This window comes from Ruminococcus sp. AF20-12LB (assembly GCF_003478985.1).
Classification (GTDB): Bacteria; Bacillota; Clostridia; order Lachnospirales; family Lachnospiraceae; genus Blautia_A.
The window spans coordinates 1-57671 of the sequence record NZ_QUGH01000002.1 but is presented as its reverse complement, the minus strand read 5'-3'; the positions used below and the strand labels follow the sequence as shown (position 1 = coordinate 57671).

At 41.7% G+C, this 57671-nt stretch carries 59 protein-coding genes (1 of these 59 running past the window's edge); 13 read left to right on the top strand and 46 right to left on the bottom strand.

Features of this window, described 5'->3' with window-relative positions:
• The 3 genes in view from DWX61_RS02960 to DWX61_RS02950 are tightly spaced (at most 4 nt apart) and all read right to left on the bottom strand, a layout consistent with a single transcriptional unit that may run on beyond the window.
• Positions 1-1961, bottom strand: partial view of a hypothetical protein gene (locus DWX61_RS02960; RefSeq protein WP_118623703.1) — the 5' portion only. 121 nt of this gene lie to the left of the window's left edge; only the first 1961 of its 2082 coding nucleotides appear in the window; its start codon is at positions 1959-1961; its stop codon lies beyond the left edge, outside the window.
• A 4-nt stretch (positions 1962-1965) separates the two neighbouring features.
• Complete coding sequence (locus DWX61_RS02955) at positions 1966-2634, bottom strand: ABC transporter ATP-binding protein (RefSeq protein ID WP_502685118.1); 669 nt, start codon at positions 2632-2634, stop codon at positions 1966-1968.
• The gene (locus DWX61_RS02950) at positions 2634-4076 is read right to left on the bottom strand and encodes an efflux RND transporter periplasmic adaptor subunit (RefSeq protein WP_118623701.1); all 1443 of its coding nucleotides are present in this window, start codon (positions 4074-4076) and stop codon (positions 2634-2636) included. Before DWX61_RS02950 ends, DWX61_RS02955 begins: the two co-directional genes overlap by 1 nt.
• A 431-nt stretch (positions 4077-4507) precedes the next feature.
• Here DWX61_RS02950 and DWX61_RS02945 point away from each other — a divergent pair, with 431 nt between their 5' ends.
• Complete coding sequence (locus DWX61_RS02945) at positions 4508-5641, top strand: hypothetical protein (RefSeq protein WP_118515633.1); 1134 nt, start codon at positions 4508-4510, stop codon at positions 5639-5641.
• Positions 5642-5725: 84 nt separating this feature from the next.
• Here the strand turns inward: DWX61_RS02945 and DWX61_RS02940 are convergent, their stop codons facing one another.
• The 16 genes from DWX61_RS02940 to DWX61_RS02865 form a co-directional block, all read right to left on the bottom strand.
• Positions 5726-6481, bottom strand: coding sequence for a sulfite exporter TauE/SafE family protein (locus DWX61_RS02940; protein WP_173753132.1), 756 nt, complete (start codon positions 6479-6481; stop codon positions 5726-5728).
• Positions 6482-6487: 6 nt separating this feature from the next.
• Positions 6488-8287 (bottom strand): aspartate--tRNA ligase, encoded by a 1800-nt coding sequence (gene aspS, locus DWX61_RS02935; protein WP_015524642.1) that lies wholly within the window; start codon positions 8285-8287, stop codon positions 6488-6490.
• A 77-nt stretch (positions 8288-8364) separates the two neighbouring features.
• Positions 8365-9618, bottom strand: coding sequence for a histidine--tRNA ligase (gene hisS, locus DWX61_RS02930; protein ID WP_118608503.1), 1254 nt, complete (start codon positions 9616-9618; stop codon positions 8365-8367).
• The gene (locus DWX61_RS02925) at positions 9551-10186 is read right to left on the bottom strand and encodes an HD-GYP domain-containing protein (protein ID WP_306466225.1); all 636 of its coding nucleotides are present in this window, start codon (positions 10184-10186) and stop codon (positions 9551-9553) included. Before DWX61_RS02925 ends, hisS begins: the two co-directional genes overlap by 68 nt.
• Positions 10187-10207: 21 nt before the next feature.
• Positions 10208-11716 (bottom strand): coproporphyrinogen dehydrogenase HemZ, encoded by a 1509-nt coding sequence (gene hemZ, locus DWX61_RS02920; RefSeq protein ID WP_353652861.1) that lies wholly within the window; start codon positions 11714-11716, stop codon positions 10208-10210.
• Positions 11709-12338, bottom strand: coding sequence for an MBL fold metallo-hydrolase (locus DWX61_RS02915; protein WP_118608501.1), 630 nt, complete (start codon positions 12336-12338; stop codon positions 11709-11711). Before DWX61_RS02915 ends, hemZ begins: the two co-directional genes overlap by 8 nt.
• A gap of 22 nt (positions 12339-12360) precedes the next feature.
• A complete protein-coding gene (locus DWX61_RS02910; RefSeq protein WP_502696280.1) occupies positions 12361-14586 on the bottom strand; it encodes a RelA/SpoT family protein in 2226 nt (741 codons plus the stop codon).
• 177 nt (positions 14587-14763) lie between these two features.
• Positions 14764-15288 (bottom strand): adenine phosphoribosyltransferase, encoded by a 525-nt coding sequence (locus tag DWX61_RS02905; protein ID WP_118515621.1) that lies wholly within the window; start codon positions 15286-15288, stop codon positions 14764-14766.
• Positions 15289-15490: 202 nt separating this feature from the next.
• Positions 15491-17209, bottom strand: coding sequence for a single-stranded-DNA-specific exonuclease RecJ (gene recJ, locus DWX61_RS02900; protein ID WP_118515619.1), 1719 nt, complete (start codon positions 17207-17209; stop codon positions 15491-15493).
• A gap of 167 nt (positions 17210-17376) precedes the next feature.
• Positions 17377-19803, bottom strand: a complete 2427-nt coding sequence (secD, locus tag DWX61_RS02895; RefSeq protein ID WP_118623695.1) for a protein translocase subunit SecD — start codon at positions 19801-19803, stop codon at positions 17377-17379.
• A gap of 15 nt (positions 19804-19818) precedes the next feature.
• Complete coding sequence (gene scfB / locus DWX61_RS02890) at positions 19819-21177, bottom strand: thioether cross-link-forming SCIFF peptide maturase (RefSeq protein WP_118623976.1); 1359 nt, start codon at positions 21175-21177, stop codon at positions 19819-19821.
• Positions 21178-21325: 148 nt separating this feature from the next.
• Positions 21326-21466: a six-cysteine ranthipeptide SCIFF gene (scfA, locus tag DWX61_RS02885; protein WP_015524633.1), complete on the bottom strand. Its 141-nt coding sequence runs from the start codon at positions 21464-21466 to the stop codon at positions 21326-21328.
• Between the two features lie 82 nt (positions 21467-21548).
• Complete coding sequence (locus DWX61_RS02880; RefSeq protein WP_118515615.1) at positions 21549-21899, bottom strand: TIGR04086 family membrane protein; 351 nt, start codon at positions 21897-21899, stop codon at positions 21549-21551.
• Between the two features lie 56 nt (positions 21900-21955).
• Positions 21956-23671 carry a hypothetical protein gene (locus DWX61_RS02875; RefSeq protein ID WP_118515613.1) on the bottom strand — a complete coding sequence of 572 codons (1716 nt, stop codon included), beginning with the start codon at positions 23669-23671 and terminating at the stop codon, positions 21956-21958.
• 208 nt (positions 23672-23879) lie between these two features.
• The gene (locus tag DWX61_RS02870) at positions 23880-24473 is read right to left on the bottom strand and encodes a YdcF family protein (RefSeq protein ID WP_118515611.1); all 594 of its coding nucleotides are present in this window, start codon (positions 24471-24473) and stop codon (positions 23880-23882) included.
• A 144-nt stretch (positions 24474-24617) separates the two neighbouring features.
• Complete coding sequence (locus DWX61_RS02865) at positions 24618-25382, bottom strand: N-acetylmuramoyl-L-alanine amidase (protein ID WP_118515609.1); 765 nt, start codon at positions 25380-25382, stop codon at positions 24618-24620.
• Between the two features lie 228 nt (positions 25383-25610).
• Here DWX61_RS02865 and DWX61_RS02860 point away from each other — a divergent pair, with 228 nt between their 5' ends.
• The 3 genes from DWX61_RS02860 to DWX61_RS02850 all read left to right on the top strand — a co-directional run bounded on the left by DWX61_RS02860 (position 25611) and on the right by DWX61_RS02850 (position 28389).
• Positions 25611-26588 carry an ABC transporter substrate-binding protein gene (locus DWX61_RS02860; RefSeq protein ID WP_118515607.1) on the top strand — a complete coding sequence of 326 codons (978 nt, stop codon included), beginning with the start codon at positions 25611-25613 and terminating at the stop codon, positions 26586-26588.
• Between the two features lie 89 nt (positions 26589-26677).
• Positions 26678-27592 (top strand): ABC transporter permease, encoded by a 915-nt coding sequence (locus DWX61_RS02855; protein WP_118515605.1) that lies wholly within the window; start codon positions 26678-26680, stop codon positions 27590-27592.
• A 2-nt stretch (positions 27593-27594) separates the two neighbouring features.
• Positions 27595-28389: an ABC transporter ATP-binding protein gene (locus DWX61_RS02850; RefSeq protein WP_118515603.1), complete on the top strand. Its 795-nt coding sequence runs from the start codon at positions 27595-27597 to the stop codon at positions 28387-28389.
• A 124-nt stretch (positions 28390-28513) separates the two neighbouring features.
• Here DWX61_RS02850 and DWX61_RS02845 read toward each other — a convergent pair whose 3' ends face one another.
• The 12 genes from DWX61_RS02845 to DWX61_RS02780 all read right to left on the bottom strand — a co-directional run bounded on the left by DWX61_RS02845 (position 28514) and on the right by DWX61_RS02780 (position 37873).
• Positions 28514-29446, bottom strand: coding sequence for a DUF5688 family protein (locus DWX61_RS02845; RefSeq protein ID WP_118623693.1), 933 nt, complete (start codon positions 29444-29446; stop codon positions 28514-28516).
• 306 nt (positions 29447-29752) lie between these two features.
• Complete coding sequence (locus DWX61_RS02840) at positions 29753-30223, bottom strand: low molecular weight protein-tyrosine-phosphatase (protein ID WP_118623691.1); 471 nt, start codon at positions 30221-30223, stop codon at positions 29753-29755.
• A gap of 185 nt (positions 30224-30408) precedes the next feature.
• Positions 30409-31608 carry a site-specific integrase gene (locus DWX61_RS02835; RefSeq protein ID WP_118481390.1) on the bottom strand — a complete coding sequence of 400 codons (1200 nt, stop codon included), beginning with the start codon at positions 31606-31608 and terminating at the stop codon, positions 30409-30411.
• Between the two features lie 110 nt (positions 31609-31718).
• On the bottom strand, positions 31719-31952 hold the full coding sequence (locus tag DWX61_RS02830) for an excisionase (RefSeq protein ID WP_016218019.1): 234 nt from the start codon (positions 31950-31952) through the stop codon (positions 31719-31721).
• 241 nt (positions 31953-32193) lie between these two features.
• Complete coding sequence (locus DWX61_RS02820) at positions 32194-33531, bottom strand: virulence-associated E family protein (RefSeq protein WP_118623689.1); 1338 nt, start codon at positions 33529-33531, stop codon at positions 32194-32196.
• Complete coding sequence (locus DWX61_RS02815) at positions 33497-34144, bottom strand: CHC2 zinc finger domain-containing protein (RefSeq protein WP_118265299.1); 648 nt, start codon at positions 34142-34144, stop codon at positions 33497-33499. Before DWX61_RS02815 ends, DWX61_RS02820 begins: the two co-directional genes overlap by 35 nt.
• 65 nt (positions 34145-34209) lie before the next feature.
• Positions 34210-35790 carry a MobQ family relaxase gene (gene mobQ / locus DWX61_RS02810; RefSeq protein WP_118623687.1) on the bottom strand — a complete coding sequence of 527 codons (1581 nt, stop codon included), beginning with the start codon at positions 35788-35790 and terminating at the stop codon, positions 34210-34212.
• A gap of 184 nt (positions 35791-35974) precedes the next feature.
• Complete coding sequence (locus DWX61_RS02805; protein WP_004612768.1) at positions 35975-36196, bottom strand: DUF4318 domain-containing protein; 222 nt, start codon at positions 36194-36196, stop codon at positions 35975-35977.
• 110 nt (positions 36197-36306) lie between these two features.
• Complete coding sequence (locus tag DWX61_RS02800) at positions 36307-36687, bottom strand: GNAT family N-acetyltransferase (protein WP_118623685.1); 381 nt, start codon at positions 36685-36687, stop codon at positions 36307-36309.
• A gap of 370 nt (positions 36688-37057) precedes the next feature.
• Positions 37058-37354, bottom strand: a complete 297-nt coding sequence (locus DWX61_RS02790; RefSeq protein ID WP_118050417.1) for a DUF3847 domain-containing protein — start codon at positions 37352-37354, stop codon at positions 37058-37060.
• Positions 37347-37688 (bottom strand): replication initiator protein A, encoded by a 342-nt coding sequence (locus DWX61_RS02785; RefSeq protein ID WP_118623681.1) that lies wholly within the window; start codon positions 37686-37688, stop codon positions 37347-37349. Before DWX61_RS02785 ends, DWX61_RS02790 begins: the two co-directional genes overlap by 8 nt.
• Complete coding sequence (locus DWX61_RS02780; protein WP_002592123.1) at positions 37685-37873, bottom strand: hypothetical protein; 189 nt, start codon at positions 37871-37873, stop codon at positions 37685-37687. The genes DWX61_RS02785 and DWX61_RS02780 overlap by 4 nt, the downstream gene beginning before the upstream one ends.
• A gap of 483 nt (positions 37874-38356) precedes the next feature.
• Here DWX61_RS02780 and DWX61_RS02770 point away from each other — a divergent pair, with 483 nt between their 5' ends.
• Entirely contained in the window at positions 38357-39163 is an 807-nt protein-coding gene (locus DWX61_RS02770; protein WP_118479699.1) for a helix-turn-helix domain-containing protein, read from the top strand.
• A 99-nt stretch (positions 39164-39262) separates the two neighbouring features.
• Here the strand turns inward: DWX61_RS02770 and DWX61_RS02765 are convergent, their stop codons facing one another.
• From DWX61_RS02765 to DWX61_RS02740, 6 genes are all read right to left on the bottom strand, one after another.
• Complete coding sequence (locus DWX61_RS02765) at positions 39263-39829, bottom strand: CPBP family intramembrane glutamic endopeptidase (protein ID WP_118265302.1); 567 nt, start codon at positions 39827-39829, stop codon at positions 39263-39265.
• Between the two features lie 47 nt (positions 39830-39876).
• Entirely contained in the window at positions 39877-40254 is a 378-nt protein-coding gene (locus DWX61_RS02760; protein WP_118265303.1) for a TnpV protein, read from the bottom strand.
• 400 nt (positions 40255-40654) lie between these two features.
• Positions 40655-41869, bottom strand: coding sequence for a site-specific integrase (locus tag DWX61_RS02755; RefSeq protein WP_044960653.1), 1215 nt, complete (start codon positions 41867-41869; stop codon positions 40655-40657).
• Between the two features lie 104 nt (positions 41870-41973).
• Entirely contained in the window at positions 41974-42195 is a 222-nt protein-coding gene (locus DWX61_RS02750; RefSeq protein WP_021650362.1) for an excisionase, read from the bottom strand.
• A 424-nt stretch (positions 42196-42619) separates the two neighbouring features.
• Positions 42620-42892, bottom strand: a complete 273-nt coding sequence (locus DWX61_RS02745) for a helix-turn-helix domain-containing protein (protein ID WP_015541278.1) — start codon at positions 42890-42892, stop codon at positions 42620-42622.
• Positions 42879-43316 (bottom strand): RNA polymerase sigma factor, encoded by a 438-nt coding sequence (locus DWX61_RS02740; RefSeq protein WP_005426505.1) that lies wholly within the window; start codon positions 43314-43316, stop codon positions 42879-42881. The genes DWX61_RS02745 and DWX61_RS02740 overlap by 14 nt, the downstream gene beginning before the upstream one ends.
• A 504-nt stretch (positions 43317-43820) precedes the next feature.
• On the opposite strand from DWX61_RS02740, the gene DWX61_RS02735 reads away from it, so the two are divergent.
• Entirely contained in the window at positions 43821-44180 is a 360-nt protein-coding gene (locus DWX61_RS02735; RefSeq protein ID WP_015524620.1) for a helix-turn-helix domain-containing protein, read from the top strand.
• A gap of 63 nt (positions 44181-44243) precedes the next feature.
• Here DWX61_RS02735 and DWX61_RS02730 read toward each other — a convergent pair whose 3' ends face one another.
• Complete coding sequence (locus tag DWX61_RS02730; RefSeq protein ID WP_005426510.1) at positions 44244-44579, bottom strand: hypothetical protein; 336 nt, start codon at positions 44577-44579, stop codon at positions 44244-44246.
• Positions 44580-44750: 171 nt separating this feature from the next.
• On the opposite strand from DWX61_RS02730, the gene DWX61_RS02725 reads away from it, so the two are divergent.
• The 3 genes from DWX61_RS02725 (at position 44751) to DWX61_RS02720 (ending at position 45607) form a co-directional block, all read left to right on the top strand.
• Positions 44751-45014 carry a helix-turn-helix domain-containing protein gene (locus tag DWX61_RS02725; RefSeq protein ID WP_015541275.1) on the top strand — a complete coding sequence of 88 codons (264 nt, stop codon included), beginning with the start codon at positions 44751-44753 and terminating at the stop codon, positions 45012-45014.
• A 94-nt stretch (positions 45015-45108) separates the two neighbouring features.
• On the top strand, positions 45109-45282 hold the full coding sequence (locus DWX61_RS18845; protein ID WP_005426514.1) for a hypothetical protein: 174 nt from the start codon (positions 45109-45111) through the stop codon (positions 45280-45282).
• Entirely contained in the window at positions 45269-45607 is a 339-nt protein-coding gene (locus DWX61_RS02720) for a type II toxin-antitoxin system RelE/ParE family toxin (RefSeq protein ID WP_019162149.1), read from the top strand. Before DWX61_RS18845 ends, DWX61_RS02720 begins: the two co-directional genes overlap by 14 nt.
• Positions 45608-45654: 47 nt before the next feature.
• Here the strand turns inward: DWX61_RS02720 and DWX61_RS02715 are convergent, their stop codons facing one another.
• A complete protein-coding gene (locus DWX61_RS02715) occupies positions 45655-46014 on the bottom strand; it encodes an MmcQ/YjbR family DNA-binding protein (RefSeq protein WP_019162150.1) in 360 nt (119 codons plus the stop codon).
• A gap of 400 nt (positions 46015-46414) precedes the next feature.
• Here DWX61_RS02715 and DWX61_RS02710 point away from each other — a divergent pair, with 400 nt between their 5' ends.
• Both DWX61_RS02710 and DWX61_RS02705 read left to right on the top strand, forming a co-directional pair.
• A complete protein-coding gene (locus DWX61_RS02710) occupies positions 46415-46756 on the top strand; it encodes a plasmid mobilization protein (protein WP_005426517.1) in 342 nt (113 codons plus the stop codon).
• Positions 46705-48084: a relaxase/mobilization nuclease domain-containing protein gene (locus DWX61_RS02705; protein ID WP_118168642.1), complete on the top strand. Its 1380-nt coding sequence runs from the start codon at positions 46705-46707 to the stop codon at positions 48082-48084. Before DWX61_RS02710 ends, DWX61_RS02705 begins: the two co-directional genes overlap by 52 nt.
• Positions 48085-48107: 23 nt before the next feature.
• Here DWX61_RS02705 and DWX61_RS02700 read toward each other — a convergent pair whose 3' ends face one another.
• The gene (locus DWX61_RS02700) at positions 48108-48521 is read right to left on the bottom strand and encodes a winged helix-turn-helix domain-containing protein (RefSeq protein WP_005426519.1); all 414 of its coding nucleotides are present in this window, start codon (positions 48519-48521) and stop codon (positions 48108-48110) included.
• 121 nt (positions 48522-48642) lie between these two features.
• On the opposite strand from DWX61_RS02700, the gene DWX61_RS02695 reads away from it, so the two are divergent.
• Positions 48643-49014, top strand: a complete 372-nt coding sequence (locus tag DWX61_RS02695; RefSeq protein WP_005426520.1) for a BlaI/MecI/CopY family transcriptional regulator — start codon at positions 48643-48645, stop codon at positions 49012-49014.
• Between the two features lie 10 nt (positions 49015-49024).
• Positions 49025-50821: a BlaR1 family beta-lactam sensor/signal transducer gene (locus DWX61_RS02690; protein WP_021650354.1), complete on the top strand. Its 1797-nt coding sequence runs from the start codon at positions 49025-49027 to the stop codon at positions 50819-50821.
• 27 nt (positions 50822-50848) lie between these two features.
• Here the strand turns inward: DWX61_RS02690 and DWX61_RS02685 are convergent, their stop codons facing one another.
• From DWX61_RS02685 to DWX61_RS02655, 6 genes are all read right to left on the bottom strand, one after another.
• Positions 50849-52096, bottom strand: a complete 1248-nt coding sequence (locus DWX61_RS02685; protein ID WP_055059611.1) for a DUF6070 family protein — start codon at positions 52094-52096, stop codon at positions 50849-50851.
• Positions 52083-53240, bottom strand: a complete 1158-nt coding sequence (locus tag DWX61_RS02680; protein ID WP_118623679.1) for a DUF6070 family protein — start codon at positions 53238-53240, stop codon at positions 52083-52085. Before DWX61_RS02680 ends, DWX61_RS02685 begins: the two co-directional genes overlap by 14 nt.
• 40 nt (positions 53241-53280) lie before the next feature.
• On the bottom strand, positions 53281-55383 hold the full coding sequence (locus DWX61_RS02675) for a penicillin-binding transpeptidase domain-containing protein (protein ID WP_118623677.1): 2103 nt from the start codon (positions 55381-55383) through the stop codon (positions 53281-53283).
• A 307-nt stretch (positions 55384-55690) separates the two neighbouring features.
• Positions 55691-56197, bottom strand: coding sequence for an MFS transporter (locus tag DWX61_RS19495; RefSeq protein WP_353652860.1), 507 nt, complete (start codon positions 56195-56197; stop codon positions 55691-55693).
• A gap of 317 nt (positions 56198-56514) precedes the next feature.
• Positions 56515-56934: a winged helix-turn-helix domain-containing protein gene (locus tag DWX61_RS02660; RefSeq protein ID WP_117638882.1), complete on the bottom strand. Its 420-nt coding sequence runs from the start codon at positions 56932-56934 to the stop codon at positions 56515-56517.
• A gap of 102 nt (positions 56935-57036) precedes the next feature.
• Entirely contained in the window at positions 57037-57498 is a 462-nt protein-coding gene (locus DWX61_RS02655; RefSeq protein WP_117638881.1) for a hypothetical protein, read from the bottom strand.
• Between the last annotated feature and the right edge of the window lie 173 nt (positions 57499-57671).

The window sequence follows — 57671 nt, the reverse complement described above, 5'->3', positions numbered from 1 at the left end:
TATCCGCTGTTCACAATGCTTCCCACTGTGATATGCTGCTTTTTCAGTGTTCCCTTCACGTCTTTGTATACATAGCTAGTTCCATTTTCCGTACGGATAAATGCCTTCATCACAACCAGACTGCCTTTGGCAAGTTTATTTGACTTCAGAGATACTGTCACATAATCCTGGTCGGTAAACTGCAACGAACGATCTGTGATCTCTGCATTAAAGGTGTAATACGATACATTGGGATTAGAATCTCCACCATAATAAGTATTTGAAGAATCCACCGGGTAATCAGACACATTCAGTACCTTCGCCTCAAAGCTGCCGGAATTATAACTGGTACACTGAAGAAGTGTTCCCTCCTTCATCTGATCCAGCATCAGTTCGCTGACCGTTCCGGTAACATAAAAACCATCTTTGCTTTTTACTTTCAGAAAAGCATCTCCATTATAAGAACCTGTGACTTCATCTCCGATGTAAGCAACCGTTCCATCCAGTTTACTTGTTACCAGCTTGTTTTTTACTTTATTCTCCAGCTTGGTGATCTTCAGATTATTTTCCTCAATATCCAGTTTCAGACTTGCGATCTTGTTTTTCTGGATCTTGATCGCATCCTCTCTTGACATGGTCGTGCCATCAGTACCGTCATCTCCATCACCGCTGTCATCCGGTATCTCATTATCATTTTTGTCATATTTGGAAGCCTCATCCAGTGTAAATTCTGTTTCCGCATACATATATACCGGATTTTCAAGAAGACTTCCATCGATCAGATAATATCCTGTACAGGAAAGTGTTCTGTCCTGAAAATCCGCAATAGTATCATTCTCATGAAATTCCAGCTGGAACCAGCTGCCACCTTTCTGGACCACTTTGGTTCCATCCTCACTGTATCCAGCCATTCTGTTAAAAAAGGATCCCATCACCGTAACTTTGCCTTTGGCACTGCTTACAAGAAAAACATAGGGATCTTCTTCCGTACCGGTTCCTGTAAACGGCTGAGAAGTATAGTCAAGTTTCTGATAAAACTCCGGTTCACCATCTGTGATCCCCGGAATTTCCGGTTCTGTTATATTGGGATCAGGAAGTTCATTGGGGCCCAGTGTGGGAGTCGGTGTCGGAGATACCATTGGGGTATCATCTTCTCCGGAACCCCAGTCCGTAGTCTCTCCGTCTGTAATATCATTGGCAGTAGGATTCTGATAAGTCGGATCCATGATCAGATCCTCATCGGATGCAGTTGTATCCTCTTCCATATCCGCTGTGTCATCTCCGGTCATCTGCTCTGTTTCACTGTCCGTCGTTTCTCCGGACGGAATTTCTTCGGTAACTTTCTCTGCGGAATCTTCAATATCTCCTTCTGTATCTGTAAAGGCACTGAGAAGTAATGGCCTGGAGGAAGCCGCTGCAAGATAGCTGCTATCTGCAGTAGCCGCGGAACCGGTAGTTGACTGCATATCCTCGTCTCCGTCACTTCCGGAAGGTGTATCGGTATTTGTCATTTTTCCGTCACTTCCTGTATCACCACCTGTAAGATTCCGGTCCGTATCATCAGTACTGTCTGTATTGTCTTCGATGGGACCTCCATTCTGAAGACTTGTCAGACGGTTCTGTGCTTTGGTCAGATCCCGCTCCTGCTTCTGCAGTTTCAGCTTTGCAATATTCAGTTCCATCTCTACAAGTGTCATATCAAAGGAGATTAGATTATCGCCTTTTTTTACATCATCACCCTGGGATACATATATTTTCTCGATGATCATATCTTTATCCATATTTACATTTTGAGAAACATTTGTGGTGATGGTTCCATCCAGTGTTGTCTCCGAATACCAGTCAGTCTGAAGATTGCTGACGCTGGTTACCGGCACCTCTGTTACCTTGGATTCTTTCACATGCATAAGCCCTGTGTAGATTCCTCCGGCTGCCAATGCCGCAACCAGTACACCAACGATCACTCTCTTCACCACTTTCATTCTATCACCTCTTTTCCTGCAGCTCACCGTCACGGATCATAACAACCCGTTTGGCATGTGCCGCGATCTCCGGGTCATGTGTGATCATCAGCACAGAAACCCCCTCATCGTTCAGCTTCTGAAACAGTTCCATAACCTGTGCTCCCGATTTCGTATCCAGTGCCCCGGTAGGCTCATCTGCCAGCAAAAGCTTGGGGTTGTTTACGATTGCTCTTGCAATAGCCACTCTCTGCATCTGTCCTCCGGAAAGCTGGTTGGGCTTAAAATCTACCCTGTCAGCAAGTCCTACTCGCTCCAGAGCTTTCCGTGCGCGTTCCCTGCGCTCCTTTTTGGGAACCCTTGCATAATTCAGCGGCAGTTCCACATTTGTCAGCGCACTCTGCCTGGGAAGAAGATGAAAGCTCTGAAATACAAACCCGATCGTTTTCAGACGGATATCTGACATCTCATTCTCTGTACATTTGGCAATATCTTCTCCATTCAGGAGAAAAGTTCCCTTGGTAGGTTTGTCCAGGCATCCGATAATATTCATCAGCGTAGTCTTTCCGGAACCGGAAGGGCCCATGATCGCCACATATTCTCCCTCCTCCATGGAAAAATCTACATCTTTCAATACAGGTACAGTCATTTTCCCCTGTTGATAATCCTTATATATTCCTTTTAAATCCAAAATCATTCTGTCGGCGCTCCTTCCATCGGAACAAGGTCATCTCCCGAAGAAATATCGTCTGTCGCATCCATCATGTCACTGTCTCTCGCTCCATCTTCGATCATTTCAGGCTCTGAGCCATCACTTTCCGTGTATGCAGAATCATCAGAACTTTCATCATCCTCAGAATCATCCCACATAGCCGCTGTAGTCTGATCTGCAGTACCTTCTGCGACAGACATACCTTCTTTCAGCTCATCTGTCGGAAATGCGATCTTATCTTTTTCAGAAAGTCCGTCTGCGATCTCATATTCCCCAAGATCTTCATCATACTGTCCTAATATGACATCTCTCTTCTCCAGCTTGTTCTGACCGTTTGCGATCCAGACATATGGGCTGTCTGTATCCGCATCCACGATAAAATAATCGTTCAGCCAGATACCGGACTTCTTCTCATCCTGTCCTTCGTCCGGTTCAATATACACATGCTGCCCCAGCATCAGACCCTCAGATGAATCCAGATTCACATAAAACGGATAGGTACTGGATGATGTCTGATCATCACTGGCACTGGACATTCCGAACATTGCCATATCCGAATTGCTGTTGCTGGTAGAATTATCCATGTCAACAGAACCCATGGTGCCCTTCCAGGTTTTTGAAGAATCCACTCTGGAACGGATGATCACAGGTGTCCCCTCTATGATCGAATCACGGTTTATTTCATTTACCGTTCCCTTTACACGATAAGCGCCTGTGCTCAGGATCGTGATAAATGCATTGCCGGAACCGTTTCCGGAACTGGAATCTGTGGAATCCGCCGTGCCTTCTGTTAACGTATCCTCCACGCCATTAGAATCATCACCACCCATCTTGGAGGTATCGATCTTCTGGATCACTCCATCGATCTCACTGCGCACCTCGGTATTCTGCGTTGCCTGGGAAAGCTTATCGATCTCTGCCTGTTTGCTTTTCTGATCATATTCATTCTTCTTGAGATTCATTTTCTGTGTTTCGATCTCTATTGTATAGGAAAGCTGATTATCCGCTGTAGCTTTCTTTTTCTCAGCTTCCAGTGTAGTGATCTGATCAGATATACTTAACTGTTCGTTTTTCAGACGGTCCAATGCCAGCTGTGCTTCCTGAAGACTCTGCTGGATACTTCCAAGATCATACTGAAAAAGAAGCTGCCCTTTCTTGACTTCCTGGCCGGTCTTTACCTGAACTTCTTTTACCTTTCGGCCGCTTTCGATCTTTATCTGAACCGTTTCCTGCGGTTCCACAACACCTGCATATCGGTTTTCCACTCCGGAATCCATTTCCGAAAGCTTACTTATCTTTGTTACATATACAATATCACTGCCTCCTGAGGACCCTGCATGATGTGTATAATAATACCATCCACCTGCTCCGATACCGGCTGCAAGTACAAGGACTCCAAGTGCGATCAAAATACGTTTTTTCATATCTGTCCCCTTTTCTCAGCATCATACTGAAACTATCTGTTGCTTCAAACATCATAGCAGATTCACCCTGAAAAGAAAAGTCCCTGAAGAAAACGATGTAGATTTCACAGATTTTTCATAAAAAAAAGTCTCCTTCGTGGCCAGGAGACTTTTTTATGTAATAATGATTATTTAACTGTCCTTGTTACAGTCTTGTGATTAGCCAGCTTAACAGTAACTTTTACAGTATATTTGCATTTTTCAGAATTTTTTTACTAGGTTTTACAGTTAATACCTGATATTGGGTTGTTCCGAACAGAACCATAACTGCAAGCATAATAACTGCAAGTTTTTTTCATTTTTCTTGATTTCTCCATTTTTGCGATATTTTGACTTTCAGTGCTTTATCTGCTAGAATATTAAATATAACTTTTTTGAAAGGAAAGAACAATATGAAGACAGTGAAACATCTGCTGGCTTTCTTGATGACCATTCTTCTTGCAGTTTTTTTATGTGGTTGCTCCCAGTCGGCCAAAGATCATGCAGAAAAGGCAATCAAAAAAGATCTGGATCTTCTTAAAAATCTGGACTCTGAAACAACCATGCAGTACATATCCTATCAGGAACTGTTTCCGGATTCTGATGACAGCACAGAGCTTTCTGCTGATATAAAGGAAGTATTTTCTCTCTTCTTTCAGAATTTCAATTACAAAATCCTGGGTATATCCGTTGATAGTAACGGAAAAAATGCTTCTGCGCAGCTTAAGCTTACTACTCTGGACGCTGAGACTCTTGCCAGTGATTTTGTTTCTGCAAGCCTTCAGGAAGAAATACTGGAAACCGCCTCCGGTAAAGAAAATGATAATGGGAATTCCCTGGAGCAGCGTTATCTGCTCCTGTACAAGCTTCTCAAGAATAACACGTACAGTTCTGTAGAACGTAATACTTCCATCCAGCTAAACAATCTTGGATCTTCTTCAGAACCTGACTGGGAGATCACGCACAGCTCCTCTCTCGAAAATGAGCTGGTCGGTGGCCTTATCACCTATCTGTCCGATCCTGATCTTGTGCCGCCTGCCGAAACGCTTACCGTCTATCTGAAAACACTTCAGGAGATGGATGTACAGCAGATGGCTAATTATCTGGGGCTGGATTCCATTCTGAACACTTCAGATTCGGCAAAAAATGCCATTGCTTCTGCCCTTATGGAACAGTTTCACTCCTGTTTTAACTACAAAATATCAAGCACCTCTGTTTCCGGATATCTTGCTGAGGTGGACGCAGAGCTCACCACATTTGACAGTGATTCCATTCTTACACAATACGAAAAAGAATTGAATACTTATCTGGCTTCTGCTGATGCAGTGATCGATGGTTCCCAGAAGCGTTACAACAAATCACATGAACTGCTTCTGGACAGTATCAGAAATAATCAGGCAACCATAACTGCTACTGCTACCTTCCATCTCATAAATGATGGTGCATCCTGGAAGCTTGAGAATGCCGGTACCGAACTTGGCAATGCTATCTTCGGGACACTTACCGCTTCACCGGTTCCTGAAGATTCTGCCGAAGATAACGAATAAAGGATAAAAGCAAGAAAACCCGTGAATATCTGCTTTCTCTGACAGGAAAGCGTGATCTTCACGGGTTTTTTATATTCTTCTTTTTTATATTCCGGATATGATCTTTATAAAAAGCAATGCAAGGACTATAAGAATAATAGGCCGTATGATCCGGCTTCCGTTTTTCATCACCATACCTGCGCCGGTATAATGTCCTGCGATCGAGAACACTGACGCTGCAATTCCAAGCATGATCACAATTTTTCCGCTGAGCAGAAACACAACAAGAGCCGCTACATTGGAAGAGAGGTTGGTAACCTTCATGGTACCGGAAGCTTTTGCCACACTCATTTTTCCCAATCCTGTAAACAAAAGCAAGAGAAAAGTTCCTGTTCCTGGTCCATAAAAGCCATCGTAGCATCCTACAGCAAGAGAGCATACGGCACAGAGCAGGATCTGTTTTTTTCTGGCGATCTCGCCACCCTTCTCATCCATATTTTTCTTGCGCAGCACATAAAAAGCAACCACCGGAAGAACCGGGATCAGCATATAACGCAGGAGTTTATCACTGGCTATAAGAGCAAGGTGAGCTCCTATGGAAGATCCCAGGAGTGCCATTGGAATACATGGAAGCACCAAGAACCAGTCCACAAATTTATTTTTGCACAAACGGACAGTTGAGATCAATGTTCCTGTTGCTGATGACAGCTTGTTGGTGGCAACAGCATTATGTACAGGAACTCCGGCCAAAAGATAAGCAGGCAGGGAGATCAGTCCTCCCCCGCCTGCTACAGCATCTACAAATCCGGCAAGAAATACAAGTGGACAAACGATCAGAAATGTATATATTGTCGGCTGCATGATCTTTTATTCTTCCTCTTCTTTCTGCGGCTCAAGGTCAAGTCCCAACTCATGAAGCTGCGCCTCACTTACCTGGCTAGGGGACTGAGTCATCAGACAGGATGCATCCTTAACCTTCGGGAATGCAATAACATCACGGATCGTATCTGCCTTTGCCATAAGCATAACAAGTCTGTCAAGGCCATATGCAAGTCCTGCGTGTGGCGGAACTCCATATTTGAAGGCATCCAGAAGGAATCCGAACTGCTCATGTGCAGCTTCTTTTGTGAAGCCAAGTGCCTCAAACATTCTTTCCTGAATATCATCCTGATGGATACGCACGCTGCCGCCGCCAATCTCATTTCCGTTAAGAACGATGTCGTATGCTTTTGCGCGAACCTTTCCCGGATCTGTGTCAAGAAGCGGAAGATCCTCCTCCATAAGCATGGTGAACGGATGGTGCATTGCTGTAAAACGATTCTCCTCCTCGCTCCACTCAAGAAGCGGGAACTCTGTTACCCATACGAAACGATACTCATTTTTGTCTAAAAGATCCATCTGTTTTGCAAGCTCAAGACGGAGTGCTCCCAGTACATCGTATACCAATTTTGTCTTATCTGCTGCGAAAAGAAGAAGATCTCCCGGCTTACCGTCCATAGCTTTTACAAGAGCATCCATCTCTTCATCTGTCATAAACTTGGCGAAAGAAGACTTTCTGGTTCCGTCCTCTGCAATGGCAATGTATGCAAGACCTTTTGCACCATAACCTTTTACGAACTCAACAAGCTTATCGATCTTCTTTCTCGGCATTGCGCCCTGACCTTCTGCATTGATACCACGAACACTTCCGCCGTTCTCAAGCGCACCTGTGAACACACCAAATCCGCAGTCTTTTACGATATCACTGACATCATGAAGTTCCATACCGAAACGCATATCCGGCTTGTCGGAACCAAAACGATCCATAGCTTCCTGCCAGGTAATTCTCTGGATCGGAAGTTTTACATCGATATCCAGGACTTCTTTGAACAGGAATGCAAGATATCTCTCGTTAACATCGATAACATCGTCTACATCAACAAAGGAAAGCTCCATATCAATCTGTGTGAACTCCGGCTGACGGTCAGCACGAAGGTCCTCATCACGGAAACATCTTGCGATCTGGATATAACGATCAAATCCGGAGCACATCAGAAGCTGCTTGTACAGCTGCGGTGACTGTGGAAGGCCATAGAAGCTTCCCGGATGAACACGTGATGGTACCAGATAGTCTCTGGCTCCCTCAGGAGTACTCTTTCCAAGCATCGGTGTCTCGATCTCAAGAAATCCCTCTTCTGTAAAGAACTGTCTTGTAAGCTGAGCAACCTTGCTCTTCATCATGATATTTCTCTGAAGATCCGGTCTTCTTAAATCAAGATAACGATATTTAAGGCGAATCTCATCTTTTGTCTTGCTATTCTCCTCGATCGGGAATGGAGGAACATCTGCCTCAGCAAGGACACGGAGGGATTTTACACGAAGCTCGATCTCGCCAGTTGCAAGATTCTCGTTTACTGCTCCTCCACGTTTCTCTACGGTACCGGTTACAGCAATAACAAACTCACTACGCAGTTTACCGGCTTTTGTAAAACCTTCCTCGTCAATGCTGCCATTCTCAAAAATCAGCTGCATGATCCCGGAACGGTCACGAAGGTCTACAAATACAAGACCTCCTTTATTTCTGGCTTTTGCCACCCATCCCATTAATGTTACTTCTTTTCCGACCATCTCTGTGGTCACTTCTGCACATCGGCAGGTTCTGTGCAGTCCCTGCATGCTTTCAGCCATCTCTTTATCCTCCTCTGACTATTTTTTCATAGTCATTTTAATTTACTCTGCTATCTCCGTTTTCAGACGGGGCAGTTTCAGTCTCTGTTGAAAAATTCTACATACTCTGTATAACCATCTGCTGCCAGCTGGTCTTTCTGGAATTTTTTGTTCTTTTTCATGATAGAGATATTGATCTGTGTACCTGCACTTCTTTCCTCAGTTGCCTGTTTCAGGATGTTCAGAAGCTTGTCTGCCGGCATGTTCTTCTCGATCAGATATGCTTTCTTGCCATTCTTGGTTGGAATCTCATAGCCTCTCTCAAGAAGCAGCATAACGATTCTCTCAAATCCAATGGAGAAACCACAGGCACAGGTATTATTTCCTGTAAATTTACCGATCATCTCATCGTAACGTCCGCCTCCACCAACGCTTCCGCCGAACTCATCCATGGAAATCTCAAAGATCGGACCTGTGTAATAGGACATTCCACGTACCAGTGTAGGATCAAAGGACATTTTGAAGTCTGCTGTTTTTACAGATTCTACAGTATTGATGATAGTTTCAAGATCCTCTGCAATACCTGCATCCAGAACATCAGAAAGTTTTTCTTTAATATAACGGACACCCTCAACATCGTTGGTGATCTCACGGAAAAGTCCAAGATAAGTGTCAATACTCTCTTTAGCAAAGCCCTCTTTCTCAAGTTCCTCTGCAACTCCCTCGATGCCGATCTTATCCATCTTGTCAAGAATAATAAAGACAGTATCAAAGCTCTCTGTCGGGAATCCGCTGTACTGAGCCATTGCCTTCAGGATTCTTCTGTCATTGATACGGATAGTAAAGTTATGGAAATCCAGTTTTCCAAGAAGTGTTGTTGTTGCAAGTACAAGCTCGATCTCGGCAAGATAGGTCGGCTCACCCAGGATATCGATATCACACTGCATAAACTGACGGAAACGACCTCTCTGCGGACGGTCAGCTCTCCATACATTTCCCATCTGAAGTGCCTTAAACGGAGCCGGAAGCTCGTTTGCATTATTGGAATAATATCTGGAAAGCGGTACGGTCAGATCATAACGAAGTCCGGAATCTGTCAGATCATTCTCTGTTTTTGCAGTATCCAGTTTCAGTTTCTCGCCTCTCTTCATGATCTTGAAGATCAGCTTTTCATTTTCACCGCCCTGCTTGCTGCAGAGATTCTCAATATGTTCTACACAGGGAGTCTCGATCGCGGAAAAACCAAAGGTTCCATACGTCTCTCTGATCATATTCATCACATAGTTACGGATTGCCATTTCCTTCGGTAAAATGTCCTTCATTCCTGTAACCGGTTTCTTTTTTAATGCCATAGTTTCCTCCTTTATGAATCACCCTCTGAAATGCAAGAAACACCTGCATGTCAAAGTTTTTAATCTCATCGATCATCAGTCTTAAAACTTCATCTTTTTCCAGAGCTTTCCGATATGGTCTGTCCATACTCAAAGCCGCATATACATCACATACTCTCAGTATCCTTGCACCCATAGGGATATCCTTTCCGCTTCTGTTGCTGGGATAACCACTGCCGTCAAAATTCTCATGATGATAAAGAATACTTTCCAGAACATAATCGGAATATCCCTGGTCTTTCAGGATCTCATAACCTAATGTGGAGTGCATGCGGACATATTTCAGTTCTTCAATGACCATCGGATTCTGCTCTTGGCCATTAATGTATCCTTCCAGCTTCAGCTTGCCTATATCATGGAGCATTCCGGCAATAGCCAGCTGATAGCATTCTTTCTCACCAAGACCAAGCTCCTTTGCCACATCATAGGCAAGGTTACTGACAACAGTTCCATGTTTCAGCTCTGCGGAAAGATCCATTTCCAGGATCCGGTCCTGCGTAGTTTCACTTATCTTCTGTACGCTTTTCAAGGATCCGTCTCTCCTTTCCGTCTACAGCCATTTTGCAATGCCCTCGCGTTTTCTCTCGATCATTTCATCGATACGTGTGATATAATTGACAACATCCTTCACATTCTCCACACGCTCAATGCGCTGTCCGTGATCAAACACAAGCTTGGAGGAACCACCTGCACCCAGTGCGATGATCGGCTGCTTTTCCTCCATAATCAGTATATTGTAAATCCCTGCTTTGTCAACCTCAGAATACCCGACATTCTCAAAATTCCCCTTCATATTCTTCTGTCTGTACAGATAATAGGGGCCCATTCCCATCTCGTAGGCAGTTTTCATAGTCAGATTCATGATCTCCTGATTGTTTTCAAAGGTCATCTCCTGGTATTTATCACGGAAAATATTCAGTCTTGCTGCACGCTTCACAGCAAGAGAATGTACGGTCAGGCTGTCCGGCCCGAGGTCTTTTACCTCATCCAGTGTATGCTGCACTTTTGTGATATCTTCGCCGGGAAGACCCACGATCAGATCCATATTGATATTGTCGAATCCGGCTTTTCTTGCCAGATGAAACGCATTCTTTGTCTGTTCTACTGTATGACGTCTACCAATGATATCCAGGGTTTCCTGATTCATGGTCTGTGGATTTACGGAAATCCTGGTAACCGGAAACTCACGGATCACCTGAAGCTTTTCCAAGGTTATACTGTCCGGTCTTCCTGCCTCAACCGTAAATTCTTCCAGCTCCTCACAGGGAAAATATTCTGTGATCGCGCCAAGAAGTCTCCGAAGCTGATCCGGCTCCAGCGTGGTAGGTGTTCCCCCGCCGATATAGACCGTATCCAGCTTCCGGTTTTTCATCATGCCGGAAACAGCCCGGATTTCCTTTACCAAAGCATCCAGATACGCCTCCACATATTTACGCCATCTCTCCAGCGGATAGGAACTGAATGAACAGTACAGACAGATACTCGGACAGAAAGGAATGCCAACATAAAGGCTGTAACCGTTTTCATAATCAATGTTTTTCAGGATATCCCTCTCACGATTTGCGATGGTAACCGCAAGAGCTGTTTTCTCCGGACTTACCAGATACTGATCTCTCATATATCTGGCGATCTCCGTATTTTTCATTCCGGACTCCAGCATTCCCATAGCCATTTTCACAGGACGGATGCCTGTAAGATTTCCCCATGGAAGTTTCTTGCCTGTAGCTTTGGAAAGCATCTGATACAGGGCGTATTTGATCGCGTCTTTATTTTTTCTGCGGATATCATGGGCATCATTGCAAGAAATAAGGGCATCCGAAGCTTCTCCACTGGATTGCCCTTCTATCACAGCCCCATGAGCTGTTTTTTTCTCTATTCCGTTGTTGTAACTGATGGTATACCCTTCTTCATCACGTGAAACCCGGAAGCGGATATCATAATCCGCATCATCCTCTTCATAAAGAGAAATGATCTCATTCCCGGGATAAAACGCTTTGATCAGCTCATACACATCATGCTCAAAATCTCTGTTTTGAAACAAAATTCCAATCTTATACAAATGGATTATACCTCTTTTCGTAACCAATTGTTGTGGATGCGTCATGCCCCGGAAATACTTCTGTATCCTCCGGCAAAGTATCCACAAGCTTGTGAAGGCTTCTTACGATCTCAGCAGAACTTCCGCCAGGAAAATCGGTTCTTCCCACAGAGCCGCAAAACAATGTATCTCCGCTGAAAAGCACACCCTCTTCTTTGATATAATAGCAGCAACTTCCTTTGGTATGTCCCGGTGTGTGGAACATCTGAATGGAAAATCCGGCCGCTTCGAAGATCTGCCCGTCATCCAGAAGGACATCCGGCTTAATTGAACAGGCACTTCCATAAACAGCAGTCATATTTATCGTGGGCTCTGCCAGCATTGCTTCTTCCTGCCTGCATGCATAAACCGGAATCTGATATTTTTCCTTCACTTTCTTTACAGCCATGATGTGATCAAAATGACCATGTGTCAGAAGGATTCCCACCGGTTTTCCCTGCATAAGAGATACTTTCTGAAAAACTTTTTCTGCATAGTCTCCCGGATCTACGATCAGCAGTTCTCCGGTCTCTTTATTTTTCAAAAAATAGCAGTTGGTAAACACCTGGCCCAGCACACACTGCTGCATTTCAAGTTTACTCATAAAAATTCCTCCGTTTATCGGGTCAGCCCGTTGTTCGCTCTACATCAAGAACACTTTCAACCTGACGGATCTTTTCGATCAGAGAATTCAGTTCCTGTTTGCTGCATACATTAAAGGACATGGAAATCGTGGCGCGTTCCTGCTTGTTGGTACGGCTGTTAATGGAACGAAGATCGATCTTCCTCTCTGTAAAGATCTTGGAGATATCCACCAGAAGTCCGGTACGGTTATTTGCGTAAACCTGGATCTCAGCTTCGTATTTCTCGGAATCCGCTCTGTCCGGCATCTGCCACTCTGCTTCAATGAGACGTTTCCTGTCAATCTCAGGCATGTTGAGCACATTCACACAATCTGTACGATGGATGGTGATTCCCCTTCCTCTTGTTACAAAGCCCACAATCTCATCTCCCGGAATCGGACTACAGCATTTAGAAAATCGAACTGCCACATCATGGACACCTTTTACTACAATACCACTCTTACTCTTGGCAATATGAAGCTTCTCCTGTGATTCGGAAGCTGCCTCCAGAACCTGTTCATCTGTAAGATTCTTCTTATGCTCCCGCTCATAGGCTTCTACCAGCTTGTTAAACACCTGACCTTCTTTCAGGCCGCCATGTCCGATAGCTGCCAGTACAGAATCCCAGTCTCGGAAACCATATTTATGCATTACCGATTCCATATACTGTGGCTTGGTATATATGCCTAGTTTAAAGCCCTTGGTCTTGGCATACTGATTCAGCATGTCCTTACCCTTCAGAATATTATCTTCCTTCAGTTCCTTCTTAAACCACTGGTTGATCTTATTCTTAGCCTGTGTACTCTTTACGATCTTCAGCCAGTCACGGCTGGGGCCCTGAGAATTCTGGGAAGTTATGATCTCAATACGGTCACCGTTTTTGATCTTATATTCAATAGGAACAAGTTTGCCATTGACCCTGGCACCTACCATCTTGTTTCCTACTGCACTGTGCACACTGTATGCAAAATCAATAGGTGTAGAGCCATTGGGAAGCGTTTTTACATCTCCCTGGGGAGTGAAACAGTAAACACTGTCCGCAAAAAGATCCAGATCATTTTTCAGAAGGCTCATGAACTCCCGGTTATCAGACATATCACGCTGCCACTCCAGGATCTGGCGCAGCCAATTCAGCTTCTCTTCCTCGCTCTTTCCAGGTTTCTTACCATCGGAAGTTTCCTTATATTTCCAATGAGCTGCAATACCGTATTCTGCGGTTTTATGCATCTCAAATGTACGGATCTGGATTTCGAAAGGCTGTCCGTTAGGACCAATAAGCGTTGTATGCAGAGACTGATACATATTGGCCTTCGGCATTGCGATATAATCTTTAAATCTGCCGGGGATCGGCTTGTACATCTCATGGATAACACCAAGAGCTGCATAACAGTCCTTCACAGTATCTACAATGATACGTACAGCAAACAGGTCATAAATCTGATCAATGGTTTTATCCTGATTGACCATCTTCTTATAGATGCTGAAGAAATGCTTCACGCGGCCATCCACCTGTGCCCTGATGTTGGCATCCTCCATATGCTGCTTTACCTGTTTCACGATAGAATTAACAAATTCTTCACGGGCGCTTTTGCGAAGAGCAACCTTTTCAACCAGATCATAGTAGACATCCGGCTTCAGATACTTAAGAGAAAGATCATCCAGTTCCACCTTGATCTTGGAAATACCAAGCCGCATAGCAATAGGCGCATAAATATCCATGGTTTCCCTTGCCTTCTCCTGCTGTTTCTCCGGTCTCATATACTGCAGGGTACGCATATTATGAAGACGGTCTGCAAGTTTGATCAGGATAACGCGGATATCCTTAGCCATTGCAAGGAACATCTTTCTTAAATTTTCAGCCTGAACCTCTACCTTATCCTTAGAATATGACAGCTGACCCAGCTTGGTAACACCATCTACCAGAAGTGCTACCTCAGAACCAAATTCCTTTTCTACTTCTTCATAAGTCATCCAGGTATCTTCTACCGCATCATGAAGAAGACCTGCCACTATGGTCTCCTTATCCAGTTCAAGATCCGCAAGGATGATCGCAACACAGAGAGGATGAATGATATAAGGTTCACCGGATTTACGTTTCTGATCCTTATGTGCCTCACTGGCCACTTTATAGGCCTTTTCGATCATGGAAATATCTGTAGACGGATGATATTTCTTCACACTTTTTATCAGCTCCTGATAAAGAATCTCAGGGCTTGTAAAATCATGCATGGATTTCACCGCCGCATCTGCCTTCCGGACAGACTCTCTTTTTTCTTCTTCCTTCTGTATCTCAATGTTTTGTTTTTCCGTATTTTTTGTCTCTGCCATTAAATCCCACCTGCCTGTGCACAATTTCATACTGCCGTATGACTACAACAGTTCACATCCCCTTCCATCGACAAAAAATCATTTTCCGTCGTAACAGATCACAGATGCCACATCATAACCTTTGAGACGCTCACGTCCCTTCAGACCTGCAAGCTCCATGAGGAAAACAACTTTAACAACTACACCTCCAAGCTCCTCCACAAGCTTGATGGCTGCTTCCACACTTCCGCCTGTAGCGATCAGGTCATCCACGATAACAACCCTCTGTCCCGGCTTGATGGAATCTTTATGCATCTCAATAGTTGCACTTCCATACTCCAGATCGTAGGTTCTGGAAACGGTCTCGCATGGAAGTTTTCCTGCTTTACGGACCAGAACAAAGGGTTTGTGAAGATTATATGCGATCGGCATACCAAAGATAAATCCTCTGGATTCAAGACCTGTGATCACATCGAACTCCACACCCTCCAGACAATCCTGCATAGAATCAACGGCAAGCTGTAATCCATCCGCATCCTGAAGGACGCTGGTAACATCACGGAAAATAATCCCTGGCTCTGGAAAGTCCGGGATACTTCTTACATATTCTTCTATTTTTTTCATAATAACCTCCAATGGTTTAATTTGTCAATCAGATGTTAGATAGTATAGCACTTTTTCTGTAGGGAATCAATGTGCAACCCGACAGAACTCGCGGAATTACGACAGGCCCTGGACTACATATTGCCCAGTACAGAGCTTTCTTTCCTGTTTAACAGTCAATTACTTGCTGTCAGGACCTGCATTTTAGTGATACCTTCTCCCGTTATTCTGTAATATAATTCCGGATCACGATCTGTAAAGTTTCTCTTCCCTGATAACGGTTGATCTCAGGATAATATGTGACCGCCATACTTCCACAGTTTTTTATTCTATCAACAAATTCGTCCGCTTCGCCAAAATATACTGCTTCCACTACACAACCAGCGCCATCTGACAGCTGGAGCTTCGCCACATTCCTATTTTTGCCAAGAATACGGCTGCTTAAAACCCGAAGTCCCTTCTGTGCAAAAATCGGTTTGGTATTTCCTTTTCCAAAAGGCTCCAGCAGGGATATCTCTTCCACAAGTTCCTTATTTATATAGGAAACCGGCATTGGCACATCGATCAGGATCTTTGGAGTCAGATCCTTTTCTGTCAGAGTACAGTTTTCGTTTAACCGTCTACGGAACTCTTCCACATTTTCTTCTTTAATGGATAATCCGGCAGCCATAGGATGACCGCCATACTGTTCCATCAGATCTCCGCATTTTACCAGTTCCTCAAACATAGAATAGCTTTCTATGGAACGTCCGCTGCCTTTCACCATTGTTTCACCTTTTGTCAGAACAAAGACCGGTTTATTGTACTTTTCCCGGATACGTCCTGCAATAATTCCGGCCAGACTTTCATGACAGTCCGGTAAATAAATCACAAGAACCCTGTCCTGTCCGATTTCTGTCTCTTCCACAATACGGATTGCTGCTTCCTTTCCCTCTTCTGTGAGAGCTTTTCTGCTTTGATTCAACGCAGTCAGATCGCCGGCAAGTTTTGCCGCTTCATCTTCCGTCTCCGCACAGAGCAGTTTCAGGGAACGTGCAGCGGTATCCAGTCTTCCACTGGCATTGATACATGGTCCCAGCACAAACCCTACATGATAGGCAGTGATCGGCCCATCCTCCAGGCCATTGGCACGGATCAGTTCACGGAGACCTTTGTTAAAAGTGTGGGAAAGTCGTTTCAGGCCTTCCTTTACAAGGATACGGTTTTCACCCTGAAGATCCATCACATCTCCCACCGTGGCAATGGCTCCTAATTCCAGAAAATCTTCCAACTCTTTTTCCGGAATCCCACATGCCTCATAGAGAGCTGTCACCAGCTTCAATGCAACAACTGCTCCGCACAATCTTTTCTCCGGATAATTACAGTCCGGTTGTTTTGGATTTACAATGGCATCAGCCGGCGGAAGGATCAGTTCTCTTCCATCTTCCGTTTCTTTATAGGGAATTTCATGATGATCGGTTATTATCACCGTCATTCCATTCTCTTTAGCCATAGTGATTTCATTGTACGCCGCAATTCCATTATCACAGGTAACAATTACGTCAATCCCATCATTCACTGCTCTTTCGATCAGGTGCTCATGGATTCCATATCCGTCCGCCACACGGTCCGGAATATATGTATCTGCCAGAGCTCCTGCACGCTTCAGTCCTTTGATCAGAATGAAAGTCGATACTACCCCATCAATATCATAATCGCCTATAATACGGATGCGTTTTTTTTTCTTTATTTTATTCTGCAGGATCTGCACTGCCTTATCCACATCTTTCATCAAATGCGGAGAAGCCAATTCTTCCACCGTTCCATAAAGATATCTACGAATTTCATCCCTATCCTGTACATCCCGATTTCGGATCAGTCTGGCGATCACCGGATCAATTCCGAACTCTTTTCCAATTGCCGCAAAATCCGCCCGTTTTGCAGCAACAACCCATCGTTCCATGTTGTTTCCTCCTTGATGCTTTGCCGCTTTCTTTCTTCAAAGCAACACAATAACCGTATTGTAACTCATACTCCTGCATAGCTGCAAGTTTTTTATGCCACACAAAAAAAACGTTCCGCCAGGAAATTTTCTTTCCTGGTACGGAACGTTTCTGTTATTCAGCAGTTTTATTCAGATTTCTCCTCATCATTCTGCTGCTTTGCTGCCTCCTGCGCGGCAAGACGCTCGGCAACTCTTTTACGGTTTTTCTTCTTCGGCTGCTGCTGAACTGTCTGCTGTCCGGATGGCTGTTTTACCTTTTTCTCGGATTTCTCGGCAGAAGTCTTAGTTGAAGCTGCTGCAGCTGCCGGTGCGGCAACACGATTTTTTCTGAATGTTTTCATAGTGTACCACAGAGCACCTGTGATGCATACAGAGGAATATGCTCCGCCGATGATACCTACCATCAACGGTGCTGCAAACTCTTTAATTGAAGAAACACCCATTACATAAAGAATTGCAACCATTACAAACGTTGTCAGGGATGTGTAAATGCTTCGTGTCAAAGTCTCTGTAACACTTGTATTTACGATCTCTTTCAGTTTCTCATCCTCAACTTTCTTTCTGCCTCTCATATTCTCACGGATACGGTCGAAGATGACAATGGTAGCATTGATGGAATAACCTACGATTGTCAGCATACACGCAATAAATGTATTTCCTACAGATGTTCTGGAAATAACATAAAACGCAAGTACGACCAGAACATCATGAAGAAGTGCAAGTACTGCACTGCTTGCAAAGCGGATATCCTTGAAGCGGAACCAGATGTAAAGAAGCATGAAGATCGCAGCTACGATAACCGCTACGATAGCGTCTCTTCTCATCTCATTGCTGACAGTAGCGGAAATATTCTCCGATGTGATCAGACTTGTATCTACATCAAAATTTTCCTCCAATGCCTTATTCAGTGCTTCACGTTCCTTAAGATCCAGAGAACGTGTTTTGATCACAACCTGATTGGTTCCCTGCACCTTGGTCGGCTGTACATTCTTATCACCTGTCACTGCCTCAACAACCGGTGTTACCTCGGAATCGATTTCCTTGATATCCATCTCTTTATTGAAGGTTACATTGGTAGAAGTACCACCAGAAAACTCCAGACTGTAATTCATTGCTTTGTCCCCGATCACATTACTGTGGACCAGCATTCCTACAGGCCCGCAAAGGATCAGGATAATTGAAACAACAAAGAAGATTTTTCTCTTTCCAATGAAATCCACAACCTTACGTTCCTTGGCAATACCATAGAATTTCGGGTCACGAACGCCAATTGCATATACCGCATTAATAACAAGCCTGGATATGACCAGTGCTGTAAACATGGAGATCACGATACCCATTGCCAGTGTGTAGGCAAATCCCTTAACAGAACCGGAGCCCAGCCACATCAGCACACAAGCCGCAATCAGTGTTGTGATGTTTCCATCAAAAATAGCGGAAAACGCTTTGCTGAATCCACTTTTGATTGCTGCATGGACAGAAAGACCTGCCGCAATCTCCTCACGGATTCTGGCGTAAATGATAACATTGGCATCCACTGCCATACCAATGCCCAGGATGATACCTGCAATACCCGGAAGCGTAAGGGTGATATCAAAGGCATTCAGTGTGATCAGCATTAAGGTTGTATAAAGAACCAGTGCAATAGATGCAACCAGACCTGGAATACGGTATGCGATGATCATGATCAGCATAACGATCACAAGACCGATAGCTCCGGCTTTTACACTTGTTGCAATGGCTTCTTCACCAAGCTGTGCAGCAACTACGCTGGAACGAAGTTCGGTAAGCTCAAGACTTAAAGAACCGATTCTTATGTAAGAAGCAAGATTCTGTGCCTCTTCTGTACTTGCCATTCCGGTGATCTGCGCTTTTCCACCGGAAATCTCCTCATTTACATTCGGAGCGCTTAAAACCTGATCGTCATATACGATTGCAATCTGCTTTCCAACATTTGCCTTGGTAGCTTCCGCAAATTTGGTTTTTCCATTCTTTGTAAGAGTCAGGCTGACTGCATATTTCTGGGAGCTTGTGGATGAATCCTGATAAGCACCTCCCTCAGCGTCTGCAACGTCTGTACCTTCCAGTACAACAGATCCGGCTTTCTGGATATCCTCAATACTTCTTGCAAGAACATATCCACTCTCACTGTTTCCTGTTGTAAAATTCTTGTTTCCGTCTGCATCTGTCTGATCGATAAAATACAGAGAACCTGGCTTTCCAAGTTCTTCCAGGATCGCATTTGCATCTGATACTCCTGGAATCTCAATAGTGATACGGTTGGAACCTTCCTGATATGCCTGTGCCTCAGTACTGTACTGAGAAACACGCTGCTGCATCTTGTAAACAGTATCGGACATATCTTCCTTGCTCGGATTGCTGTCCTTAGCCTGGTATGTGATGCTGACACCGCCGGCAAGATCAAGTCCGGTATTGATGTTCTTAGCCGAACCTGTTCCTGTAGGACCAATGCCTACCGCAGCCACATAGCAGAAGAATACTGTGACAATTGCTGTCAGAAGCAGCACTGCAATTCCTCTACTTTTCTTCATTTTCTTTTTCCTCTCTTATTCCGCCAAAGCGGCTTTTATCATGATAGCGCACTCCACACGCTTCCTCTGGAGTTCGCATCCGATCTTATAATTCCCCCGGATATCTCCGCCGAAGTGGTAACCATTTGCCGCACAGCCGCCGCTGCAGTAGAATCTGGCAAAACAGTCTTTACAGTCCGGTTTCGTATAGACGTTACATCTTCCAAAGTCTTTTACGATTTCAGGCTTTGTGATTCCCTCGTCTACATTACCCATAAGGTACTGTTCCTCACCAACAAACTGGTGGCATGGATAAAAATCTCCCCACGGAGTAACAGCCAGGTACTCGGTTCCTGAGCCGCATCCGGAAAGTCGTTTATATACACACGGACCACCGGTAAGGTCTATCATAAAGTGGAAGAAGTTGAATCCTTTTCCTTCTTTTTCTCTTCTGATCATTTCTTTTGCAAGAATGTCATACTGTTCCAGAATCTGTGGGATGTCCTCCTCACGGATCGCATACTCTTCTGTATCTGCTGCCACAACCGGCTCAACAGAAATCTGTTTGAAGCCAAGGTCAGCCAGATGCAGAACATCCTGGGAAAAATCAAGATTATGATGAGTAAAGGTTCCTCTTACATAATACTTGTCCTGATTTCTGGATTCCGCAAATTTCTCAAATTTCGGCATGATCAGATCATAGCTTCCTGCACCCTTACGGAACGGGCGCATGTAATCATGGACTTCTTTTCTGCCGTCCACGCTTAAGACTACATTTCCCATCTCCTTATTGCAGAATTCCATCACCTCATCATTTAAAAGAACGCCGTTGGTTGTCAGTGTGAAGCGGAATTTTTTGTTATGAAGTTTCTCCTGTTCTCTTCCGTATTTCACAAGATCCTTTACGACCTGCCAGTTCATAAGAGGCTCGCCGCCAAAGAAATCCACTTCCAGATTCTTTCTGGAGCCGGAATTAGCGATCAGGAAATCCAAAGCCTTTTTTCCTACTTCAAAGGACATCAGTGCACGTCTTCCGTGATACTCTCCTTCTTCTGCAAAACAGTATCTGCATGCCAGATTACAGTCATGAGCAATATGAAGACAAAGAGCCTTTACAACAGTCTGGCGGTTTTTGGTAAATTCATCAATAATATTCTCATAAATATCTTTTGTAAAAAGCATTCCCTGTTCCTGAAGCTTCTTACATTCAGTTACAGATGTTTCCACATCCTCTTTCTTAAAACGGTCGCCAAGCTTCTCAGCTATGGCATCCGCTTCCATGCCTTCTTCAAGATATGGCAGTACCTCATAGGTTATTTCATCTACAAGGTGGATACAGCCACTGTTGATATCCAGCACAATATTATATCCATTACTTTGATAACGGTGAATCAGACTCATCTTCCCGCAATCCTTTCTAAAATTCTTTTATAACCCGACAAAACGCGCCCTCCGGCGCGTTTTGCTGGATACCTGTTACTTCAGATAAAACAAGTGAAGCAGCGGATCTCCCGCTGCTTTCCACTCATTCAACGGCTGCTTCTTATTTATGCTCGCAGCTCTGGTTTCCTACTGTACAGGAAGTCTTGCAAGCAGACTGACAGGATGTCTGACATTCGCCACATCCACCCTTCTTAACCGTGTTCTGAAGGTTCTTTGTATTTAATGTCTTGATATGTTCCATGATATATCCTCCTTTATGTATTCTATTCTTCGCCTAGTATAGCATAAAATCATCGATTTTCAAAGCATTTTTTTGTAAGCTTTTACGACAGCATCCCACCAATGGCTCCGCCACCAAGACACATAAAAAAAGTAGTCAACGCATGGGCAAAGGTCATATCCCATTTCCCCTGTGCCAGAAAAGATACCAGAAGCAGCAGAACATAATAAGAAAGCCCGGTAACGATCCCCCAAATATATCGGTCTTTCCGTATGATCTTTCCCGCCATAAAACCTCCGGCCAGGCAGGATACCACATAAATAATAATGATCCCTACCGCCGCCGTCCCTCCTCCAAATTCAAACTGAAAGAGCAAAAATGCCAGTATCAGAAGAAAAAGTCCTGTCACTCCATAGGCCAGCAGCAATGATCGTAATATTGCTTTTCCCTTCATAAAAAAGCCCTCCCACAGTCATTATATGGGAGAGCTTTTTCTCTTATTCTTATTCATTACTTCTTTCTTTTCTTAAAAAACACAGCTACACCGGCTACAACTGCCGCTGCCACAAACAAGATCACAAACGGAAGAATCTGGGTGTTATCTCCAGTATTTACCTGTTTCTTGGATGTTGTTGCAGAAGACTGTTCTTCAGCCTCATTCCCCGCCGTATCACTGTTCTGAGAAGAAGGCTGTTCCTGATCCGGGCTATCTGAAGTCAGATTCTGAGATGTCTCCGCCGCATTGGTGTCTGTACTGTCTGTTTCTGCAGGATCTGCAGTACCTGAAGATGAAGCATCCGAAGACGAAGCATCTGCTGCAGGTGTAATCGTTGCACCGGTATTGCTTTCAGCATCTGGCCCTACCAGAGATTTACTTCCGGCAATGCCAAATGGGCTGAATGAATGTGTACTGAAAGTCATTGTGTCACCATCCACGCTTGGAATGATGGTCTCCATTGCGCCATTATCAAGAAGGTGCTCAATAGAATATGTATAGCCGGCCTTTACAGGTACAGTCACACTGATATACTCTCCATCCGGAATTTTATACTCTGTATTATTCTGTGTATCCCAGAGTTCAAACTCATAGGATTTAAAGATCGTTGCATCTTCTTCATTGGTAAACTGATAATCCTCACCACCGGAAACACGAAACTGTACATACCACGGAAGATCGATTCCTGATACCGTGATTCCATCACAGGTATGATTTTGAGACGCAATTTCCTCTTTTTCTTTTTCTGTCAGATCGGTAGCTGCATTCTGAGGGCGTTTATCCTCTGTATCATCTTTCCTGTCAAAAATATTATTCTTGTTTTCTTCAGCATCAGGAGTCTCCGTGATTTCCGGGATCGCGGTGATTTCAGCATCGTTATTTTTTTCATGATTCTCATCGTCTCTGCTCTCAGATGCTGCATCAGGATCCATATCATCTTCTGCCGCCGGAGTTATCGTTACAGCAGGAGTTTCCGCAGCTTCTGCTTCTTCCCCATCCTGAGTTTTATTATCCTCAGATGGTGCAGCTGTTACCTCCGGAGCTTCCGTTATCTCCGGATCCCTTTTTTCCTCTCCACTGGCATCTGCTGTATCTGAAGAATCTGAAGAAGACTGCTCCGTTTTTCCTGTTGTCTCCGAATCTTCTTTATTCTCATTCTCCTGAACACTGTCAGTCTGCAGACCTTCGTTCTTCCCTTCATTCTCTGCAGTGCTGTCCTCTGTTTCTTTTACGGAAGTATCTGCATCACTCTCATTGACGTCAGTTCCATTTTCCTCTTTATCATCGGTTTCGTAGGATTCTCCTGAATCAGAAGAATCGGAGCTTTCCTCACTTCCGGAATTTTCCTCTGTACTGTCAAGGCTGCTGACCACAACTGTCACGGAACCTGTAAGTGTTCCTGAATTACTGTCCCACCCTGGAAGACCTGAAAGGTCAGCCCCTGCAGCAGGTTTGAATACTACCCCACAGGATTGTACACGTTTGTCCGGAACATAAGAACTATCTGCCCAGGAAAGAGTTCCATACGCATTAGATGGAAGCGCAATGTTAGCAAGAGCTGTAGGGCTGTCAATAGTTATATTATCCGGGATCACAGCACCGGATTCTATACCTGAAGAGTTCTCCGCATATGCCGGAAAGGTCTGTCCTCCGATCAGTGTCATGGATAATGCCGCTGCTGCCAGTATTGAAAAGCTTCTGCTAAATGTATTCTTTGTGTTCTTTTTCATAATAATCTGCACCTCTATATTCAAAATCTAAGATTCATATTTGCCTTTTGTCAAAAAATTCAGTTATATAAAATATCGAACGCATGTAACATGCGCTCGAACCAATATTTCTCCAAAAATTAATATCTTGTTAATCTTTCGTAACAGATATTTCGTTTTTTCGTCAAATGCATTATAACACAATTCTTTTTTTTACGACACCCCTAAATTAATTTTTTTTGAGCATCAATGAAAATTGTTTAATTATTTTAGTTATTTCCCCCATTACTTCATCAATTCCATCATTTGTCATAATCCACGTATTTTTATCTATAGAATCCACACAACATGAACTCACAAAGAATTCCGTATCCGGATAAAGCAACTTGTAATACATCAATGCACGCCTTGCATGACAGGTTTTACAGCAGAGAATCGCCTTTTTGATATCCAGGTATTCTCTGTCTGTTACCTGTCGGGAATAAATTGCATTCTCATAAGTATAGGTTGCCTGATCTTCTTTCAGGATTGCTTCCTCTGGTACACCATTCTGCATCAGGACATCTTTCAAAAAATCCCATTCCGTTTTGTATGTCCCACAATAACATTCTTTCTTGTCAAGAACTCCTGTAAATCTCCCTGCTGTGATACTGTATCTTCCACTGGGCAGGATCTTTGGTGCAAACCCATTCCTGTAAAGCTCCGCTGCTTTTTCCGCCATTTGAGGATATCCGTTTCCTGGAATAAAGATCACATCCGCTTTTTCCGGCTTATCTTCTATAAACATGAAATCTTCTATCTGTTTCAGAAACTCTTCGTACATTATTTTCTATGTCCTTTCTTTACCATCTGCAGCTAAATCCCGGATCAAAAGATATTTATCTGACAGATATCCCTTATCCAGCTTTCTGTATTGCCTAATCATATCACTCTTTCGTGGCAGATGCACTAACAGATCATCTGTTTTCTATTTTGTAACGATCACTGTGCTATATCCTCTGTCCCTCAGCCTTTGTTCCATATTGACCGCATTTCCAAGCTGCATATATGCTCCTACCTGAACTTTGTAAAGATCATTCTCTCTCAGGATAAACGCCGGAAATCCCTGATCTGTCAGCTGATACAACATCCGGTCTGCGTTTTCCCGGTTTCGAAATGCTCCTGTCTGTACTCGATAATATAATGGTTCTTCCACAGTTTCCTCATTCAATGTTCCCAGAATGGCATCTGCGATGCTTCTGGCAATCTCTTCGAATTTTTTTTCAAAAAGCTGATTATCCTTTTCCGAGTTTATAAATCCGGTCTCGATCAAAAGTGCCGGCATTTTTGTGCGCCGGAGCACTACCAGCCCGGGACGTTCTTTCACGCCCAGTTCCCGAAACCCCAGTTCCCCCAATGCTCCCAGGATATTCTGTGCCATCTGATATTTAATGCCTTTCTTATCATAGACTAATACTTCAACTCCATTGTATTGTTCGGGCCCGGAACTACTGTTGCGATGAAAAGAAATAAAAAAATCTGCTCCGGCTTCATTTGCGGCTTTCGCTTTTTCAAAAGGAGTCTGATAAATATCGGTAGTCCTGGTATAAACCACATCCACGCCGTTCTCTTCCAGGATCTTTCCTACCGCAAGGGTCAGTTTCAGATTGTCATCCTTTTCCTTACGTTCTTTATAAACAGCACCTGGATCTTCTCCGCCGTGTCCGGCATCCAGAACGATTTTATATGCCATGTTCATTCTCCTCGAAAACTACATTCACAATATGATATGACCTTGTGTTTTTCTCTGTGCCTGCATTTCATTTCATGCTTTATTTTGTTTTTCCGGATCTGTTTATTCAACATATTTTCGCGTTAATTCTTCTTGACTTTTAAGCGTTAAAGTGTTATATTAACACAATCAGAGTTGCATTTTTAAATAATCCAAAAAATGCAGCAATATCGCGAGGAGGAAAACAATATGAAAAAGCGTATTTTAACAGCTGTACTCGCAGCAGCTCTTGTAACAGGGACCTGTGCTGCAACAGTAAGCGCCAAAGAAGAAAAGACTTACACAATAGGTATCTGCCAGCTGGTCCAGCATGATGCACTGGATGCCGCAACCAAGGGCTTTGAGGATGCGATCACTGAGAAAATGGGGGATTCCGTAAAATTCGACGAGCAGAATGCACAGGGTGATTCTAATACCTGTTCTACCATTATCAACGGCTTTGTTTCAGAGGGGGCAGACCTGATCCTTGCAAACGCAACCGCATCTCTTCAGGCTGCAGCTGCCGGAACTTCCGATATCCCGATCCTCGGAACAGCCGTTACCGAGTACGGTGTCGCTCTTGGGATCGATGACTTTGACGGAACAGTAGGCGGGAACATTTCCGGTACTTCTGATCTTGCTCCTCTTGATGAGCAGGCCGATATGCTCCATGAGCTTTTCCCGGATGCAAAAAATGTCGGACTTCTCTACTGCTCAGCAGAGCCGAACTCCCAATATCAGGTAGATACTGTAAAAGATGCTCTTGAGAAGCTTGGTTATACCTGTGAATATTATGCATTCTCTGATTCCAACGATCTTTCATCCGTTGTTACCACAGCTGCCAATGACAGCGATGTGATCTATGCACCTACAGATAATACTGTAGCATCCAATACTGAGATCATCAACAACATCTGTCTCCCGGCAAAGGTTCCGGTAATCGCTGGTGAAGAAGGTATCTGCAAGGCATGCGGTGTTGCAACACTTTCCATCAGCTACTATGATCTTGGATACAAAACCGGCGAAATGGCAGTCAGCATCCTTCAGGATGGTAAAGATATCTCCAAAATGCCGATTGAATATGCACCAAAATTCACAAAAGAATACAACAAAGACATCTGTGACGAGCTTGGTATTAAAATTCCGGATGGATATGAAGCAATCGAAACAGAAGAAACAGCTGAATAATCGGTAAAAAACCTATTATACACTGATACAGCGAGAAGGGAGTTACCCTTCTCGCTGTTCGTGCATAAAAAAGAGGAGGATAATTTAACATGCAGATTATGAGTTTAATGACCGCACTTCCGGGAGCTGCCGCACAGGGGCTTATCTGGGGAATCATGGCGATCGGTGTGTACATTACATTCCGCATTCTTGATATTGCGGATCTTACCGTTGACGGAACTTTATGTACAGGCGGCGCTGTTTGTATCATGATGATGCTCAGCGGACACAATGTATGGGTGTCCATGCTGGCTGCAACAGGAGCAGGACTTCTGGCAGGTCTTGCCACCGGTATTTTTCATACCTTTATGGGCATCCCGGCTATCCTTGCCGGAATCCTGACACAACTTTCCCTTTACTCTGTTAACCTGAAAATCATGGGAAAAGCAAACCAGGCGATCAATGTTGATAAATTTAATCTTCTGGTATCCCTTCGACGTGTCAAGGGTGTTGTTCTGACACAGAATACGCTTTTTATCGTAGCAATTATGATCGTTATTCTGATTGCAGTCCTTTACTGGTTCTTCGGAACTGAACTCGGATGTTCCCTGCGTGCGACCGGATGTAATCCAAGTATGTCGCGTGCACAGGGTATCAACACAGATCGTAATAAGGTTCTGGGACTGATGCTTTCCAACGGACTTGTTGCTCTTTCCGGTGCTCTTCTCACACAGTATCAGGGATTTGCAGATATCAACATGGGACGTGGTTCCATCGTTATAGGTCTTGCTGCAGTAATTATCGGCGAAGCGATCTTCAGCCGTATTTTCCGCAACTTTGCACTGAAGCTGTTAAGCGTTGTATTTGGTTCTATTCTTTATTACCTGGTACTTCAGATTGTTATCTGGATGGGAATTGATACAGACCTTCTTAAAATGCTTTCCGCACTCGTCGTTGCATTGTTCCTTGCTTTCCCATACTGGAAGGGCAAATACTTTACAAAAGCCAAACAGGGAGGTAAATGATCATGCTGAAACTGATCGATATACATAAAACATTTAATCCGGGCACCATCAATGAAAAGGTTGCTTTAAACGGCGTGGATCTTCATCTGAACGAAGGTGATTTTGTTACAGTCATCGGAGGAAACGGTGCCGGAAAATCCACTATGCTGAATGCAGTTGCCGGTGCCTGGCCTGTAGATTCCGGAAAGATCATTATCGGTGGAACCGATGTCACAAAACTTTCAGAATATAAAAGAGCCGCGTATCTTGGCCGTGTATTCCAGGATCCTATGACCGGAACTGCTGCAACTATGGGAATTGAAGAAAATCTTGCTCTTGCCAAACGCCGCGGAAAATCTCGCCTTCTCCGTCCGGGCATTACCCGTCAGGAACGGGAAGAATATCACGAACTCCTGAAGATTCTCGGTCTTGGTCTTGAGGACCGCCTCACTTCCAAAGTCGGGCTCCTCTCCGGTGGCCAGCGTCAGGCATTGACACTTCTGATGGCAACTTTAAAGAAGCCTCAGCTTCTTCTTCTGGATGAGCACACTGCTGCCCTTGATCCGAAGACTGCAGCCAAGGTTCTCGAGATCACAGACATGATCGTAACCCGCGATCATCTGACAACCATGATGATCACCCATAACATGCGTGATGCTATCACTCACGGCAACCGTCTGATCATGATGTGGGAGGGAAAGATCATTCTGGATATCCAGGGTGAAGAAAAGAAAAAGCTTACAGTCAAGGATCTTCTAGACAAATTCGAAGAAGCCAGCGGTGAAGAATTTTCCAACGATTCCGCACTTCTCAGCTAAACCACAAAAAAGCTTTTATGATAATAGTTAGACAAACAGCATAACACAGAGAAAGAACCTGGCCGGAATTTCATTCTTTATGATGGATTCCGGCCTTAATTTCCATATGCCACTTTTCTTTAGCTCATTTCAATTCCACAGAGAATTCACCACTCCTTCTGCTGTATCGATAAATGGAAGATGTCAGATAATCTTCTTCCGGAGTTGCTTTCTCGAGCGTATCACTTAGAACTTCTTTCAAATCTTCCGGATAAACCACATCCGCATTATGGACCATTACTTCATGAACACTGGTAAAAACCAGATACAGGTCTGACCCCAGAAGTTCAGAAAGACGTCTGGCTACCCCGGGCAAAAAGATTGCTGCCGCTCCATTAGTACGCTTTTCTGTACTCAGGCAATTCCCGGCAATCCCTTTATTTGGATGGTATGTTCCAAGGATATCCATGAAATTATCTCCTTCGTACGTCTTATCAAACAGCATTTTTTCCCAATGATAGATTCTTGGTGGGCTGATAAAATATGTATTTATTAGAGCAGCTTCGAAAACAGTATCCGCATCTTTTCCCCATTTCTCCACAAAACTTTTCTTGATCTTTGCACTCAGAACATATCCCTCTTTTTCTCCTGCAAGATAATAAACCACTAAAGCAATATCTCCGATTTTGTGATGAACCAGCTCCTTCAGTATAGTCCTGTTTTTATCTGCATTCAGAAGTCGAATAAAAAGTCTGCTTTTTACCTTCTCATAATCTTTCAGATCGTCCAAATCACATAGCACACAATTTTCACTGACTTTTTTTATCTCCCTAACACAATCATGAACGATATTTTCAAAAGAATGTTCCTGACAGTACCTTTTATAAAGCTCTTCTGTATGCAACCCGCAGACTGTTTTTGCCTTTTCCATATGACCACTTTCTACAAATAGCCTATCTCCCAAACAGCCATATTTTTCTCCATCGTTTGAAAAATAAATTTCTTCTTCCCGCAGATCCATAGCCGCAAGAAGAAGCTTTCTCAGGTCCGTGACAAAAGTTTCATAACCTTTTTCCATATTTAATTTCCTTTCTGTGAAACAAAGCGGACGAACGTCCTGACAAAATCCTGTGCGCTCTCACAACAACGCACAAAATGATTCTGATCTGATAACACAATTAGATATTTTCGTGGAAAGAACTTCCACTGTAGAATTGTAGAGAGCAGATTTCTCTGCTGAATCTGAGTTGCCTGCTGTATGAATCAGTATAATAGAAGTTTTCAGATTTGTAAAGAAGTTTTCATCGACAGAAAAAGCAGCTTCCGCCGCCTTTTACTGTCATACCTTTTGTATTGTTTCAGATTTGTGTCTCATTCCGAAATATCAGTAATGGATTTCTCCATGTTTCTCCAGATAATCCAGAAATCCCTCACAACCTTCCTGTATATCTTCATAAGTTTCATCAAAATTTCCTGTATACCAAGGATCCGCAATATCCCGTCCTGATCCGGCAAAAGTCAGAAACTTATAGAGCTTCTCTTCCGGATCATTCTTCAGCATCCTGTTAAGATTACGCATATTAGCAGAATCCATACCAATAATATAATCGGATTTTTCATAATCCGCCCACGTAATCTGCTTCGCTCTGTGCGGAACCAGTGGTATTCCCACTTCTCTCAGCTTGTTCACTGTTCCTCTGTGAGGCGGATTCCCAATCTCTTCTGTACTTGTTGCAAAACTGTCGATCAAAAACTGATCTGAAAGGCCGAGCGTTTTTACCTTGTGCGTAAAAACACTCTCGGCCATAGTTGATCTGCAGATATTGCCGTGGCAAATGAATAATACTTTAATCATCTTTTTATATCTCCATTTAAGTCTTGTATTTCTTCTCAAACGCTTGATATTTCAGGGTTTTCCGACTTTTGAGTTTTCCTTTCTTTTCAAGGTATCTTCTCAAATCTTCTCGTATTTTCTTGTGTTTTTCCCTGCAATCTTGGTAAATCCGTTGGTAAAGCAAGCGTCCTTACCAACGGGCTTTTTTAACTATTCGCTATCCGATATACTTCTTCCTTTGCATCATCAAAATTCACATGGGTGTAAGTGTTCAAGGTTACACTGATGTCTGCGTGACCCATGATATACTGCAAGGTTTTCGGATTCATCCCGGATTTTGCCATATTAGAGCAAAAGGTGTGCCTGCATACATGAGGGGTAACTTTCGGCATCTGGATACGGTAAATCCTGTTGTATTTCTGAATGATATGCTCCATGTACTTCTCCCAGTGAAGGGCAACCATCGGCATATCGTTTTTATCCAAAAATAAAAATCCAGCGTATCCTTCCACCATCGGTTCAACTTTTGGTGTCTTTCGGTTGGCAATAATTCTGCGAAAACACGCTGCGACAGCTTCCGTCATCGGCACATAGCGGATGCCTTTGTCAGTTTTTGGCTCTTCAATTACATACTGCATCTGTGCAGTACGCTGTAACTGATGGTCTACCTTAATACGCATTTCTCCAAACTCGATTTCTGAAACCGTCAATCCACAGAACTCTGAGATACGAAGCCCTGTGTGAAAAAGAATATAGATTGCATCATAGTATCTGCTGAAATGTTTATCTTCCTGAATAAACTTCAACAAATCTCTCTGCTGCTTTCGGGTGATCGCTTCTCTGGTAACAGAATCATTGACAATGACGGAGGCAAGCTCAAATTCAAATGGATTTTTACGAAGCAAATCATCATCTACCGCCATCTGAAATGCCGGTCTGAGAACTCCCCTGATAGAATGAATGGAACTATATCCCCGCCCATCAATTTGTTGGAGCTTAATCAACCATGCCTTGGCGTCTGACAAACGCACCTTATCAATTCGCAGATTCCCAAAACTCTCTTTTTTCAGCATATTGATGACCGTTTTATATCCGGCAACCGTATTGTGACGAACTCCTGTTTTCAATGAAACATACTTTTCTACCAGTTCCAAAACAGTATAGTTGCCACCGTTGGTTACGATACGGTCAAACAAATCCGCTTCAATCTGTTTTTCTTTCTCACGCAGGGAAGGCTCCCGCTTCTTCCCCTTTGGCATTGGGTCATTCTTGTCTAAACGCCAGCTGTATACATTTTTCTCTTTTCCGTCCTCATCAATATAGCGGAACCGATACCTCCCATCTTTACGCTGGTACTCGCCCTCTCGCAAAATCCGATTACGGTTATCTCGTCTTTTCTCACTCATCGTGAACTCTCCTTTCAAAAAAGAGAGCCAGACTTGCGCTCTTATCATAGCACAAATCCAGCTCTCCGCATAGTTATATCATGTGAAATCGGTAAATCTGTCAGCTCTGTTTACACAGCAGTAGCCTGATCCAGATACCTCTCAAATTTCTCACGCTTAATGAGGGCACGATTGCCGTTCATCACATAAAAATCCTCATTGGGATGTGTGTCAATAAGCGTTCTCAATTTTCCTTCGCCGATATGATAATATCTGGCTGCTTCCTCAATGGTAAGCGTATATCTACGCCACACCGGAATATCCGAGTAATTTTTTCCTTCAATATTCATCTTATTATTCGCCATAGGCAGTTATCCTCCATGCATGAAAATAGCCAGACAGAGGGTGTCGGCAACGAAGTCCGGCAACGGGCTTCAAAAGACCTTGCAAACAATCTCAATCTGGCGATGGTTACTATTTATACTTTTCTTTTATTTTTCTGTTGTTTTGGTTGTCATAGGGGAGAAAAGCCGACAGTTTCGGGATTTTCCCCGGCAACCGGCTCGGCAACGGGATAGCAACAGGGGGGGCAACGGGCTGTCATTTTCAGAATGGAAGCTCCATCTGTTCTGTGACCTCCACAAAACCGTCCATTGTTTTTTCAGACGGGTTGCCGGAGTCCGTTGCCGGGTTTTCACGCTCCCAGCCCTTTTGTCTGCCATATTCGGAAAACATTCTTGGGTTTGGGAAGTACCTCCAGCGGTCAATGCACTGGTTCATAATCTCGTTGATTTCCCGGATTTCCCATTGCTTCGGCTCGTCAAAAGCATGGTTCAAAGCTTCCTTGTAGAGCTGCTTGGAACAGACCATGCTCCCGGTGTACTTATCAAGATACGCCTGTATCATTCCGGCTTTGGTGTCCTCCGGCATAAAATCCCGCTGGTGTTCTTTGAGATACCGCTGCATGGCGGGGCTGAAAGCCAGCTTGAACCTTCCGCTTCGGTAAATCTCCATCGCTTCTGCCCACATCTGCTCGATATAGGCTCTGGAAGCGGCTTCGTCCTCCAAAATGTGAACCTCGGCTTGCTCCGGGTACACCATGACGGGGATAAAGCGGCGGTTGCCGGAACGGTCAAGGGGCAGGAAGTCAAGGGCATTGGAAGTGCCGCCAAACACGCACTGACGGGGGCGGTCTGCCGGGTGGGTTTCATAAGGTATCTTGTAGACCTCTTTCTGTCGGCTTAAAAATGACTTGATTTCCTCAATGCTCTTGGCGTTGGCGGTTGCCATCATTTCCGACATTTCGATAATCCAGTGACCTTGCAGCTTGCGGTACACATTGTCATCGTCCAGCTTCCGCAAATCATCGGAGAACCACTCGTCCCGGACTGCCAGCAGACGGAAGAAGGTGGACTTGCCAGCCCCCTGACCGCCTACCAGGCAGAGCATGATTTCAAACTTGCACCCCGGCTGAAAGGCTCGTGAGATTGCACCCAGCAGGAACAGCTTCAATGCTTCATAGGTGTAATCGTCTGCGTCAGCCCCCAGAAAGTGCCGCAGGCAGAAACGGATTCGCTCTGTCCCGTCCCACACAAGGGTATTGAGATAGTCCCGGATGGGATGGTACTTGTTTTCATTCGCCACAATCCCGATGGCGTTATCAATCTTTTTCTCATTGGTAAGCCCGTAGGTTTCTTCCAGATAAAGAAGCAGATACTTCATGTCCGTATCGTTCAGGGCGGTGCTTTCTCTGTGAAAACCGATGGGCTTTATGATGTCCTTGCGGTCGGTCAGGATGTTGTATGCGATAGCCCCGGAAAGCAGCGGGTCACGCTGGAATACGGTCAGGCAGTTCCGTATGCTCTGACGGACACCGCCTTTCTCGGTAGTTTCCAGCCCCGTCTTGATTTCAGGGGCGCTCTGGGGCGGCTGCATGGCGTTCATGGTGTTTTTTAGTTCTTGCTGCGTCTGCGGCTGCAAGCTCTGCCATTCGTTGTTCAAGCTGTATCACATCCTTTCCGTAGTCCGTAATCAAAGCCGCTTTTTCCTCCGTCTCCCCGAACAGCAGCACATCCAGCAGATATTCCACTTGGTCTTGCTTCTGTAAGGCTTCCACAAACCGGGGATGAAAGGCTTCCTCCGGGGAGTGCGGGGCATATTCCTTTCTCCATGCCCGGAGCAGGTGGAGATAATCGGCAAGAATACAAAAGCAGCGGTTCTTTGCCTCCTGAAACTGTTCCTCCGGGGATTTCTGCCGGGGCTTGGGCTTTTTTGCCTTTCCCGGCGGCTTCCAGTCCTCATAGGAAAGCCCAAAGTCCTGTGCCAGTTGTACGGCGGCTTCTTTCTTTCCCAGCCCATACAGGGCGGCGGTAAAATCAATCACATCCCCATCTGCACCGCAGCCGAAGCAGTGGTAACGCTGATCCAGCTTCATGCTTGGGGTCTTATCGTTATGGAACGGGCAGCAAGCCATCCCGTTCCGGCCTGCATGGATTCCATAATGCTCCGCAGCCTGTCTTGTTGTAACGGACTGCTTCACAGTTTCAAATACATTCAAATCTATCCCTCCTTGAAAAAAAGAAAAGCACCTGACATTCTCTGATTGAAAATGGCAAGTGCCTGTTAAAGTTCCATATCCTGTTGTTTGTGTTTTGTCTGCGCCGGGGCAGTTCTTTGTGCTTTTTTCTCGTCTGCCTTATCCTGCAAGACTTCCTTGATGGGCTGCTTCTTGGGCGGCTCTTTGCTTTCCTCTGTGCCGGGTGTGGCTTTCCGTACCCAGTAGCGGATGTCCCGCAGCTTCTTCAAATCCTCTTGTACCTCGGTCAGCGGTACTTTCAGCTCTGCGATTTCGCTGTGAAGCGTTTCCTGCTCCTCTTGCAGCTCCTCTTGGGTGCTGTCCTTATCATCCGGGTGCTTGGCAAGGTAGGCGGCGGCTTTCGCATATCGGGCAACCTCTGGGTGTTCCTGTTTGAATTTCTCCTTTGTTTTCTTAAAAAATATCTTCTGGTACTTCTCATAGACAGGCTTACATTCCTTGCAGTCTGTCCGGCTGGCAAGAATCCCGTCAATCACTTTGCTGCGGGCTTCCTTTGGCTTCATCTGATTGCGGTAATCGGCGGCTGATTTCCCGGAAGATTCCAGAAACGCTTCTAAGTCCTCCACAGTGGAAAGCCCCTTTTGCCGGAGATAGGACAGGGCTTCGCTGACTGCCTTTAAGTCCTGTGAAGTCCCCCGGTTCTGTCCAGCCCTTGTCCAGTCCTTCCGTTCTTCCTTTCGTATCTCCATATACTTCGTCAGCAGATTGGGAAGAAATGTTACTTCTTCCGCCGCTTTTTGTGCAAGCAGCTCTTTCCGTTTTTCTCCCAGCTCGGTAATCCAGCCTTTGAGGTTTTGGATAAGCTGCCGGATGGACTTCATCAGGCGGTTGGCGGCTCTGATTTCCCGGTTCAGGTTGCCGATATTCGTCTGGATACCACGCTTTTCCATCTGGCGGACAGCAGCCCCCTCATGGACAGTGGGGACTATATCAAGCCCCTGTCTGGCATAGGAACGCAAGTCCACACGCTCCGGGCGGTCATTGGCTTCCAGATAGCGGTTCTGGATGACCTCCCATTCATGCCGCCAGATTTCACAATACTTCTGGTCGTTCCAGTCCACCGTATCCTCCTTGTGGCTTTTCCACCTGCCGGATGGCAGCTTTATCCGTTCCCCGTTCTCGTCAAGGTCATAAACCTTACGGCTCTTGGGAAGCCATTTTCCATGCTCGTCCATTGCTCTCATAGTCAGCAGGACATGGGCGTGGGGATTGTGTCCCGGCGGATGGGGGTCATGGATGGCAAAATCAGCAATCATGCCTTTGGAAACAAACTGCTGCTCACAAAACTCCCGTACAAGGACAGCGTGCTGGTCAGGCAGTATCTCTCTTGGGATGGTAAGCACCCACCGCCTTGCAAGCTGGGAGTTCCATTGCTTCTCCACCGCTTCGGCGGCGTTCCATAAAGTATTGCGGTCTGCATATTCCTGTGGGGCATTTGCCGGGAGCAGGATTTCATTGTGGACGATACCACGCTTTTCCGGGTAGTGCTTCACTTGCTGGTCGTATTCACAGAACAGCTTTTCGCCACTCTGGTAAGCAGCGGCGGCAACAGCAGACTGCCGCTGGCTGCGCTGAACAATCGTGATTTCGTTGTGTGGACAGGGCATTTCGTGTCCCTCCTTTCGGTAATTGGTGGATGGGGTGGTGTTTTACCACCTCATTTTGGGCAGAAAAAAAGCAGGAGACCTTTTTCAGATTTCCTGCTCGGTGTGCCGCTGTGTGGGCGGCGGGTATTTAGTTGTAGAAGTTCGGGGCAAGTTGACCCGATGTGTGTAGAATAACAAATTGGATTTATTTTTCTTTACATTTTATGCCGTAATTTCCCCTACTACCATTTTCGTAGCCCCTATATATTTCATATCTTTTTCCATTTATCTCCACTTCGTCATCGTTAATAAATGTATAAGACTCACCATTTTCTTCACAATACTTTGAAATTGCTTCCATAGTTTTTGCAAGAGTTGGGTAATTGGCACTATCCTCATAAGGAACCCAAAAAGCTTTTTTAAACATATAAAATACCTCCTTCTAATTTGTTAAGTAATCCACGAATTTTCAAATCGTTATAAAATAATAGTATCATACAGCTTCGCAAAAATCCACTTATAACTTCAAATTGTCCCTTACTCTTTTCTATTTATCATGTAAGATTGTAAACTTTTTTGACAACCATTCTTTTCATAAAATTTTTCTGCTTCTGGTTGAGAGCCGAAATATAACATTGTAGGTGTATTATCTTTTGCAAGTTGAAGAAGTTTGCTTCCAATCCCCTGTTTTTGATATTGAGGAAGAACCAGTAACTCTGTAATTGTTCCAAAATAGTAATCATCGGAAAGAATACGCAAGCATCCTACTAGCTTTTTATTGTCATAGGCTGTTATATTTAATGTTTTAGATAATGCCATCCTTGTTTGTTCCACATCATAATTACCTTGCCATACTTGATTGACAAAAGAAATAAACATTGATACATCAAGGTTTTTATCATCTATTTTGTAGTCCATTATTTTTCCTCCAACTACCGATTTGTTGTCATCTTCATTATACTTCATCGCCTATCGAAAAGATAGCATATTTTATGAAACTTGTCGGCTGGGAACAGCTTGCAGCGCAAGGTGTCCCCAGATGGCAAGTCCACAAAAGGGTAGCTGGCGGCAGCCAGCGCAGGGGAAGCGTAGCGTCCCCTGTATGATTTGGAGCAGACCATGACCGCGGAAGCCGACATTCTGTCGGCTGCTGCGGCATTCGCCGAGTGAATATGCAAGCATATTCGTTCGGCTCATTGCTCGCACAAATCACAGCCCTCCGGCGAGGAGCCTTCGGAGAACGCAATGCACCAACCTCTGGGTGGTGTATAATTGCGCCCTTAGTAAACTAAGGGATTTCCGGCTTCTCCCGTTCCAGCAGTTTTTTTAATAGTTCCTGCGTGTCCTGTCTGTGAAAAATAAGTTTCAACAACAACATGACATCATCATCTGTCAGGCGTTCCGGCTCTTGCAGAAAACTTTCCAGCATACCGCCACGAGTACAGAGCCGGTGCGTCCGTTCCTTTCGGGTAAGCTGCTTTAACTGGTGCTGCAATGCCTTTTCATCATTGATGGCTTTCCGCAGTTTCTTTTCGCTTTTTTCCAACTCCCGGTTGAGCTTTTCCAGCTTTGAGGTATCAGGCAAGGACAGCGTCCTCCTTTCTCGGTATCAGCACATAAATCCGGTTTGGTTCTCCCACGCCCTGACGCACCCGCATGATAAGTCCGGCAGTTTCCAGTTCATTCAGAGAACGCTTGACCGTCATGGGGCTGCGGGACAGGACAGCGGCAATGGCTGTAACAGGAACGCAGACAAACAGGATTCCGTTCTCGTCCTCCTGCCCGTTGAAGAGCATAGCATCCAGCATCTGGCAGTACATGACCTTTGCGGTGCTGCTGACTGGAAATCCTGTCAATGCTCTGGGAAAGGGCATACAGGGCGGCAATGGTGTGTCTATCGTCATAAATTCAAAATTCATTCGGTATGTTCCTCCTTTTTCTTTGCTCGTTTGGATAAATAACGGGGGCAGTCAACCACAACCGCCCGGAAGCTCTGCCTGCATCCATGCTGGCATTTCCGGCATAACTCGTTGTAAGTGACACGCCCCCGGTCATTGAGGTAAAAGGAAAGCTCATGCTTCCTCTTTTTGCTCATTCTCGGCATATTGCGCTTCCTCCCGTTTTCGTGTATGGTTTCGGGGCGATTTTCGGCAAAATTATGGTCATAGAGCTGCCTAAAATTCCCCGAAGTATCAGCGATAGGGTAGACTGCCCCCCTATCAGATTGTCGTGTTTCGGTATCATTTCGGTGTCAGTTCGCCAGTTCTCCTCGGTGTCGTTCCTCCCCTGAATCTCACAGCGGCGTATCGCTCCCTTTGGTACGCTCGTTTTGGTCAGGGTTCCTCCATATCCCTGCCAAAAGTCATGGCACTACATCGCCGGGGAAGCATATCCCACACAGGCTGGTCATTCGATTGGAATAATCCATCGATGAACTACCTGTATCATAGAACATTTTTGTGCCCTGTGCCGTATGTCCACAAAGTAGGAATCAGAGGTAAAAATCAGAAATTTCCACGATTGCGGAATTGATATGGTATAATCAATTCAACGGTTATAAATGTTGTCAGAAGGGGGAACTGCTTCAATGAACGGAGCTACTACAATACAGGAACGGCTAAAAGATTTACGATTAAACAAAGGATTAAAACTGGAAGAACTGGCAGAGCAAACGGGTATTTCAAAATCGGCTCTTGGCAGTTATGAAAAAGATGACTATAAGGAAATCAATCATGGCAACCTTATCCTGCTGGCAGATTTTTATGGGGTGTCCCTCGATTATCTCTTTTGCCGGACAGAGAACCGGGCGGAGATCAACACGCCATTAAGGGAGCTGCATTTGAGTGATGAGATGGTAGCACTTCTGAAAAGCGGTCGGATTAACAACCGTCTGCTGTGCGAACTTGCTACACATAAGGATTTTATCAAGTTTCTTACGGACATTGAGATTTATGTGGATGGGATTGCCACCATGCAGATTCAAAACCTCAACGCCCTTGTCGATACTGTCCGGCATGAAATCATTGAACGGTATCGCCCCGGCGAAGATGACCCCCATTTGAAAGTGTTGCAAGCTGCCCATATCAGCGATGATGAGTATTTCAGTCAGATGGTACGGGATGACCTCAACCTCATTATCCGGGATATTCGGGAAGCCCATAAAAAGGACAGTGAGAGTGCACCCCAGACCACCGTTGCCGATGAACTGAAAGAAAATCTGGAAGCGGTTAAAAATTTCAAGGGCAGCCGGGATGAAAAGCTGGTTGTCCTTTACTGTAAGCAGCTTGGTATCAACTATAAAAATCTGTCAGATGAAGAATTTCGCTGGCTCATTCGTATTCTCAAGAAGTCAAAGAAAATGGGAACGCCTATCAGCCAGAGGAAAAAACGGTAAAGAAAAACCGCTGTTGCATGGTTTGTTGGCTTCCATGTAGCAGCGGTTTGTGCTGTGGTTATTCAGTTGATATTGTATAAAGCGATAAACTGTAAGCTATCAATCGCCACTTAGGCGTGTTTTCCCAATAACAATGTAAAACAACGGTATCATTATAATCATTGCTACTATGATATGTACATATATGAAACTTTGTGTTCCTGTAACAAGAAACAAACTTGTTATTGTATAATTCCATAACCAATGAAACCCTGTGGGCATCCAAATACTCTTTGTAGTGTAAAACATTTCATTGGCAAATATTCCATATAGAAAAGGAAAAATAAACATTACCAGAACAGAAATATTATCGGTATTAAAAATATGTGGTAGTGTAAAAATAAGTGCAGCTATTACGCAACTCAAATACTTATTTTTACATTTTTGCAGCAACAGCCCAAAAATAATTCCTCTAAAAATAACTTCTTCAATAAAGGACACGAAAAAGTAAAATATGAATTTCCCTTTATGATTCATCAACAGTGATAAAAAATCAGTGTCTTGAAGAATTATATTTGATTTGACTGATGAATAAACTATAAACAATACAATGATTGGCATTATAGCTCCAACTGCAAAATTCAGAAAATCTATTTTTCTAAAATATAACCCTATGCTTTTTAACATAACGCACCTTTTAACCTCTGATTTGTCATAATCCTGACACCATACTATTATGAATAAATTATCTCATGCAAAACAATTTCTTCTGCCCGATTGTGGATATTATTGCACCGCCGCACCCATTCCATTTGACGGGTACACTTTAATTCCTCGGTTACGCCCTCGGCAATTTTCATCTGCTCCATGATGGTGTCTAACCGTTCCTGTGCCTGTTCGTTCAGGTCTGAAAGATATGTCCATAACTCCCCAGTCAAGGTCAATGTGTTCGATCGGGCTGGATGGATTTCCCTTAAATATTCCCGGTGCAGCCGTCCATACTTTCCAATGGGGCGATGTTCTTCCGGCAGTTTCAGGTCTGGGATGTAGTAATCTCCAACAAGGATATAATCAATTCCGTTTTCCGTTATTCTTGGTTTCAATTCGCTCATGTTTTAATCTCCTCATTCTGGCTCATTTTTTTGCAAGTCTGGCTCTCCAGAAATATTGGTAAATCTTTGGTAAATTTGAGACTGAAGCACAAAAAACGCTTAAAAACGGGGCTTATGAGACGATTTGAGACTTTTCATCATGCCCGGTAAATCCTGCCGTGGCAGACAAATAACACACTTATCATTGCTTAAAACTCCTTGAAATGCTGTATTTACGCTGTTTGCAGGCATTTTCCGATAATCTTCAATCCTGTCATTTTCCTGTATATCACAGCATAAATTCGTATATTTTCTTATCCAAATTTAGTAACTTCTTAGTAATAATCAGCCTGGAAAACAGGCTTTCTAAGAACCTTATAATCAGATTATTCTTAATTCTTTTTTCTATTATTTTATCATACTATGCCAGTTTTGCAATCCTATTCATCTCTTCTTTTGCATCAATTAATCCCAGATGCGTATATACATTTAACGTAACCCCTATATCAGAATGTCCCATTAAATATTGGAGTGCTTTCGGATTCATTCCAGCTTTCGCCATATTGGAACAATATGTATGCCTACATACATGAGGCGTGATCTTTGGCATTTGTTCCTCATGAGTACGATTATACTTTCCTAACGCCCACTGAAAATGTTTTTCCCAATGGAGTGCTACCTCAGGCATATCTTTTTTATCCAGGAATAAAAATCGACTATATCCATCTATAATCGGCTCAACCCTTACTTTTTTACGGTTTTTCACAATCTGTTCAAAACATTCATAAACTTCATCTGTCATCGGCAACATTCGTGTTCCACTTGAAGTTTTGGTATCTTCAATGACGTACTGCATTCCTCTGGTTCTCTGAAGCTGATGATTCACATTGATTTTTCTCTCCTGAAGATCAATATCTTTCACTGTCAATCCACAAAACTCAGAAATACGAAGTCCAGTCTTAAACAAAATAAACATTCCATTATAGTATTTTGAGTAATGGTCATCATTTCGGATAAACTCCAGAAATAACTCTTCCTGTTCTTTTGTAATTGCCTGTCTTGTAACACTGTCATTTACGACAACTGTACATAATTGAAATTCAAAAGGATTCTTGCGCAGTAAATCATCTTCAACTGCCATCTGAAATGCAGGTCTTACAATTCCACGCACACTGTGAATGGAACTGTATCCTCTTCCATCTGCTTGCAGCTTAATAAACCATGCTTTTGCATCCGACAATTTTATTTTATCTATTCTTCTGGTTCCGAATTCTTCTTTTTTTATTATATTGATCACAAAATCATAGTTCGCCTGAGTATTATGACGAACCCCCTTTTTTTGTCCAATATATTTTTGAACCAAATCCAAAACTGTTAAATTTCCTCCGTAAGGTACTATACCATCATGTAAATCTCTTTGGATATTTTTTTCTTTTTCCCTTAGAGCTAAGCATGGTCTGCATCCAGTTGGCAGAGAATCTGTTGGCTCTAATTTCCAACTATACAAAAACTTCTGCTTTCCATAACAATCTGTATATACAAACGCATATCTTCCATCTTTTCTCTGACTTTCTCCGTTTCGTAAAATTCGACCTTTTTTATCTCGTCGTTTTTGGTCACGTTTTGTTTTACCCAAACGTCTTCGCCCCTTTCTACGAAGAAGCCCTAGCACGATATAGGTATTATATCATACCAGGGCTAACATTTTCACTTTAAAGTGCTAAATTGTTCGTATATTTTTTACAAAGACGTAGTCTGATCCAGAAAGGCCTCAAATTTCTTACGGTTAATCAATGACTTACACCCCACCTGGACTGTAAAGCAACATTCTGAATTTAGATGTTCCGAAATAAGCATCCTTATTTTCTTTTCACCTATTCCGAAATATTGCACTGCTTCATCCACCGTAAGCATATATTTTTCCCAAATTGGAATCTTACCTTTTTCAATTTTAATCGCCACTCTTCTCTCCTCCTTTTCTCTTTGGACAAAACATTTTTATCTGCCCATGACAATTTACAATTTTATACACTGTCATCGGCAGATAAAATTACAATACAGGTGGCAGTTCAGTACTCTGCCCACATCGGTTTTGCACCGTCATTAAATATGACCAGATTTTTTCTGGAAATATCATTATCACAGATATGCTTCGTCGCCCTGTGCAGCTGCTGCACATTTTGTCAAATTCTTCTCGCTCCATACCTTTACTTCAATGTTATATTTCAGCATTTCCTCGTATTTACTCCATTAACAGAGCAGATATATCATGGCGGATTTACCTAGTGGCTCTACATATCTTCACGTCCTGTATGTAAAACAATATACAATTTTCAAGGTACAAAAATTCCTGAAGGGGAAAAGGAATCTATATTAAATACTCCCTTTACTGATTACTTTTCCTTACATATGATTTCGTATCAAATCCCAAGGTCTTAGTAATCAGTTTTGCTTCCAGGCGTTGACGCAGAGTTTCATCTACACAGTAATGCACCTGTCCAAATTCGTCAAACATTTTTCTGGTAGCCAAAACTGTTATGTACCCTTCATAATGCTTCAACACTGCCTGGATTGCCTCAGTATCACCAGTTGATGCTGCCTCAATAACATGGAATGGCAGCAAATCAAATGCGCATTTCTGTTTTTTACTTTTTTTCATTTGCAGATTCCTCCATATTTTTTCTCATCAGTTCCAGTGATCGTCTACGATGCTCATTAATTGTGCTGCGTACAAGATTCATTTCTCTGGCAATGTCTGCATCACTCATATCCATAAAATATGATAATAACACAACATTCCTTTTCTTTTCAGTAAGTGTCTGCAGTGCTTCAGCAATCAATGCATCTTTGACTTCTATGTCGTAACCCAGGACCTGAAAACGATGTGTTTCCATTTCATGCTCATCCATTATAAAAAGTCTGCTCAACTCCTTTTCTGATAATTCTGACAACATCACTTCATACTTCTGGCGATATGCCATATGCTTTTCATAATTAATAACTTCACTTTTCAATGCCAGCTTGCACAGAGAATCAAACTGATGTCTGACTGTCTGCTCATCTTGAAAAGAGGATTGCTCCATAAGAGTTCACCTCCTTCCCCGCCGGTAGGCAATAAGCAAAGTTCTTGCTTCCCCTTCACACATATCCCAAACGGATGAGTGCATTTGTCGGGGTGTGGGAAGAAATTTTTAAAAAATTTCTTAATAAATACGAGAAAATTGTTTTTCCTGTATTTTGAGGTATATAAAAAACGTCCTAATGGGTAGTTTTTAGCCCATCGGACGCTATTTATATCAAAAGATAATATTTTGCCATCATTTTTTGTGGCATATAATTCACTTTTTGAGGTAAAGAAATTTATTTGCTTTTTTGAACTATTTATCTATTTCATCCGTCACGTAATGACGGATATGATACCAGACAATAAAATTCTTAATCTTTCCTATACCTCCGGATCTGTTTTACGGAAATTCAGAATTTTATATGTCTTTTAAAAAGTGAAATATCACCCTCTTTTTTAGTGAAATATTAGTTCATTTTCTTTCAAGAAAGGGAACTATACACTAAACATGGAGGTGTATCATATGCCAAAACAAACAGATAAAGAACTGGGATTGTTTTTTAAGAACGCCCGACACGAGCAAAAATTGACTTATGAAGAATTAGCTGAAAAAGCAGAAATGTCCAGCCGATATTTAAAGGAAATTGAAAATGGGGGCCGAGTTCCGAGTTTTCATAAAATCAGAAAACTGGTACGCGCTTTAAATGTTCCTCCTGAACCATTGTTTTATCCAAACAATCATACAGATAATCTTGATTATCAACGCCTGCTCATGTACCTGTCAAAATGCAACGATGAGCAAATTACCGCTATCCTTGCCATCGTAGAAGCATACCTGCGCACATACAAAATTCCTACAGACCACGATAAACAAGATCCCTGAAATTCATTTGAATTCTATCTGAATTATTCTGAAGAAGCGGTATGGTTTCCCATACCGCCACTCTTAACGTGCATATTTTTCTATCATTCTCTTAACATTCGTGGATTTCTTTATTGCCCCTATATTAATAAGAAACTCAACTACATCCATCATTCCCTGGTAATAAGCCCGCTGCTCCTCTTCATAATGGAAATGTTCTAACTGATCCAGATATTTATTCCAGAAATTCTGCTCACGCTCTGGGATTTTTTCCAGATGTAGTGGCAGCTTCTTTTGTATTTGTTTCAAATTCTTCTCTGCTTCTTTCCATTCTTCCGGCTGTACTGTATATTCTCTTTCTCCGGAGTCACAGCGCAATTCCTCAAATAAATTCGATACTGCTTCATAAAATTCATTCATCTTCTTTCCACCTCTCATTAGAATTATTTCTCATTACAGGCAGCATTATCATTTTCTTATTTCAAAAATCAAATAAACTTCCCAAAAACTTCATCTTTAGAAGTATAGTAACAATATTTTTCCTTAAAATCAATAATAATACTTCATCTTTAGAAACTTTTGAGGATCAGAATGATTATTTATTGGGATAAAAAAACGAACAGTAAAAACAGAATAGGACAACGGGTAAAAGAATTACGAAAGGCTCATAATCTTACTCAGAAAACACTCGCTGCCAAATTACAACTTGCAGGATATGATTTTAATGATCTGGCAATCCTGCGAATTGAACAAGGCACACGTTTCGTTCCCGACTACGAAGTTGTCGCACTGGCCGAAGTATTTAATGTTTCCTGCGAATATCTTCTTGGTCTGACGGACGCTCCTGCAAAATAATTCAATTGTATTGCTGCCCATTCTATGCTAAACTATGGATAGATACTTCTGAACAACATACACTATTTATAAACCGTATGATTGGAGTGATTTCATGGAATTAACAAAAAAAGTCCCTACAACCGATAAAAACCAGGAAAACAATCATCTTCTCCGCATGTTAGACCGGGGAATTGATGATATGGAAGCTGGTCGTGAATTGCCACTGGAAGATGCTTTTCGCAAAATCACAGAATTAAGGGATGCACGAAGAAATGCAAGAATATAAAATTATTTTAACCTGGGAAGCAATTTACGATGTCACAGACATTGCAGATTATATTGAAGAAGAATTCGGCCAGCAACGTGCTGACCGTTTTCAATCTGATCTGAAAGAACAAATGCAGAATTTAGGCCAGTTCAGTACTGCCTTTCCCCGAACTCAAATTCTGTACAGAGGATATTCCATACATAAAAGATCTTTTCCGCCATCTATTATTTTTTATATTATAATGGAAGAAACAAAAGAGATTCATATTCTCCGAGTGTTGCGCCATGAACGAGATTGGGAAAATATCCTGTTGCAAAGATCAACTTATACATATCCAGAATGAATACCTGGGAGCCAATCAGAGATTTTTCTGAAAGGCTTCCTTTTTTATTACTTCCCACTGTCAATTAAATCATAACTCATATCCAGAAAATCCAGCGTCTTAGCTTCACTGACAGAATCATCCAAAAGAATCGTAATCCAGTGTTGCTTATTCATATGATACCCCGGTAAAAATCCATACGTTTGAATAATCATCCCAACCAGATCAGGATCACATTTTACATCCAGGATGTCAATGTTTCCATCTTCTTCTAATCCCAGTATTTTCTTTTCCACTACCATAATTATAGCATACCATTTTCCATTTTTATGTCGAAGCACCGCAGAATCAGGATCTTTTTTCCATAAATATTCCGGTTCAGTTCCATATTGCTCTTTTACATATTGAAAAATTTCTTCACGTTTCAAATTTATCCCTCACTTACGATTTCTTTCTCTGATTATACGCTATCAGGATTGTATTCTCAACCACTTCTCACAGTTCTATTTATGTTTTATAGCTTTTGCATAGCCTGCTTTGCAGGCTACACCCCAAAAGAAGCAAGCACTGCCAGTGTCATGACACCTGGCTCATTTTGTCAAATTCCCTTTCCGGTTCATTCTACCAAAATGTATCAGGGAGTATCCCTGGCCCTCTCATATTTTATAATTTCTTAATTTGACGCTTTCACCCAGTCCTGTTAAAATAACTTACAGATACATCTGTCCAAACCAACAAAAAACCAAGTACCATAACTGTCATAGCCGAACTGGTTAGACAGTTTTTTTGTACTCTTTTTTATAGAAAAAAACGAATTGGAGGATTTCAATGAGCAAACGTACCAGAATTCATCCCGTACAATTTTATTTGAATGATGACGAACAATACATTTTAGAAGAAAAATATCGTCTTTCCAGGATGAAAAGCAAATCTGCCTTTCTACGGAAAATGATCTTATATGGATTTGTATATGAAGTAGACTACTCTCATATCCGAAAAATGAATACCCTGCTGGGCAATATCAGCAGCAATTTGAATCAGATCACCCATCGTATAAACAGTACCAATACAGTTTACCCAAAGGACCTGGACGATATAAAGGAGTTAATGGAAAAAATATGGCAGTTACAAAAATCCATGGTATCAAAACAACCGTTGATAAAGCAATAGAATACATCTGCAATCCAGATAAAACTGACCAGAATCTATATATTTCTTCCTTTGCCTGCTCTCCCGAAACAGCCGTTCTTGACTTTAAATACACTTTGGATCATACACATGACTGCAGAGATCCGCACAATACAAATAAGGCATTTCATCTGATTCAGGCATTTTCCCCTGGTGAAGTTTCCTATGAAGAAGCCCATCAAATTGGCAAAGAACTTGCGGATCGCTTACTGGAGGGAAAATACTCCTATGTTCTGACAACACACACTGATAAAGGTCATGTACATAACCATTTAATTTTCTGTTCTGCAGATAACATCACTTTTTCTCATTACCATGACTGTAAAAAGAATTACTGGAAAATACGAAATCTCAGCGACACTTTATGCCAGGAACATAACCTGTCCACAATTATGCCAGATGGTAAAAAAGGAATGAAATACAATGAATGGGCTGCAAATAAATCTGAATCCAGTAAAAAAGCGCAGCTGCGAAAAGATATCAACCAGACAATCCGAATCGTTTCCACTTATTCAGAATTTCTTGCATTTATGGAAGCTAAAGGATATGAAATAAAAAACGCAGAATTTGGCGAAAACAGCAGAAAATACATTACCTTTCGTTCTCCCGATATGTCCCATCCAGTGCGTGGAAGTGCTAAATCTTTAGGAAAAAATTTTACTAAGGAACGTATCAAAGAACGCATTAATAATAAGCTCCACAGAACTACTGTTCCTTCTGTTCGTAATAAGTTAATAGACACCAACACTCCCAATATAGCAGGAAACATTGGACTTCAGAAATGGGCAAATAAGGAAAATTTAAAAATTGTCTCTGCTGAATATAACAAGATGTTCACACATAATCTACATAATTTTTCAGAACTTGAAGACCGCATAGCCTTGTTACATATGCAGCAAAAAGAGGTAAATACCTCTGTTGTTTCTCTCGAGTCTCAGATACGCCATCTTCGAGAAATGCTAAAATATGCCGAACAATATCAGAAAAATAAAATTTACGACGACCATTATAAAAGCTCCAAAGATCCAGATCGTTATTTCCGTAAATATGAATCTCAAATTATTCTTTTCGCGGGTGCTGAACATATTTTACAGGAAAATGGTATAAACCTGAAACATCTTAATTCCAATAAGTTGCAAGAGCAAATTGCAGATCTTATTTCCAGAAAGGAATCACTAAATACTCAATACGTTTCCTTTAAGCAAGAAATAAAAGAGTTGGAATTGATACATCAAAACCTGTCCAAATATCTCAAACAGGATGCTCCTGAAATACAAAGATCTTCTCATAACCAACTCCCTTCTTTGTAAAACCATAATAATAGGCAGCGATTTCACTCGCTGCCTAAATTCCCGTTAAACCGATATCCTACACCTCGTACTGTTTGTATATATAATGGTTGTCCAGGATCATCTTCTATTTTTTCTCTGATATTGCAGATATGTCGCATAACCACATTATAATCACCGGAATAAGGTTCATTCCATACCAGATCATAAACCATTTCTTTTCCAAATATTCTACCTGGACTTTTCGCTAAAAGAAGTAAAATATCATATTCATATTTTGAAAGATGAACATCACTATCATTCTTTTTAACAATTCGTTCCTGTAGATATATTTTTAATTCTCCAAACCTTATAATTTCCGGTATGAATTGGTTTTTATGTTCCCAGCTAGTCAATATGTTTTCACTTATGCTTCCATTAGCATCTGTGATTCTCTCAATAATTTCTATCTTTTTCACCTTTATTGCCTCTACATTATTAATTTTATATTCTATATATCATCTGCCATTTGACTTTTTTCTTCTACAAGTAATATAATATATTTATTACATATGTAGGATTTAGCAGGAGGATTTTATTATGTCACTACCCCAAATTTCAGAAGCCGAATTTGAAGTTATGAAAATTGTATGGAAATATGCTCCCATCAATACAAATGAAATTACAGAAAAACTTACTCTAACTACCAGCTGGAGTCCAAAAACAATTCAAACTCTTATCAAGAGACTTGTTTCCAAAAAAGCTCTTTCCTACGAAAAACAAAGCCGGGTATTTGTCTATACTCCATTAGTCCAAGAAGATGAATATATACGCCAGGAAAGCAATTCTTTTTTAAAGCGATATTATAATGGAAATCTTTCTTCTATGCTGGCTTCTTACCTTGAAGACGATAAGCTCTCTTCAACAGAAATTGATAACTTACGCCATTTATTATCAAAACATCAGAAATAGGAGGTTTTGAATGAGCAACTGGATTATCCACTTTTTAATCAGTAATATCTTCATATGTATTTTTACACTTGTAATAATCGGAACAAAAAAACTTCTGAAAAAATATTTATCTGCGGCTACACAGTACCATCTCTGTTTTCTTTTATTTTTACTACTTGCCGTGCCATTTTTTCCTGTACAGATTCATGGCTCACAACTTTTTTCATGGTTACATTTTTTTCAAACTGACTCAGGACTTAACTCTGGTACCGACACGCTATCCGAACTTACCAGTAATACACAAAATATTTTGTTAAACCAGGTGAATGATTTTTCAGTTTCCATCAGTAGTCAATTTTCTGGAGGCTTGAATACCATACTCTTTCTAATATGGATAACGGGTGTTATGATTATGTCAGTCCTCACCCTTCATTCATTAAACTATGTACGTTCCATAAAAAGATCTGCTCTCCCGCTTCAAAATCAGCAGGTAAAAACTATTTATTACAATTGTTTAAAGGAACTTAAAATCTCTCACCCAGTATCAGTCTACAGTACTGCATTTTTAAAATCACCAGTTTTAATCGGAATAATACATCCCAGAATTTACATTCCCATCCATTTAATTTCCGAACTGAATCCTGATGATATGCGTTTTATGCTGCTACACGAATTACAGCATTACCGTCACAAAGATACATTTATTGGCTTCCTCATGGTCATAAGTAATATACTCTACTGGTTTAACCCTTTTGTTTGGTACACTTTAAAAGAAATTCTCTGTGACCGTGAAATAGCCTGTGATTCTGCTGTATTGCAGATGATTTCTGCTGATGAATACCAAGCTTATGGAACTACACTGATTAATTTTGCAGAAAAAATATCCTCTTTTTCCTCTCCACTGGCAGTTGGAATGTCCGGAAATTTCAGGCAGATGAAACGACGTATTCTCAACATCGCCGTTTTTAGGAAAGAAACTCTTTATCAAAAAATGAGAGCATTGATAATTTATCTGGTCATTAGTGCTGTTTTTATTGGATGTACACCCATTTTATCCATTGATGCCTCTACTCAAAGCGTATATCATTTTAGTGATACAGACAAAAATATCTCCCTGTTAGATATATCCGAAACATTTGGAACATATGATGGATCATTTGTTTTGTATGACAATAATTTGGATTCCTGGAAAATATACGATCTTGAAGAAGCCACCAAACGTATTCCGCCAGAGTCTACCTACAAAATATACGATGCATTATTAGGGTTGGAATCCGGAATCATCACACCAGAACACTCTTCCATGACATGGAATGGTGATGCCTTTCCTTTTCCATCCTGGGAAGCTGATCAGGATTTAAACTCTGCTATGCAAAATTCCGTTAACTGGTATTTCCAGGCAATTGATTCGCAGCTCGGAATTAACAGAGTCCAGGAATTTTTGAATAAAATAGAATATGGAAACCAGACAACCAGTTCAAATCTGGATTTATACTGGTCCGATTTTTCATTAAAAATCTCGCCTTTAGAGCAAGTAACATTATTGAAAAAATTTAACACAAATGAATTCCATCTAAATTCCCAAAATGTATTTTCTGTTAAAAATGCTATAAAAATTGCCAGTACACCTAATGGTAATTTCTACGGAAAAACTGGAACCGGTCGTGTCAACGGACAGGATATCAACGGCTGGTTTATCGGATATGTAGAAACTTCCGATAACAGCTATTATTTTGCAACCAATATCCAAAGTGATTCTAATGCAACTGGCAAAAAAGCATTTGAAATCACTTCTGATATCTTAAAAAAATTACATATATGGAATTAACAAATATGAAAGGGCTGATAGTTGTTATCAGTTCTTTCTTTTTATTCTATATTGATATTTGGGAACTTCTTTCGTACCATTATTCAGAATTTTATTCCCCATATATTTAAAACTCTTATCATCGTTGAACTTAACAGTCAGCTCACTTGTAATAACGGCATCATTACATATAAATGTATCACATACAGCATCAACAACCAACACACTGTTTCCCTCTCCGCTATCTCTTATTTCAACGACCTCCGGTAAAGATGTTCCAAAATAAGTAGGGCTATAATTTAAACAGCCTAATCGTTCCCAGTCATAAGTTTGATGTTCCGAATCAAATACTGCCCATTTTTTAATTTGATCTGCTGTTATCGGCAAAAACTCCATTATCAGATTTTCAAACTCTTCTGCCGGAATTCCACTTGAGTTACCTGAAAACTCATATCTCTCCCCGTATTTCATTCGATATAAATATTCATATAAACCATTATAATCTAACCCTTCCATATCAGATCTATCCCAATCAGAACATAAAAGATTATTCCCCTGATATCCAAGCAAATACACACACCTCTTTGAAACTTCCCTGCATTCATCACTTAAAGGTTTAATTCTTATCATAGAACTGCCATCAACCGCTTCTGATACTTCCGGATACTTTGGAACGCATAGCGTATAACCAAACCAGCCTTTTTCTGTATATTTCCATTCTTCTATCCTTGTATACGAAACATATACAATAGATGGATTGTCGTTCATACCCCAAACAGCTTTCACAGCCAGCAAATACATATCTGTCCCATCATAATTGAATTTGAGTCTTTCTATCCCACCATCCCTGTTAATCCTATATAAGACGATATCTCCTGTCAGATCCTGTTCTGCCCTGAAAAGAAATTCTTCCATTTTAGAATAATTAGCCATATTTGAATACGGTGCTGATGTAATAACGGGGACATTTTTTTCCTTTAATACTTCCTGCATTTCTTCCATTACTGTCTCAGAAACTACTATATTCGATGAAGTCCCTTTATCCGCCTTTTGATAAATGACTTTCATCTGATTCATAACATTCTTACAATCTTCAATAGCTTCTTCTTTCACGACTTCATCTACTGGCAAATCATATCCTCTTTCTTGTACAGCATAATTCGCAGTTTCCTGTGAAATATATTCTAAATCAGCCCCTTTACATTTTGTATTTCCTATGAAAAAGCATCCCGAAATAAATAAAACGCTCATCATCTTTTTCAGTTTTCTTTTTGTAATCATATCAATTATCTCCATAACATTCCTCCCACTTTTCGTCTGATAATCTTTCTGTATACCAGGTAACCTCTATTTCTGACCTTGATACATAATTGGATACATATTGAAATCTATCTTTATCTAACAGCCGAATGGTTACACTATGACAAAACGCCTGATCTAATTCTTTTTGTGGCCATACCGCATTTACTTCCAGTGTTATTGTTCCATCTTGATTTTCTATGTAGGAAACAACTTCCGGATATGGAATATATGGTGTGGGAGCAAAATCATATACGATTCCTCTGGTTCGATACCGATATGTCTGTATTTCTGTGTGAAATACCGTTCCTGTCTGCAGTATCTCTGCGCTTATATTAAAATATTTTTGAAATATCGTTTCAAATGATTCTTTTGGGATTTCATAAGTCTTTCCTTCCTTAAATTCATCAGTTTTTTCTTCCATTGAAAGTAAACGATCAAAAACATCATAAAAATTTATTCCATCATAATTTTTTTCACTCCAATTAGAAGTAAACAATTTATTAAGTGTATATCCAAAAGGAAGTATATATTTTCGATTCAACTCCCGACATTTTTTATTTAACGGTGCTACCCGAAAGTCCCGATATCCAGACGGTCCATCATATCCTGCCGGATGATATTCTTCTATAAAGAAATGCCCGTTTTCTGTATATTTCCATGAATTAGCTCTAAACTCATGATAATATGTTTCCTGCCAAGTGTCCTCTTTCCATTTAAAAGAGCTTACTTCAACGTCTATTTTCCCCTGTTTGGTTTTCAGATCATACCGGATAAAATGATCCCCTGCTATAACTTGAAATATAGTAGTTTTTCCATTCTTCTCTTTTTCTGCTTTTTTCAAAAAATCATCTACTTTAATACTTTGAACCATATCCAGCTGATTGTAGGAATCAATTACTGCATATCCATATTTTCCAAAATAATCCATACTTTTTTGTATTGTACTCAGCTCATATAGTGCATTTTCTTTCACAGCATTCTCATATATGTTCCGATAGCCTTCTGCTAGCATTTCACACTCTCTGTAAATTTTTTCTTTCGTATCTTCAATTGTCTTTTTCTGCTCTTTCTTTATGCCACATCCACTACAGACAGCAAGCAAAATAACTCCCACAAATATTTTCCAAATTTTTTTCATATCATTTTCCTCTTACATTTGTAATATTTAAAGGTAAAAATTATTCATTACCAAGATATTCATCCAGTATCGCCTTATCCTTTTCCACCACATAACCGCTTCCTCCAATATCTTTCACATTCTCTACCATACTGATGAGCAAAATAGGATTCTTTGTATCTCTATCTGTAGTAAAAACTGTAAACCAGCCAATTTCTGTTCCAGATGTATCTTCTTTTGTAGCTTTCAGTTCCGCTGTTCCGGTTTTTCCTGCTAATCTAATGTCTTCCCGGCATGCTCCATAACCAGTTCCTTCCGGGTTATTCACTACACCCTCTAACCCCTCCATAACCTCCGAAACAATTTGTGGTGAAAAAGCATCTTTTATCCAGATTTCACTGGAAGTGCTTCCACCATCCGCGTGAAGATATGGCTTTATCATATTTCCATCATTTAGAAAAGCCGTATAAATGCTTGCAAGATGCAAAGGATTTACCAGAATCTGTCCCTGTCCATACCCACTGTCAGCAAGCTGGATTTCTGTTTCTATCTTGTCCATATTAGAATATTGGGACTCTGACATTTTAATATCAAATGGAAGTTCCTGATTAAATCCTATTTGATTTAGAGACTGCATCAGTTGATCCGCACCAATTTTTAATGCTGCTTTTGCAAAATAAATATTATCTGAATAAATAAGCGCATTTTTCAAGATCACAGGTTCATAATCATGAAGTGTAGTCACTGTATAATCTCCCCACGAGGAATCTTTCTGCCACGCCAGACCCTCATTTCCAAAATCGTCATTTGCAGTAAATGCCCCCACTTTTAATCCAATTGCAGCAATTACAGGTTTAAAAGTTGAGCCAGGACACCATGTCTGGCGAAAGCGGTTGTATAAAGGCCTGTCTTCATTTTCATTTAATGCACTCCACTGGCTGTTGTCCATTCCACGTACAAAATCATTATTATCATAAGATGGCGTACTTACCAACGCCAATACTTCCCCTGTATAAGGATTCAAAGCTACAGAACATCCTCTGTCTTCTTTAAATTGTTCATAAAGAGTACTTTGAAGATCACCATCAATCGTAGTATGGATATCTTCTCCATCTTTTCTAGGCTCATATGCAATAACACTTTTTTTATTTCCATTTGCATCTACAATACAGATTTCACACCCATCTGTTCCTTTTAGTTCTTTTTCATAAAGCGTTTCCAGTCCAGTCTTTCCAATCACACTGTTTGTACGATACCCTTCCCCTTTATGTTCCTGCAAATCTTCGGCTGTAACCGCCTGTACATACCCTACCAGATGAGAGGCAGCTTCTTTTAGATAATAAGTTCGTACTTTTACATCAGATAACATAATACCTGGAATCTTCAATAATGTGTCCTGCTTTTCTTTTTCTTCCAGAACAGTTTTATCCGGATTCACTGTCAAAAGATCGACCTCTTGTATTTTAGGAATTGTTGCTACTGGTACAAAAGAATCTGCTTTTACCCAACCGGCTTTTAACTTATCCTCAATTTCGTCTGCTCCAATTCCAAGATACTCTGCCAGTTTTTTTATTGTATCTTCTCTGTTCTCCATCCTGCCCGGAACAATTCCTACCGAAGATGCAGTTCCCTCTCTAGCCAACTGACGACCATTTCTGTCTAAAATATCTCCTCTCTTTGCCTCTTCTGACGTTACCTGAACTTTATCCGTTGCAGATAACTCTGGAAAAATCAACTGATCCTGCCAGATTAAATGATATCCTGTCCAATCATGTGAAAATACCGCATCGTTGGTAAATTCTACATTTCCTGCAGCAGTCTGCATATTTGTTGTATAGGAAACTGCCGCATTTCCGTTTTCTTTTCTTTTTGCTGTAATATCGGTTATGGACAGATCAGACATCTCAATGCCTTCATATATTTTAGAATTTCGTTCTATAAATTCTTCCTTACTGTTCATGCTGCTTTTTTTCTGATCCAGCATGGCATACATTTGCTCATATTCCCCTTTTTCAATATATTTCATATATTCCATTAGTCTTTTTTCAGGAACATTACGATTCATTATTGTTACAATACCGATTCCACCACCAATCAATATACCGCTAAATAAAACTATTTTTGTGATAGTCTTCGTGTGTTTTTTTCTTTTCGTTTTTCTCATATAGTTTTATTTCTCCTTTTTTCGTATTTTCTTAAATATTACACCTGTAATATTTAAACGTCAAGTTTTTTCTTAGGTTTATATCTGTAAACAAGAGGAAAGATTTGGGAAAAAAAGAAAGGGCATCTCAAAGCCCTCTTTGATAAAAAACTTTACCGACACCCTGAGGTAATGGTTTCTCCGGATGTTTCCCAAACGCTATAATCACTCTCCAGAAGAACCAAAAACGATTTTTAATTTTCTCTCAGAAAAAAAGAACTACTCTAAATCTGCTGATCTTTGAAATAACCCTGCTCGTTTCTTATAATCATTTTGTTTTGGGGTCAGACCCTATTAAACAGAACACGGGACCTGCAACCAATAAACCCAGAGGCATTGTCAACGAAATAATACTGTTCAATAAAGAAAATGCGCGTCCATGATATTTTGAAGATATCGTTTCCTGCATATACGCAATGTAAAGAATATTATAGAACACAGCACTGATTCCCATTCCAAAACACATAAAAGCAAATATCCAAAATGCCGCATCTGACTTTGGAAGAAACCCACTAATGAGTGTGATGCTTCCAAGGCCAAATAATCCAATGAAGGCGGCACAGGCAGCGTTATGTTGCAGCTTATTTCCAAAATGGTTTATCACAAAAGTTCCAATCATCATACCTGCGGAATAAAGAAGTTCTACACTACTCGCCTCGCATGCCGTTCCTTGAAAATAGTCACTTATCATCAAAGGATAAAACGCCGTAATCGGCATAAAGAAAATCATACAATTTGTAGCGGAGAGAGTCAAAACGAAAAGCCGCTTATCCATCAGAAAAATCCGGATCGTTATTTCCGTAAATATGAATCTCAAATTATTCTTTTCGCCGGTGCTGAACATATTTTACAGGAAAATGGCATGAACCTGAAGCATCTTAATACCAATAAGTTACAGGAGCAACTTTCAGATCTTATTTTCCAAAAAAAATCACTAAATACTCAATATGTTTCTTTTAAGCAAGAAATAAAAGAGTTGGAATTGATACATCAAAATCTGTCCAAATATCTCAAACAGGATGCTCCTGAAATACAAAGATCTTCTCATAACAAACTTCCTTCTTTGTAAAACCATAATAATAGGCAGCGATTTCACTTGCTGCCTAAATTCCCGTTAAACCGATATCCTACACCTCTCACCGTTTGTATATACATTGGTTGGCCCGGATCATCCTCTATCTTTTCTCTAATGTTGCAGATATGTCGCATAACCACATTATAATCACCGGAATAAGGTTCATTCCATATGATATCATATATTTGTTCTTTGCTAAACACTCTTCCGGGACTTCGCATTAATAAATGCAAAATTTCAAACTCTATAAAAGATAAATCTATTTTTTCCTGCTTTCGAAATAATTCTCTTTTATCCAACAAAATAACAATATCTCCATAACTCAAATTTGTTTTTGCATTTTCAATTACTTGAAATGCTCTTGCTCCCGTATTGACACAGGATATTATATGATTCAGGATTTCTTCCTCACTATCTTCAAATGTCAGTATTAACATTTTCCCATGTAATCACCTACTTTATTTTTTATGCATAAACTTTTAACTAAAACAAATCTGCCGTACTGTGACATTTTTCTTTTACCATCACACAGCTAAAGATTATTCAATATTCAATTCAATGTTTCCAGTAAATTCCTCACACTCAATGCCGACATAATTTCCGCCATCAGGAAGTGTAATTGTGTCACTATAAGTTCCGGTTGTTTCAATCAAAGTGACTGCTTTATCAGATCCAGAAATCCAAAATACTTTTGCAGTACCTTCCGTAACCTCCAAAGTGCAGTCAATAGACAGCTCCTTACCGGCTTCTCTTTTTATGGAAGTTCCTCCGAACAAATACTCTGTATCTGAAAAATCCTCATAATCAGCCGTATAAGTTCCCGTATAATCATCGATCCCTTTTTCTTTTGTTCCTTCCAAAGATGACTTTCCTGTAAGCTCTATGGCTCCAGCCGACTGAACGATATTATTATAATGATCAAGAATTTCATCTTTTGAACAGCCAGAAAGCATAAAACTTCCTAAAAGAACGAATGTTAATACTAAATCACTTTTCTTCATACAATCATCACCAGCCTTTCTTTGGAGCTACCTTTTTGGCCTTTTTCTTTGTTTGGGTTGCTTCTCGTTCTTTCATGCACAAAATCAAGATGGCAGAAATAACGACAGCAAGCGCAAGACTGCAAGAACAGGTTCCGATATTCCAGTTGACTGCGGTATCATAGCTACGGTAG

What these genes read in the sequence shown, in the direction of transcription:
- DWX61_RS02950 (WP_118623701.1), bottom strand. Translation starts at nt 4,076, where the DNA reads ATGAAAAAACGTATTTTGATCGCACTTGGAGTCCTTGTACTTGCAGCC.
- DWX61_RS02945 (WP_118515633.1), top strand. Translation starts at nt 4,508, where the DNA reads ATGAAGACAGTGAAACATCTGCTGGCTTTCTTGATGACCATTCTTCTT.
- DWX61_RS02940 (WP_173753132.1), bottom strand. Translation starts at nt 6,481, where the DNA reads ATGCAGCCGACAATATATACATTTCTGATCGTTTGTCCACTTGTATTT.
- aspS (WP_015524642.1), bottom strand. Translation starts at nt 8,287, where the DNA reads ATGGCTGAAAGCATGCAGGGACTGCACAGAACCTGCCGATGTGCAGAA.
- hisS (WP_118608503.1), bottom strand. Translation starts at nt 9,618, where the DNA reads ATGGCATTAAAAAAGAAACCGGTTACAGGAATGAAGGACATTTTACCG.
- DWX61_RS02915 (WP_118608501.1), bottom strand. Translation starts at nt 12,338, where the DNA reads ATGAGTAAACTTGAAATGCAGCAGTGTGTGCTGGGCCAGGTGTTTACC.
- DWX61_RS02910 (WP_502696280.1), bottom strand. Translation starts at nt 14,586, where the DNA reads ATGCATGATTTTACAAGCCCTGAGATTCTTTATCAGGAGCTGATAAAA.
- DWX61_RS02905 (WP_118515621.1), bottom strand. Translation starts at nt 15,288, where the DNA reads ATGAAAAAAATAGAAGAATATGTAAGAAGTATCCCGGACTTTCCAGAG.
- recJ (WP_118515619.1), bottom strand. Translation starts at nt 17,209, where the DNA reads ATGGAACGATGGGTTGTTGCTGCAAAACGGGCGGATTTTGCGGCAATT.
- secD (WP_118623695.1), bottom strand. Translation starts at nt 19,803, where the DNA reads ATGAAGAAAAGTAGAGGAATTGCAGTGCTGCTTCTGACAGCAATTGTC.
- scfA (WP_015524633.1), bottom strand. Translation starts at nt 21,466, where the DNA reads ATGGAACATATCAAGACATTAAATACAAAGAACCTTCAGAACACGGTT.
- DWX61_RS02880 (WP_118515615.1), bottom strand. Translation starts at nt 21,899, where the DNA reads ATGAAGGGAAAAGCAATATTACGATCATTGCTGCTGGCCTATGGAGTG.
- DWX61_RS02875 (WP_118515613.1), bottom strand. Translation starts at nt 23,671, where the DNA reads ATGAAAAAGAACACAAAGAATACATTTAGCAGAAGCTTTTCAATACTG.
- DWX61_RS02870 (WP_118515611.1), bottom strand. Translation starts at nt 24,473, where the DNA reads ATGTACGAAGAGTTTCTGAAACAGATAGAAGATTTCATGTTTATAGAA.
- DWX61_RS02865 (WP_118515609.1), bottom strand. Translation starts at nt 25,382, where the DNA reads ATGGCATATAAAATCGTTCTGGATGCCGGACACGGCGGAGAAGATCCA.
- DWX61_RS02860 (WP_118515607.1), top strand. Translation starts at nt 25,611, where the DNA reads ATGAAAAAGCGTATTTTAACAGCTGTACTCGCAGCAGCTCTTGTAACA.
- DWX61_RS02855 (WP_118515605.1), top strand. Translation starts at nt 26,678, where the DNA reads ATGCAGATTATGAGTTTAATGACCGCACTTCCGGGAGCTGCCGCACAG.
- DWX61_RS02850 (WP_118515603.1), top strand. Translation starts at nt 27,595, where the DNA reads ATGCTGAAACTGATCGATATACATAAAACATTTAATCCGGGCACCATC.
- DWX61_RS02845 (WP_118623693.1), bottom strand. Translation starts at nt 29,446, where the DNA reads ATGGAAAAAGGTTATGAAACTTTTGTCACGGACCTGAGAAAGCTTCTT.
- DWX61_RS02840 (WP_118623691.1), bottom strand. Translation starts at nt 30,223, where the DNA reads ATGATTAAAGTATTATTCATTTGCCACGGCAATATCTGCAGATCAACT.
- DWX61_RS02835 (WP_118481390.1), bottom strand. Translation starts at nt 31,608, where the DNA reads ATGAGTGAGAAAAGACGAGATAACCGTAATCGGATTTTGCGAGAGGGC.
- DWX61_RS02830 (WP_016218019.1), bottom strand. Translation starts at nt 31,952, where the DNA reads ATGGCGAATAATAAGATGAATATTGAAGGAAAAAATTACTCGGATATT.
- DWX61_RS02820 (WP_118623689.1), bottom strand. Translation starts at nt 33,531, where the DNA reads ATGAACGCCATGCAGCCGCCCCAGAGCGCCCCTGAAATCAAGACGGGG.
- mobQ (WP_118623687.1), bottom strand. Translation starts at nt 35,790, where the DNA reads ATGCCCTGTCCACACAACGAAATCACGATTGTTCAGCGCAGCCAGCGG.
- DWX61_RS02805 (WP_004612768.1), bottom strand. Translation starts at nt 36,196, where the DNA reads ATGTTTAAAAAAGCTTTTTGGGTTCCTTATGAGGATAGTGCCAATTAC.
- DWX61_RS02800 (WP_118623685.1), bottom strand. Translation starts at nt 36,687, where the DNA reads ATGGACTACAAAATAGATGATAAAAACCTTGATGTATCAATGTTTATT.
- DWX61_RS02785 (WP_118623681.1), bottom strand. Translation starts at nt 37,688, where the DNA reads ATGAATTTTGAATTTATGACGATAGACACACCATTGCCGCCCTGTATG.
- DWX61_RS02780 (WP_002592123.1), bottom strand. Translation starts at nt 37,873, where the DNA reads ATGCCGAGAATGAGCAAAAAGAGGAAGCATGAGCTTTCCTTTTACCTC.
- DWX61_RS02770 (WP_118479699.1), top strand. Translation starts at nt 38,357, where the DNA reads ATGAACGGAGCTACTACAATACAGGAACGGCTAAAAGATTTACGATTA.
- DWX61_RS02765 (WP_118265302.1), bottom strand. Translation starts at nt 39,829, where the DNA reads ATGTTAAAAAGCATAGGGTTATATTTTAGAAAAATAGATTTTCTGAAT.
- DWX61_RS02760 (WP_118265303.1), bottom strand. Translation starts at nt 40,254, where the DNA reads ATGAGCGAATTGAAACCAAGAATAACGGAAAACGGAATTGATTATATC.
- DWX61_RS02745 (WP_015541278.1), bottom strand. Translation starts at nt 42,892, where the DNA reads ATGAAAAAAAGTAAAAAACAGAAATGCGCATTTGATTTGCTGCCATTC.
- DWX61_RS02740 (WP_005426505.1), bottom strand. Translation starts at nt 43,316, where the DNA reads ATGGAGCAATCCTCTTTTCAAGATGAGCAGACAGTCAGACATCAGTTT.
- DWX61_RS02735 (WP_015524620.1), top strand. Translation starts at nt 43,821, where the DNA reads ATGCCAAAACAAACAGATAAAGAACTGGGATTGTTTTTTAAGAACGCC.
- DWX61_RS02730 (WP_005426510.1), bottom strand. Translation starts at nt 44,579, where the DNA reads ATGAATGAATTTTATGAAGCAGTATCGAATTTATTTGAGGAATTGCGC.
- DWX61_RS02725 (WP_015541275.1), top strand. Translation starts at nt 44,751, where the DNA reads ATGATTATTTATTGGGATAAAAAAACGAACAGTAAAAACAGAATAGGA.
- DWX61_RS18845 (WP_005426514.1), top strand. Translation starts at nt 45,109, where the DNA reads ATGGAATTAACAAAAAAAGTCCCTACAACCGATAAAAACCAGGAAAAC.
- DWX61_RS02720 (WP_019162149.1), top strand. Translation starts at nt 45,269, where the DNA reads ATGCAAGAATATAAAATTATTTTAACCTGGGAAGCAATTTACGATGTC.
- DWX61_RS02710 (WP_005426517.1), top strand. Translation starts at nt 46,415, where the DNA reads ATGAGCAAACGTACCAGAATTCATCCCGTACAATTTTATTTGAATGAT.
- DWX61_RS02705 (WP_118168642.1), top strand. Translation starts at nt 46,705, where the DNA reads ATGGCAGTTACAAAAATCCATGGTATCAAAACAACCGTTGATAAAGCA.
- DWX61_RS02695 (WP_005426520.1), top strand. Translation starts at nt 48,643, where the DNA reads ATGTCACTACCCCAAATTTCAGAAGCCGAATTTGAAGTTATGAAAATT.
- DWX61_RS02690 (WP_021650354.1), top strand. Translation starts at nt 49,025, where the DNA reads ATGAGCAACTGGATTATCCACTTTTTAATCAGTAATATCTTCATATGT.
- DWX61_RS02685 (WP_055059611.1), bottom strand. Translation starts at nt 52,096, where the DNA reads ATGGAGATAATTGATATGATTACAAAAAGAAAACTGAAAAAGATGATG.
- DWX61_RS02680 (WP_118623679.1), bottom strand. Translation starts at nt 53,240, where the DNA reads ATGAAAAAAATTTGGAAAATATTTGTGGGAGTTATTTTGCTTGCTGTC.
- DWX61_RS02675 (WP_118623677.1), bottom strand. Translation starts at nt 55,383, where the DNA reads ATGAGAAAAACGAAAAGAAAAAAACACACGAAGACTATCACAAAAATA.
- DWX61_RS19495 (WP_353652860.1), bottom strand. Translation starts at nt 56,197, where the DNA reads ATGGATAAGCGGCTTTTCGTTTTGACTCTCTCCGCTACAAATTGTATG.
- DWX61_RS02660 (WP_117638882.1), bottom strand. Translation starts at nt 56,934, where the DNA reads ATGTTAATACTGACATTTGAAGATAGTGAGGAAGAAATCCTGAATCAT.
- DWX61_RS02655 (WP_117638881.1), bottom strand. Translation starts at nt 57,498, where the DNA reads ATGAAGAAAAGTGATTTAGTATTAACATTCGTTCTTTTAGGAAGTTTT.